We start from the raw sequence: 57,671 nt of genomic DNA, 5'->3' as shown, positions 1-57,671 counted from the left end.
TGTTTTCAATGAGGCTTTCCGGGCCAATCAGTATTTTGCAGCAGGCATTTCGCCAATCTATAAGTTTAGCAAATTACTTCATTTCCGTCTAGACTTGTATGGCTTTGCCCCTTTATATGAAATAAAGAAAGAAACTAATGCGGACAATCCTTATATGGCAGTTCCTTATTATGGCAAGTTTCTTCATTCATTTAAGTACATGGGGGAGGCTGCCCTGGTGTTACAGTTACCTTTTGCCTCTATCAGCCTGTATGCCAACGGATATAGTTATCCGGCAAAGAATTTCAACTTCGGACTGAATATCGGTTACTTGATCTTTAATCCAAAAATGTTAGATTAAATTGAAAAAAAGATGTACTAAAGTCTTGCAAGTTTAAAAGAAAACACTACCTTTGCACTCGCAATCACGAAACAATGGCCGCGTAGCTCAACTGAATAGAGTAGCTGACTACGGATCAGCCGGTTACAGGTTTGAATCCTGTCGCGGTCACCATTCGAGATTACAGTTTAAACAGAAATAAAGATTGGCCGCGTAGCTCAACTGAATAGAGTAGCTGACTACGGATCAGCCGGTTACAGGTTTGAATCCTGTCGCGGTCACGTAAAAATAAAAAGCGTTGAGATACTATCATCTCGACGCTTTTTATTTTACCTATCTTCTTATCATTTCAGTTTTTCCTTTTGCAGTGCATTTTTTAATATAAGTTTATCCAGAGATTGATTTTTCTGATTTACTGTTGCTAATGCACACCGTCTGACTACGTTGGCTATAGAACCTCCCGAAAGTTCTGTTTTGGCAGCCATGGTAATCAGGTCTTCGTCTACATCCTCCGGCCAACCTTTCAGCATCTTCCGCCATATTTCAGCGCGTAGTTCTTCAGTCGGCATTGGAAAGTAAATCACTGATTGGAAACGGCGGGAAAATGCTTCGTCGATGTTCGAACGTAAGTTTGTTGCCAGAATGACCATGCCGGGGAAGTCTTCTATACGCTGTAAGAGATAAGCCACTTCCTGATTGGCATGGCGGTCATTGGAGGTGTTGGTGGAAGTACGTTTGCCAAACAGGGCGTCTGCTTCATCAAAGAAGAGAATCCAGTTCCTGTTTTCAGCAAGATCGAACACTTTAGCCAGGTTCTTTTCCGTTTCCCCGATATATTTGGAAACGATCATGGATAGGTCTATCCGGTATACATCCATATTATTCTTCTTACCCAGCAATGTCGCTGCAAGTGTCTTCCCTGTACCCGGAGGACCGTAAAACAGCGAACGATATCCGGCTTTCAGGATACGCGACAACCCCCAGTCTTCCATGATGGTCTTGCCGGAAGAAATCCATGTATTGATCTCTTCCAGTTCAGTTGTCACCTGGTAGTCCAGCACCATGTCTTCCCAGTTCAGTTCCGTGGTGATACGTTTGGCAGGGAAGCCGGTGGTATAATCGGGTTTATATTCCACATCAAGTTGTACGCGGCTCAGAAATTCCTCAGATACACGGAGTTGGCTGCTGAGCAGCGGCTCTCCTTCGCCTGCACCTTCCAACCGCAGGATATTTTTTCCGTAAAACCAGTGGCTTTTTGAGAACATATGGATGACCTCCTTGCGTTTCTCCACGTCCTCCCCGGCAAGGATGAACGAAGCGGTTTCACCCGTAGGAAGGAATCCTCCGTGCGACAAACCTTTCCAACCGCCGAACTCGGTGTACTGGCGGTCAAAGTTCTTGTTCTGCACAAAGAAGATGTCCAGTATTTGCGGACAGATATGGGGCATCAAGGCGAGCATGATAACGATTCGTTCTTCAAAATTGGTGTCCGTTTGTCCCGTCACCGCCTCCATCCAGCCGTTTCGGGGCGGATACACATCCTTTAGCTGCTTGTACTCGGACTCCTGATGGAAGTAAAGCTGGATGGCGACAGTTAATACTTGGTTGAACCATTCAATATACTCACGCATAATTCTTCATTAAAGACTGTTCGCTTTTGCGCCCATCACGTCGGCTTCGTGTTCCAGTGCGATATTGTCATTCACCGGCATTCCGCCTACTTCGGTGGTAGGTTCCACACGACCGGCCATCTGCTGGGCCACGTGCCATGCCTCATGGGGCAAGTGTTGTTCTTGTCCCGGAGCTACATGGATGTCTGTACCTTGTGTATAGGCGAGCGCCTGTACTGTAGCCGGCTTGTCCGAATTATAATGTACCTTTACATCATCCATCGCGAGGCCGGAAAGTTCTTCCACGCCAACTTTCAAGTGGTCGGGCATGCCGGTTTCACTCTTTTTCTGAACGGGAGCTTCAAACCGGCCTTGCAGGGCGGTTTCGTCTTCATCTACTTCGCGCTGGACTGGCTGTTCAAATTTACCTTGAAGCATGTCTTCTTCATCCTCTTCCCGCTGGAGAGCTTGATTGAACTTGCCTTGCAGGGTATCTTCTTCGTCTTCTCCCATCTGTTGCAAGACCGGGTTCATCGGACGGTTATCCACGAATTGCAATGTGCCGCCACCATCCAGTTTCTGCTGGATGGTGCGGGCCGTCTTTTCTTGATATACTTTTTCAGTTGCCATTTTATATATTTTATTCTTCGTCAATTTATTGGAATTTTTGTTTCCCGTGCCATATGACCTGCACATACTTCTTCAACCACGGAAGACGTATCTGCCTGAAACTCCACGGAACGGATTCAAGCAGAATGTCATGCGTCTTTTCTACCATCGTTAGCAGCCACCGTTCCTCCTGCTGTTCCAATGTACCGCTGCGAGCGATGAAGCTCTGGCGGAAGCCCCTTACCGATGTGCCGTCCATACTTGGCCAGTTAGCCTTTATGCCTGCCACCATGGAGTCGACGGTCTGCTTTTCTTCACTGGTAAGAGGCAGCTGTTTCGGGATCGGTATATGTTGGAGCAATCCGACAAGAAGCCGGTTGAAGGCCAGTTCTGTTTCTCGGTATTCCCGTTCTTCCCCGTAGACGATATATTGCAGTAGGAATACGGCGCGGATTTTCAAAGCCGTATTCTTGAGCGATTTCTGTTCATCATCCAGATAGCCGAGCATGGCGAATAGTCGGCTGAGCCAGGGGGCGAGCAGGCAAAGGCCGGCATTTTCCACCAGAAGGAACTCCGGAGCTTCTGTCGCTTCGTCCGTTCCGACTCTCCCGTCCATTGACAGTTGCAACGTCTCACATAGTTGCAGCAATAATTTCTCCTTCACGACTTCCTTCTTTTCCGGCAGTAACTGCACCCATGAACGGACCGTTTCTTCGGGACTTCCATATGTAACAAAGGAACAAAAGAAAGTCATCCGGGAAAAGAAGAAACAGGTCCGGGAACTAGAGCAGCACCGTGACAAGTTGATGGAATACGACAACCATCTTGACACTCTTGGAGAACGCAACTCCTATTCCAAGACCGATCCTGAAGCCACCTTCATGCGCATGAAAGAAGACGCCATGAGAAACGGACAGACCAAGCCCGGATATAATCTGCAAATAGGTACCCAGAACCAATTCCTCATAGACTTCCGACTGTTTCCCAACCCAACCGATACACTGACCCTCATACCTTTCTTCCACTCCTTTGAGCAACGCTATAACCGCTTACCAACTGTGGGTGTGGCAGATTCCGGTTACGGCTCGGAAGAAAATTACCGGTTCATGAGGGGATAATGGGATAGAAGCCTTTGTCAAGTACAACTACTTCCATAAAGAACAGCGTCCCCGTTATACTCCCAATCCATTCCATACGGAGAGTCTCCATTACAATGCGGAGGAGGATTATTACGTTTGTCCTATGGGGCAGCACATGAACCGTATAGGAACCAGACGTGACAAAACAGCTAGCGGATACGTCACCGAAAGTGCCCGGTATAAAGCACAAAGATGTGAAGGGTGTCCTTTACGTGGCAGTTGCTTTAAAGCCCGGGGGGAACCGTATTATAGAAGTCAACCACCGGTTAAACCAATACAAACGACAGGCACGGGAAAGGTTACTCTCGGAAGAAGGCATCAGGCATAGGGGAAGGTGATGTATAGAACCGGAAGCAGTTTTTGGACAAATGAAACACAACATGGCATACAGAAGGTTCCGGCATGTGGGAGAAGACAAGGTGACTATGGACTTTGCCTTCTTCGCCATTGCCTTCAACATTAAGAAAATGTGTTCCCGGATAGCGAAACACACCCAAAACGGGGAGAATATATCTCTTAGGGGGCTGTTTTTATTCGTATGGCAGATTTTACCAGACAAAAATCGCATATGGGAAAGAATTACGCAAAAAACGGTCGCTTGAAAACATTCATCTCTCAGTCAATACAAAAAGAAAGGCTGTGTCGTAAATCTTAATTACGACACAGCCTCTTTTTGTTTTAGCAGATTAAATCTGCTTCGTATGTTACACTATTTATTTTAAATTCAGCACACTCTTATCGCCTGTAATTTCTACTTTTGCAGGAGTGGATTTACGAGTGCAGTAGTCAAACTCTGCCGATTTATCGCCGCTAAACGATTTCCATTTCAGTTTCAGCTTAACAGTCTTACCTTCTGTGTCCGGCAGTTCATCCAGTTTGAAAGCGACCAATCCGTCACCTTCCGTTCCGTAGACATCTCCGTAAGCATTGTGACGAAACTCTACTTCATAAGGATTAGCCGGATCTTTACTTACCAGTAAGTTTACGAAATGAGCCTTGCTACGATCTCCCCACAATGTTCTGAAACGGAGTGTCAGGTAGCCATCTTCTGCAATTGTTACCCAGTCCTTAATCATTTCTACTGGGTCTGTTCCATATACAGAATCGTTATCCACTCCCAGATCCGGAGCGATTTGTTTTGTCAGAATACTGTCTATCCAATTAACATGGACAGCTTTAGTATAGCCTTCACTAGGTTCGTTTACTACACTGAAATTGACCAGTGCTCTAACTTCTTTATCTCCGTAAGGCGAAGAAGTCAAGTTTGCCGGTAATAATGTTGTTGAGTCATCCAATTGCAGGAAGAATGAGTTATCACTAACCGGTTTTACTGTCACAAGGGCGTTTGGCGTTAGATACCCATAATAATAGTTATCATCATCATCCAAACAAGATTGAAAGGTTAAAGAAGTAAATAAAACTCCCGTGGCCATTAAAAATAATTTCAACGTCTTCATAGCTTAATATCACTAAATTATTAAATTGTTTATACCAATGAAGATGGATAAGAGCCTGAAAATGCTGCAAGAGAAGTTGATAAAATATATTAATAGAAATTTATACACCTATTGTATCTCCTGATCAAAGAGAATAGGTATGCCTTGTAGTCCTGCGAAAGATTGTGCCGGTTTTCCTTGCGTGACCACCACAAAGGCTTGCCTTACAAGTTTGTTGGCGACAGCAACGACCGCAACCTTGCCTGGCTTGCCATTAGACCGCAAACAGTCGAAACATGCCTTGCACTCGGTGTTGCACCTAAGTGATGAGAATGCCGCCACATAGAGCTGGCTTCTGAGGCTTGAATCCCCGTTCCGGTTGATGTGACCTTTGACATTGACTGACGTACCGGATTGTTGATAAGTAGGCGACAAGCCCAAGTAACGGGTAAGTTGCTTGGCGTTATCAAAGTAGGTAAACCCACCGGTGGCTACGATGAGCGCGGCTGCCAGCGTTAATAAAAGTCCGGAAAAGTGTTAAATTTAAACCTGGCAAACAGTTGCTGGAGGCTTTAAATAAGTAGGAGGAGGCTGTTTAATAAATCTTTTATTAATATTCGGCACTTGAACAGAGATGTTTTGTCAATTTTTGTTGCTCATGATATAATTATTTATATTTTTGTGCTTCGATTTAATAATAAGAAATATCAAAAGTAAAATGAAAGAGTTAGTAGAGAAAATTAATGCAGCGATTGCAGAATTTAGCACAAATGCTAATGCACAGGTTGAAAATGGTAACAAAGCAGCAGGTACACGTGCTCGCAAAGCTTCTTTGGAACTTGAGAAGTTACTGAAAGAATTTAGAAAAGCATCTATCGAAGCAGCTAAATAAAATTTTATTTCAGTTATAAGAGAAGGGGGTGTGTCAAAATGTACATATCCCCTTAATTGTGTTGCAAAGCATGTAAAACAAAGAGTCAAAAAAACGTTATAAACAGAATAAAATGTTTCCTTTGTAGAGTTGTTCGTTTTAAGAGCTATCAAACATGGAGAGTGACTGATTGACCTAATAAACCTTGACTATACAAAGGCGGGATGAAGCCATAGCCCAAGAGAACTCCGCCAAAGACACCCCCGTAGAGTTCACTCCCGCCATGCTCTCAGATATAGTGAATGAACTTAAAGAGGTGCTGGAACACCAGCCTGTAACAAAGGACAAGGAACAAAAGAAAGTCATCCGGGAAAAGAAGAAACAGGTCCGGGAACTAGAGCAGCACCGTGACAAGTTGATGGAATACGACAACCATCTTGACACTCTTGGAGAACGCAACTCCTATTCCAAGACCGATCCTGAAGCCACCTTCATGCGCATGAAAGAAGACGCCATGAGAAACGGGCAGACCAAGCCCGGATATAATCTGCAAATAGGTACTCAGAACCAATTCCTCATAGACTTCCGACTGTTTCCCACCCCAACCGATACACTGACCCTCATACCTTTCTTCCACTCCTTTGAGCAACGCTATAACCGCTTACCAACTGTGGGTGTGGCAGATTCCGGTTACGGCTCGGAAGAAAATTACCGGTTCATGAGGGGATAATGGGATAGAAGCCTTTGTCAAGTACAACTACTTCCATAAAGAATAACGTCCCCGTTATACTCCCAATCCATTCCATACGGAGAGTCTCCATTACAATGCGGAGGAGAATTATTACGTTACAAACGGCAGGCACGGGAAAGGTTACGCCCCCCCCTTTTTCGTTAAAAGAGATTGTACATGTGAACAATGTGAAATTAATATTGTTAGATGAAAGTTAAAACAATATTAATCAATCTAAAACGACAAAAGTATGATACCTAGCACTGAATTGGAAAATGGTAAAGTTGAATTAATTCGTGAAATACTCGATATCAGTGATATACATGATATTGATTTACTCAAAGAATACAATAAAGAACTAGCCGATTCTTTAACACAGGAGCTAACTCCGGATGCTGGAACAACGATTAAATAAAATAATGCATCTGTCATTCAAAAAAACTCTATGAGCAGATAGGGGTATTTTCTTTTTTTCTGTCTCATAGATGAAGTTGAATTTAAAAATGGAGAAAAATGGAAACAGTTGAAAGAGAAAAAGCACCTATGTTGTGGTACTGGAGTATTCCTGAAAATGGTATGGATATAGAAGATTGCGAAAAGATCGCAAAGGAAAATCTCGTTAACAGGCCGAATAACAGATATATGGAAATGCATATTGCTTTCGTTTGAAAAGTATAATACAGAGAGAGTTTAAGGCATGTAGAGTATCAAAAAAGATACATACATGCCTTTTTAGTATTTATTAGTATATGATTCTGGAACATAAATAAATGACGTTTTGTTATAATATCGAATAAAATATAGTTCTCTACAGAGATAATTTTCAGGGATCGTTTAAATAACCCTAGAAAAAAATAGCAGAAAATTATTCTGTAGTCAGAACCAAATAAAGCATATCATTGTTATAATGATAAACAGAGCTTGAAAAAAGATTCTGTAATAATTATGTTAGTAGTATTTGTTTTTTCATATAAGTAGAGTTTGTTATTTGTTTGGTCCGTATGTAACTGTGAAGTTATATACGGATTTTTTATGCCTGAATAGTTCCTGATATCTTTTTGTTACTATTTTTTATAATTACCATTATGTTTAATAGGATTGTAAGAAGTTATCCTGGGACTATCCCACGCAAATTATTTTCAACTTTTATTGACAAAATTATGTTGTATGTTAAATAACTATTCTAACTTCGCACCGCGATGAAAAAAGTATTGTTGATAGTGTCGTTTCTGTTTCTGCTTCTTTTGAATATGCAGATAAAGACTGAAGATGAAAATATTTTGTCTCCTGAGAAAACGACTTTTGTTTGCAGTAAGGAAAAACATCCATTCCAGGACGAGTTAAAGAATTATGATTTAAGTCAAAGCTATCATTCAGTCTATTGTCTTACTACTCGTAGTCAGGTGTTGCCAACCCGATGCGAACGTCCGTTTAAAGTGACTACCCGTCTTTTGGAGTTGTTTCTTCAGAAGGAACAAAATATTCTGAATAAAGTATCTGAAACATTTTTAATATCACAATCTGTAAAATTCTCCACTCTTCGTATACGATCAGGCCATTGGGTCTACGTACTACGGAAAATAATTATTTAGTTTAACATCTTTCTTTTTGTTCTTTTTTATTGTCTGCACGTGAATTGGCAGATAATGACTAATCATGTACCCTAATTAAGGTATTATATTGGATTTTAAATTAAATAATTATGTTAAGTCTATTACTTTCAACCCTTGAAATGATGGCTCTGACCTTCATTATCGGTTTTGTTGTTGCCGGTGTAATCAAGCTTATTGCTGTTTGGGCCGACTCCCTGGAATTTCACCATTCCCACAGTGATGAACTGATGCAATTCGGCAAACTAAATAAATTGCGTGCCAAAATTGGTGAAATATTAGGGCTGGATGTGGTAAATAATGAAGAAGATGTGACTGATGACGAACGCGAAGAATTCCGTCGTGGCGTAAACAGCGATCTTCTCCATATAAAACCGTCCGGATATTATCATGGCGTAAGTCATGGCGCTTCTCATTTGGATCTGATGGATTATTACTATCCACAGGATACTCGCATTATGTACCTCAAAAAAGAGGAACAGCTAATGAGAAAGAACAATACAAACAAAAAGGAGAATCCTTCTATCGAAAAATAAAAACAGATATGGAAAATGTTGATTTTTTTAGTTTGTTCCAAGGCTTTGGAACAATGGTTGCCGGTGGATGGATACTGGCTGTTGCGCGTGTTTTTTTGATTACACTTGGCGGTCTACTCGTTTATTTAGGCTGGAAAGGAGTCCTGGAGCCGATGGTTATGATCCCGATGGGGCTAGGAATGGTTGCAATCAATTGTGGTACTTTAATCATGCCGGAAGGTGTATTAGGTAATTTATTCCTGGATCCTATGCTTTCCGATACAGACGAGTTGATGAATACAATGCAGATTGATTTTCTTCAACCCGTATATACACTGACTTTCAGTAATGGTTTGATTGCCTGTTTCGTGTTTATGGGTATTGGAACATTACTGGATGTGGGCTTTCTGCTTCAGAAGCCTTTTGCCAGTCTTTTCCTGGCTCTCTGTGCGGAATTGGGAACTTTTCTGACGTTGCCTATTGCCAGCGCCTTTGGTTTGTCTTTAAGTGAGAGCGCTTCTGTTGCGATGGTTGGCGGTGCAGATGGTCCGATGGTTTTGTTTACATCCCTGATCCTGGCCAAACATTTATTTGTTCCTATTACTGTTGTTGCTTATTTATATCTGGGACTGACCTACGGAGGATATCCTTATCTGGTCAAACTCCTGATCCCGCAGCGTTTGCGTGCCATAAAAATGACCACTACAAAACCTCCCAAAAACTACGATGCTAAAGTTAAACTGGCTTTTTCTGTTATTTTGTGTGCTGTTTTATGCTTTTTATTCCCTGTGGCCTCTCCCCTTTTCTTTTCATTGTTCCTGGGCGTTGCCGTTCGCGAATCAGGCATGAAGCATATTTATGATTTTGTCAGTGGTCCGTTATTGTATGGTTCGACTTTCATGTTGGGGCTGTTATTGGGTGTATTGTGCGATGCTAAGTTGTTACTCGATCCCAAGATCTTGAAATTATTGGTATTAGGAATTACAGCATTGTTATTGTCTGGTATCGGAGGTATCATTGGCGGATATATCATGTATTTCATTAAACGCGGAAATTATAACCCGGTAATCGGTATTGCTGCTGTCAGTTGTGTTCCTACTACTGCCAAAGTAGCGCAGAAACTGGTAAGTAAAGAGAACCCGGACTCTTTCATTTTAGGTGATGCGTTAGGTGCTAATATTTCAGGTGTTATTACGTCTGCAATTATTACAGGTATTTATATAACGATTATCCCTTATCTGTAAAGGGCTGTATCCACTACGATAGAAAATAGCTGTTCCCGAGTATAAACAAAAAAATAGCCATCTCAACAGAGACGGCTATTTTTATATATAATGAAATGATTATTATTTGTTCATTTCAGCTTCGATAGCTTCCAGTTCCGGACCCATGTTCAGATTATAATAGATACCTCTTAAAGCAACCATATATTCTGATTCGCCAGGTTTCATTTCGTGAGCTTTCTGGAAATAAGGAAGAGCTTGTTTGAAAAGATCTTTTGCAATAGTCAATTCTTCCTGATATTTCTTGCTATCATTGATCATGTTAGCTTCACCCTGTTTGTTTACAGCCTGGTTGTAATATATACGTCCCAAAGCAGACATCGATTCAACACTTTCCGGATTGACTTCTAATGCTTTCTTGAATGTTTCTTCAGCTTTAGCGTAATCTTTAGTACCTGTTTCGTAAACAATACCCAGTGCATGATACAACTGGCTTTCAGAAGGTTTCTGTGCAATTGCAGTATTCAGATAACTTATTGCTTTTTCGTTCTGACCTGAACGGATGTAAGTGTCAATCAAACTCATCAGGAAGAAGTCTTCATTGGGGAATTTTGAATAACCTTCTTCAAGAGTCTTAACATGGTTTACACTGTCACCTGCCTGTTGGTATTCGTAAGCCAAATACTGGTAAATATCATTCAGTCTGAAATCTGTGCTCTTTGCGCGTTCCAGAGCTTTGATTGCTGTAGGAGAATCCTGCAATTGAGTAGCTGCAACTGCTGCATAGAACTGAACAGTCATGAAAGTAGAATCTTTTTCAGCAGTCTGAGTTCCTTCGAACATAGGCAGTTCTGAGATTTCCAGATACTGGTTGAAGAAATCGTAAGCTTTCTTATAATCTTTCTGATCGAAATAATAAGCGCCACCATTGAAATAATATACGTGGTCAGCACCTAAAATACTCTTAATGTCTTTAGAATATTTAGGTTTGATTTTACCTTTTTCGTTAGGAAGCTGATCCAGTTCGTAAGCCTTCTTAAAATAAGGAAGGATAGCACCTAATGCTTCGTACATAACCGGTTCATTCGGCTGTTGTCCTAAAATCTGTTTTGTTCTTTCAGCACTGAACTGCTGGTCTTCGATGAAACCTGCAACATACCATGCCTGGGCGTCATCCTTTGTTTCAGGATTTTCCAAAGCACCTTTGATTAAGGCTCTTGCTTCAGTGAAGTCTGCCTTGTCTCCTTTTGCTATTCCTTGCGCCTCCTTAACGGCTTTCTTTTGAGCGAAAGAGGCAGATGATGCTGCAACACATAGTGCAACTGTTAATAATAATCGTTTCATTGTGATAGTAATTTGAGATTAATATTTCTATTTGTTTAAATTATTCATTTGTTGTCTCTTCAGTATCATTTGCGATATCTTCAGATCCATCAAAACCGGTTAATTCTTCATTATTTTCATTCTGAGCATCCAGTTCAGCGCTTTCTTCATCTACCTGCTCATCCGGTTCGGACAATACCTTACATACCGAGGCTATTTCATCATTACGTTTACCCAGGTTAATCAGGCGAACACCTTGAGTTGCACGGCCGATGACGTTCAAATCTGTTACTTTCATACGGATAGCGATACCTGACTTGTTAATGATCATGATGTCATTTTCCTCTGTCACATTCTTGATGGCAACCAGTTTACCTGTTTTATCAGTAATGTTGATCGTCTTGACACCTTTACCGCCACGGTTAGTCATTCGGTAATCTTCCACATTCGAACGTTTTCCGTAACCCTGTTCAGATACGACCAGTACAGTATCGGTCTCCTTATTCTTGATACATACCATACCTACCACTTCGTCGGAAGGATCATTATCCAATGTCATACCTCTAACGCCGGAAGCAGTACGTCCCATGACGCGAACCGCACTTTCGTGGAAACGAATAGCCCGTCCGTTACGGTTAGCAATCAATACTTCGTTGTCTCCGTTGGTCATACATACTTCGATCAGGCCGTCGTCTTCACGCAATGTGATCGCATTTACGCCATTCTGACGCGGACGTGAGTATGCTTCAAGCAATGTTTTCTTGATAACACCCTTCTTGGTACAGAACAACAGATAATGTGAATTGATAAATTCGGTGTCAGTAGTCAGCTTCTTCACGCGGATAAAGGCGTTTACTTTATCATCCGCTTCAATGTTCAATAAGTTCTGGATAGCTCTACCCTTTGCATTCTTAGCTCCTTCCGGAATTTCATATACTTTCAGCCAGTAGCACTTGCCTTTTGCTGTAAAGATCAACAAAGTGGCATGCATAGAAGCCGGATAGATATATTCCACGAAGTCTTCGTCGCGTGTTACCGAGCCTTTCGCTCCTACTCCGCCGCGTCCTTGTGCACGGAATTCACTCAGCGGCGTACGTTTGATGTATCCCATGTGGGAAATAGTGATGATCATTTCATCATCGGCATAGAAATCTTCAGGATTCAGTTCTTCGGAAGCATATACGATATCTGTTTTACGTTCGTCGCCAAACTTATCTTTTACTTCTTGTAATTCTCCTTTGATAACGTCCATACGAACATCTTCATTTTCAAGAATCTCTTTCAAACGGGCGATCAACTTTTCAATTTCTTCGTATTCTGCACGCAGTTTGTCCTGTTCCAGTCCGGTCAACTGGCGAAGTCTCATTTCAACGATTGCACGTGCCTGAACATCCGATAAAGAGAAACGTTCCATTAAACGTTCGATGGCTTCGTTCGGGCTCTTGGATGATTTGATGATAGCAATTACTTCGTCGATATTATCAGAAGCAATGATCAAACCTTCCAGGATATGCGCTCTTTCTTCAGCCTTCTTCAGTTCGAAACGGGTACGACGGATAACAACTTCATGGCGATGTTCAATAAAAGCCTTGATCATATCCTTCAGGTTTAACTGTCTAGGACGGCCGTTAACCAAAGCGATATTGTTTACGCTGAAAGAAGATTGCAGGGCAGTCAGCTTATATAATTTATTCAGTACAACGCCTGAATTGGCATCACGTTTCACGTCGACGACGATACGCATACCGTTACGGTCTGACTCATCGTTTACATTAGAAATACCTTCGATACGCTTGTCATTAACCAGGTCGGCTATATACTTGATCAGTTCTGCCTTATTAACAAGGTAAGGGATTTCAGTGATAATAATCTTTTCGTGATTATTTTCTACTTCAATTTCTGCTTTACCACGAAGAATGATACGTCCTCTACCGGTTTCGAATGCTTCTTTTACACCGGCATATCCGTAAATTGTGGCACCAGTCGGGAAGTCGGGAGCTTTGATGTATTGCATCAATCCTTCTACATCAATATCTCCGCGAGCGTCGATATAGGCAATACATCCGTCGAGTACTTCACTCAAATTGTGTGTCGGCATATTGGTTGCCATACCAACAGCGATACCTGAACCACCATTTACCAGCAGGTTAGGAATACGGGTCGGCAATACAGTCGGTTCTTTCAGCGTGTCATCGAAGTTTAACTGAAAATCTACCGTATCCTTCTCGATATCCCGGAGCATTTCCTCGGCAAGTTTACTTAATCTTGCCTCCGTGTAACGCATAGCGGCAGGACTGTCACCGTCCACTGAACCGAAGTTACCCTGTCCATCAACCAACGTATAACGCATCGACCATGTTTGTGCCATACGAACCATTGCGAAATAGACGGACGAGTCACCATGTGGATGATATTTACCTAAAACTTCACCAACAATTCTCGCAGATTTTTTATAAGGTTTGTCGGATGTATTACCCAATTCATTCATTCCAAATAAAATACGACGATGAACCGGTTTAAAACCATCCCTAACATCCGGAAGGGCGCGCGAAACAATAACAGACATTGAATAGTCAATGTACGCCGATTTCATTTCCTCCTCGATGTTAATCTTAATAATTCTGTCTTGATCAACCATTTAGTTTTATATTAATTACACTCAATATCTCATCTTTTAAAAAGTGCACTAAGGTAACGCTTTTCCCATTATCACGAAAGTTTTTACGCTGAAATTTTATTATTCAGAAATATTGGGTTTTTCTTAAGGAATAATGGCATGAAATTTGTTAGGTATATATAGAGAGTTTATTAATTTTGCATTCACAGTACATTATTATAATAGATAAGGATTCATATAGTATGAAAAATAATTATTCGAAAAGGCTGATCGACGTTATAGAATATAGCCGCGAAGAAGCCGCCAGGCTTCAGAACAGTTATATCGGGCCGGAACACTTAATGCTTGGTATCATCCGCGACGGTGATGGCAAAGCCATGCAGTTACTGCATGATTTGCATGCCGACGTACTCGATATAAAGAAGAGGATTGAGCAGGAGATCAAAAATACATTTGAAACTGAAGAGTCTGAATTACACGATATAGCCATCAGTAAAACAACTGAACGCGTATTGCGCATGAGTATGCTGGAGTCACGTTTGTTTAAAACAGATGAGACAGGTACGGAACATCTGCTTCTTGCTATTCTGAAAGAAGAGTTCAATGTTGCCGCCAAAGTATTGGGTGAAGCCGGTATAAACTACCGTAACGTATATAACGATCTGGCAAACGGAACAAACATGAACCGTATGGAAGAACTGGAAGAGATAGACGAAATCAGTGACGGTTATACAGATGACGAGGACGATGAAGAAGAAGATTTCTCTTCACGTAAGGAATCCCCCCGCTCCTCTTCAGGTACCGGTGCCGCACAGCCCAAGTCACCGAACGATACTCCGGTATTGGACAACTTCGGTACGGATATGACACGTGCCGCTGCCGAAAACCGCCTGGACCCGATCGTTGGTCGTGAGAAAGAGATTGAACGCCTGGCACAGATTTTAAGCCGGCGTAAAAAGAACAATCCGGTACTGATCGGTGAACCGGGTGTGGGTAAATCTGCTATTGTAGAAGGACTTGCCCTGCGCATTATCCAGCGTAAAGTATCACGTGTGTTATTCGATAAGCGGGTAATCAGTCTGGATATGGCCTCTATCGTGGCCGGAACAAAATACCGCGGCCAGTTTGAAGAACGTATCAAAGCAATTTTGAACGAACTTTCAAAGAATCCGAACATCATCTTGTTTATCGATGAAATCCATACCATTGTCGGAGCAGGATCGGCTTCCGGTTCTATGGACGCTGCCAATATGCTGAAACCGGCGCTGGCACGTGGTGAAATACAATGTATCGGTGCTACGACGCTGGATGAATATCGTAAAAACATTGAGAAAGACGGTGCCTTGGAACGTCGTTTCCAGAAAGTGATCGTCGACCCGACAACAGCAGAAGAGACATTGCAGATCCTGAAAAATATCAAGCCCCGTTATGAAGAACATCACAATGTGATCTATACGGACGAGGCGCTGGATGCTTGTGTAAAGCTGACAGAACGATATATCAGCGACCGTAATTTCCCGGATAAGGCAATCGATGCTCTGGACGAGGCCGGTTCTCGCGTACATATATCTAATATTACAGTACCGAAGAGTATCGAGGAACTGGAAGCAAAAATAGAAGATACGAAAACCGAAAAACTGGCTGCCGTAAAGTCACAGAACTTCGAACTGGCTGCAAGTTTCCGTGATAAAGAACGTCAGTATCTGTTGCAGCTGGAAGCAGCGAAAGCTAAGTGGGAACAGGAATTGCAGGAACATCGTGAAACAGTGGACGAAGACAAAGTAGCCGAAGTGGTAGCCATGATGTCAGGCGTACCTGTTCAACGTATTGCCAAAGCAGAAAATCTGAGACTGCTGGAAATGGCTGACAACTTGAAGAAGCAGGTAGTCGGCCAGGACGATGCCGTCCAGAAGATCGTAAAAGCGATCCAGCGTAACCGTGTAGGATTGAAAGACCCGAACAAACCGATCGGAACCTTCATGTTCCTCGGCCCGACGGGTGTAGGTAAAACTCACTTGGCTAAAAAGTTGGCTGAATATCTGTTTGATTCGGCTGATTCATTGATTCGTATCGATATGAGTGAATATCTCGAAAAGTTCGCGGTTTCCCGCCTGATCGGTGCGCCTCCGGGATATGTAGGTTACGAAGAAGGTGGCCAGCTGACGGAAAAGGTTCGTCGTAAACCCTACTCCGTTGTATTGCTCGACGAGATCGAAAAAGCGCATCCGGATGTATTCAACTTGCTGTTGCAGGTATTGGACGAAGGTCGCCTGACTGACAGTCTTGGCAGACGGATCGACTTCAAGAATACGATCCTGATCATGACTTCCAATATCGGAACACGTCAGCTGAAAGACTTCGGCCGTGGTGTCGGATTCAGTTCGCAAGCAGCCGGCGAAATGGATAAGGACTTCTCTCGCGGCGTGATTCAGAAAGCACTGAATAAAGCATTCGCTCCTGAATTTCTGAACCGTGTCGACGATATCATCATGTTCGACCAGCTTGATAAAGATGCGATCCACAAGATCATTGATATTGAGTTACAAGGACTTTACAAACGTGTTTGTGGTCTGGGCTACGAACTGGTACTTACCGACGAGGCAAAAGATTTCATTGCAACGAAAGGCTACGATGTGCAGTTTGGCGCCCGTCCGCTGAAGCGTGCCATCCAGAAATATCTGGAAGATGAAATGGCCGAGTTGATAATCCGTGCATCCGTTGGCGAAGGCGACAAGATCGTTGTAGACTTCAATAAAGATGAACAGAAAATAGTAACATCCGTACAAAAGAAAGGACAGGAATAAGTCGTTTCTTCCGGTAATAAAGTCAAAATGTCAGATAGAACCTATCTGGCATTTTTTTTGTTTATATCGTAACGTCAAACGAATTATTATAACATTAAAAATATAAACAAAATGGCTAAACAAGGAAACATAGGTGTTACAAGTGAGAACATCTTCCCTATCATCAAGAAGTTTTTGTATAGTGATCACGAAATCTTCCTTCGTGAATTAGTGTCGAATGCTGTAGATGCTACACAGAAATTGAAAACCCTGGCATCTGTCGGTGAATTCAAAGGAGAGCTGGGCGACCTGACCGTTCAGGTTAGTTTCGATGACAAGATCATCAAGATTTCTGACCGTGGTATCGGTATGACAGCCGAAGAAATTGACAAATACATTAACCAGATCGCATTTTCCGGTGCTGAAGAGTTCGTAGAAAAATACAAGAACGATGCAGCCGCCATCATCGGACATTTCGGTCTTGGTTTCTATTCTTCTTTCATGGTTTCAAAGAAAGTGGAAATTGTAACCAAATCTTATAAAGAAGGCGCTGTTCCTATGAAATGGAGTTGCGACGGCACTCCCGAATATACGTTGGAAGAAACACAGAAAGACGACCGTGGTACAGATATTATCCTGTATATCGACGACGAAAACAAAGACTTCCTGAATAAAGACAAGATCAGCGGCCTGCTGACAAAATACTGCCGTTTCCTCCCCGTTCCTATCGCATTCGGTAAAAAGCAGGAATGGAAAGACGGTAAATATGTCGATACCGACGAAGATAACATCATCAACGATATCACTCCGGCATGGGTTCGCAAACCGGCCGATATGACTGATGAAGACTATAAGAAATTCTACCGCGACCTGTATCCAATGTCGGAAGAACCGTTGTTCTGGATTCACTTGAATGTGGATTATCCGTTCAACCTGACCGGTATCCTCTACTTCCCGCGCATCAAGAGCAACCTCGACCTGCATCGTAACAAGATCCAGTTATACAGCAACCAGGTATTTGTAACCGATTCCGTAGAAGGTATCGTTCCTGAATTCCTGACATTGTTGCACGGTGTACTCGATTCTCCGGATATTCCATTGAACGTTTCCCGTTCTTATTTACAGAGCGACCAGAACGTGAAAAAGATCTCCAATCATATCACAAAGAAAGTGGCCGACCGCCTGGAAGAAATGTTTAAAAACGACCGTCCTCAGTTCGAAGAAAAATGGGATAGCTTGAAACTGTTTATCCAGTACGGTATGCTGAGCGACGAAAAGTTCTATGATCGTGGTGCCAAGTTCGCCCTTCTGAAAGACGTAGACGGTAAATATTATACATTTGAAGAATATAAAGCATTGGTGGAAGCCAACCAAACAGATAAGGAAGGCAACCTGATCTATCTGTACACTACGAATGTAAACGACCAGTACAGCTATATCCAGGCTGCTAAAGATAAAGCATATAGTGTATTGATTATGGACGGCCAGCTGGATGTCCATGCTATCAGCCAGATGGAGCAGAAATTCGACAAAACCCGTTTTGTTCGTGTGGACAGCGATACGATCGACAATCTGATCCGTAAGGATAACGTTGGTCAGGTTACACTGAATGAAGACCAGAAGAATGCTTTGCAGGAAATGTTCAAAAGCCAACTGCCGAAGATCGAAAAGACCGATTTCATCGTTACATTCGAAGCATTGGGTGAAAACTCTAATCCGGTTATGCTGACCCAGAGCGAATACATGCGTCGTATGCGTGAAATGTCTGCTATGCAGCCGGGAATGTTATTCTACGGAGAAATGCCTGACAACTACAATCTTGTGTTGAATACCGATCACGAATTGGTTAAGAAGGTACTTTCTGAGGAAGAACAGAACTGCGAAGAAAAGCTGAAACCGATCCAGGCGGACCTGAAAGGCTGGAAAGCACGTCAGGAAGACCTTCGTGAAGCGCAGAACAAGAAAAAGGAAGAAGAGATCACTTCTGCTGAAAAAGAAGATATGACAAACACAAACCATAAGATCGACGAACTGACTTCACAACGTAATGCAATCCTGGCTGAATATGCAGGCAGCAATAAGTTGGTCAGCCAGTTAATTGACCTGGCACTGCTTGCCAACGGTATGCTGAAAGGTGAAGCATTGAGCCAATTCATCAAACGCAGTGTTCAGCTGATCGGATAAATAAGTGAATTACTCACTATGTATAAAATATCATATAAACCGTTCACCCTTCACCTGTACAGTATTAATATATTATCATACAGGCTATTACAATCGTGAATGATAGGTGAATGAATAAAGAAAAAGGTGAAAGGTATCTCTAAACCCTTCACCTTTTTTTCTATATTACTGTGCTGTAATAGCCAAGCTATTATGTATTAACTCAAAAGTCTTTTACTTTTATCTCTGGTATAATAAGCTATTGACTTACCGACCTACGTCGTTAAGCTTGTCGACGTGGTTCGGTAAGCATTGCGACGTATATCGGCAAGCTTAATGGCCTACGTCAATAAGTAAACAAGTACCTTTTCACGCCTTATCTTCCAATAGCTCTGAACTTACTTCCTCGGTATGTATTCATTTATATTTCAAAAGGTGAATGGTTTAAAGTAACCGTTCACCTTTTTCTTTATTCATTCACCTACTATTCGCGATTATAATAACCTGTATAATAATATATTACCATTGTACGGGTGAAGGGTGAACGGTCTTTTACGGAAAAAACTATGTAATTGAAACTTACATATCCTCCATGCTCAACGCACGATATTCAATATCATACCCCCTCAGTTCTTTTTGTATGGAAGTTGCTTTCTGAACCAGTTTATCCAATTTTATATTTTCCTTATTTCGTTTTATTTCTGCTACTATCGCTTTTTTATCAAAATCATCTAAGGCGATCAAATCGATTTCGTTTTCTCCTTTTCGATCCCAATAGCCCCCAGGTTTGTATATAACATTGGTTCAGATTTGCGTGCTACAAAAAAGTAGAGCATAGGAATTCCTTCTGTCGCTTTAAAAAGGAGCTTTGTTTTTCCAATACGCCTGCGCCCCATTAAAACAGTCATTTGAGCATTATGCAAAGACATCTCTCCTATCTCTTTTAACTGCTTCAGTTCTTTTTCTCTGTTATAAAACTTCATATTATCAACCTTTTATCGTTTTCCGAAACCTGCAGTTCCGAACTGTGCATTTCGGAACTGCAGGTTTCAATACAAGTAAAGAAAGTAAAATTACAGGTATAAAACAACTATTCGATAAATAATATACATAATATTAGTCATCATTCTGCTTCCACCGTATACCCTTTCAGGTTGGCAAATGTCAGGATGGAACTGGTGATTGCCTTACCCAGATCGTCTCCGCTTTCATCTCCTTCCTTTTTAAGTTGTTCTTCGATATAAGCCTGGCGTTTGATTGCCAGTTCGGCTATTTCTTTTTGGATAGCAGTTCTCTCCTCTTCCTTTTGGGTGATGATGCTCTTTATTTCTTCTGTAGACTTGTTTTGCAGTTCTTTGGGCAGTTCATCCTTTTGGATGCTCGACAAGATGTTTTGGTCTTCTTTCATCTTATCTACCAAGTCCCATGACGTATTTTTATAAGCAGCTCCGGATTTGCTTACGGCACGTTCGGCATAAATGGCCGACGATATTGTGCCGGCATTTTTGTCCTGGGCAATCTGATTCATTTTACGTTCTCTCCCGGTAGAGCCATAACTGACATAAGTATCGTTCAACTTATTGTTGCATAGGATGATCTGCGGGTCAAAAGGTGTTTTGATGGCACGGACAGTCGCATCGGCATTTATATTGAAGAATTTACCGTTTCCTCTCAAAGCGGCATCCTTCCAATAGTCACGGACACCGATTTCTTCATCACCGCAATGGATTGTATTGACAAATATATTCTTCTTCAAGGCATCGGCAATAGCCGTTTTGTAAGAGACAGAACCCTGCGTAAACTCTTCATTGCCGGCAATATAGACCAGTTTCATATCCGCTTCGTTTCGCCCCCACTCCAACTCTTTTACTGCCCGCTGGATGACTGTACCGCAATACTCTTCGCTTCCGCTGGTTGTCAGGGCGAATAATTCTTTCGAGATCAGGTCGAGATCGACTGTCAACGGGGTTATTTGCCGGATATAATCACCTTTATACAGCATATAACTGCCATATTCGTATAAGGCAATCTCTATTTCCGGTGTCTCTCCCTTATATTTCAGCGTCGTGAGTGTATTGACTATATTCCACAGACGGGATTTAGCCTGTTCGATCAGTCCCTGCATGCTGCCGGAAGTATCCAGCAGGATAGCAACCTGTATTTTCGTCTTTTTGGCAGTTACGGCATTTGTGACCGGTGTACTGGCAGGCTCTGCATTCGCCGTTACGTTTCTGGCTTCCAGTATGCAGCCTATTGATGTTGTTAATGCTGTGAATAAGACACATAGTAGAATAATTCTTTTCATATTCGGAATTTTTTTAATAGGTTTATGGCTCAAAAATAGAATGTTAATAATTAAGATTCCGGGAAGAATGTGTGAACCGGCGTTTTGAGTTGGTGAAATATAGGATATAAATGTTTTACTTATATTTACTTTACAATCTCAATAAAACATGATATGAACAGACTGATTATATATTTGACAATATGGCTGCTAACAGGTCCCTGCATAACAATGACAGCACAGGATTCCGTTCCTCCTGTCTATCAAAACAGTGCCAGAAAAGCAGTGATGAAACTCTCCACGTCACTGGAAAGCGGAAAGTCGGATTATTCGGTTGCGACGGATTATGAAGCACTGGCAAAAACACTCATGATACAGGGGGAATACGAGAAAGCAATGAATTATCTTATCAGTGCCCGCCAGTTGTTTTACAAAATCAAAAACAATGAAAAGATAGCACGGGTCGACCGTGAAATGGCAAGGATACAGGAGATACAAGGGAAGATACAAGAGGCTATTTTAAGTTATGGCAATGCCGCCCACCTGTCACAGGACACTAATTTTATTGAACTGAATACGAATGATGTGAACCGGTTAAAGAATATCTCAAACCCAGTTGCACAATCTCCTTATATACAGCGAAATATTGAATTACTGAACACCTCCTACAAACCGGAACAACAGGAGGATCGGGTCGCCGCCTTCCATCAGATGGCAAATGTCAACCTGGTCATGGATAATAAGGAAGCCGCCATAGGTAACCTGAACAGCATATTGTCTGAAGTGAAGGACAAACCGGTAGAAACCATCAAGGTACAAAGAGAAATTGCCAAAGTATATGCCGCCGATAGCCAACAGGTAAAAGCTCTCGCCTCCCTTCAGCAATCCTATGATATGGCGTTGAAGGAGGGCCATACGATAGAGGCTAAGAAAAGCCTGGAACAGCTGGTCGAGCAATACAGGAAAGGGAACCAGCAATGGAAAGCCTTGGACTTATATGCAGACTTTATGGAAAAACTGGAACCGCTGGTTAAATCGGACAGCACACTGATAGACCAGAAATTCTTTCAGGCACATGAAGCCCGTATCGCCCAGTTGGAGAAAGAACGTATCCTGAAAGACGAACTGATCAGAAAGAAAAACACCTTCAACTATGTACTGATCGGCTCGATTGTCCTGATCCTTATTTTTCTCGTGTTTATCGTCAAAGCCTGGTATTCCATCAGACGGAAGAATAAAAAGATAGCCCTCCAGTCGTTGCGCCGTGAGATGAATCCTCATTTCATCTTCAACAGCCTGAATAGTGTGAATCAGTTTATTGCCCAGAATAATGAGTTGGAGGCGAATAAGTATCTTTCCTCCTATTCCCGCCTGATGCGAAATATAATGGAAAACTCCAATAAAGACTTTACGCCGCTCTCGACGGAGCTCGAACAATTGAAAGAATACCTCGATCTGGAACACATGCGTTTCAGCGATAAGTTTGTTTACGAGACAGATGTGGATGAATCGCTTGACACCGACCATATATCTGTGCCTAACATGCTGATACAACCCCAGTTGGAAAATGCGATCTGGCATGGCTTACGGTATAAAGAGTCCGGTGGCCTGCTGAAACTGTCCGTAAAGCCGGAAGGCAATAGTCTTTGTGTTAAAATCGAAGACAATGGGATCGGACTGAAAAAAAGCAACGAGCTTAAAACCCGGCACCAGAAAGAGCATCATTCACGCGGCCTGACTAATACCCGTGAGCGTATCAACCTATTGAACAGCTTGTACGGTATGCATATCACGATCGAAATTATTGAGAAGGAAGGAAATGATGAAGATACAGGCGTGATCGTCCTGCTCAGATTCCCCCTTATTGTCTGATTGCGCATGAAATTTTGTTATAGGATATATTTATTATTTTTTGCTAATGATAATTATATCCTGTAAGTTTGTTGCTTAAATCATTTATTCGTTAAAACAACATCAACATGAATGACACTATTAGAAAAATGAAACAAAGGAAAGTGCTCATACTCGCTTTGGCCTTCCCCTTGTTTTCACCATTATCCATGCAAGCCATACAAAAAGCCGACAATGTATGTATGGAAATACAGCAGGATAAGAAAATTGTCGGTGTGAAACAGATCAATCCTACGACTGTTGAACTCCTGTTCTCCGATAATCAGAGAATGGCCTTTGACTTTTACGGAGAGAACATCTTCAGAGTATTTCAGGACGTCAACGGAGGGATCATCCGTGATCCGGAGGCCAAACCGGAAGCACAGATCCTGGTCGATAACCCGAGAAAGCCAATATCCCCGTTAACGCTGAAAGAAGATAATAAGACTATTTCTATCAGTACCAAAGAGATCAGACTGGAACTGCATAAAAGCACTTCCCTGTTGAAGGTGACCAATCTGGCAACAGACAAAGTTGTCCTGGAGGAGGTAAAACCGGTTCTTTATGATAAGGGAAAAACAATCCTTACCTTAAAGGAAAATCCCGGCGAATACTTCTATGGCGGTGGTGTACAGAACGGGCGTTTCTCGCATAAAGGAAAAGCGATCGCTATCGAAAACCAGAACAGCTGGACCGATGGCGGCGTTGCCTCGCCTGCCCCCTATTATTGGTCTACCAATGGCTACGGCTTTATGTGGTACACCTTCAAACAAGGTAAATATGATTTCGGTGCAGCCGAAAAAGGGACAGTAATATTGTCGCATGATACCGATTATCTGGATGCGTTCTATATGGTCAATGACGGTGCCGTATCCTTGTTGAACGATTTCTATCAGCTGACAGGTAATCCGGTTTTATTACCGAAGTTCGGTTTCTACCAGGGACACCTGAATGCTTATAATCGCGACTATTGGGTGGAAGACGAGAAAGGTATCCTCTTTGAAGACGGCAAACGTTACAAGGAAAGCCAGAAAGACAATGGCGGTGTAAAAGAATCCCTGAACGGTGAAAAGAACAATTACCAGTTCTCAGCCCGTGCCGTGATCGACCGCTACAAGAACCACGATATGCCGTTCGGATGGCTATTGCCAAACGACGGTTACGGTGCCGGATACGGACAGACCGAAACATTGGACGGGAATATCCAGAACCTGAAAAGCCTGGCTGATTATGCTCATAAGAACGGTGTCGAAATCGGACTTTGGACACAGTCGGATTTGCATCCGAAACCCGAAATCAGTGCTTTATTGCAGCGTGATATCGTAAAAGAAGTGCGCGATGCCGGTGTCCGTGTTTTGAAGACCGACGTGGCCTGGGTAGGTGCCGGTTATTCATTCGGACTGAACGGTGTGGCTGACGTAGGCCATATCATGCCTTACTATGGCAACGATGCGCGCCCTTTCATTATCTCCCTTGACGGTTGGGCCGGTACGCAACGTTATGCCGGTATCTGGTCGGGCGACCAGACAGGCGGGCAGTGGGAATATATCCGTTTCCATATCCCGACTTATATCGGTTCGGGATTGTCCGGACAACCGAATATCACTTCCGACATGGATGGTATCTTCGGCGGAAAGAACCTGGCAATGAACACACGCGATTTTCAGTGGAAGACCTGGACGCCGATGCAGTTGAATATGGACGGTTGGGGTGCCAATGAGAAATATCCGCATGCTCTTGGCGAACCGGCAACATCTATCAACCGCTGGTATCTGAAAATGAAATCGGAGTTGATGTCTTATGCCTACAGCATTGCAAAGGAAGCAGTAGATGGTAAGCCGATGATCCGTGCCATGTTCCTGGAATACCCGAATCAGTATACTTATGGTAAAGCAACCGAATACCAGTTCATGTACGGACCATATTTCCTGGTTGCCCCTATCTATCAGGAAACACAGGCAGACGAAAAAGGTAACGATATACGCGACGGCATTTATCTGCCGGAAGGAACCTGGGTAGACTATTTTACCGGAGAAAAATATGAAGGCAACTGCGTTGTCAACAATTTTGCTTCTCCGTTATGGAAGTTGCCGGTATTTGTAAAGAGCGGCGCCATCATTCCGATGACCAACCCTAACAATAATGTTACCGAGATCAATAAGAACCTGCGCGTTTATGAAATTTATCCGGACGGCAACAGTTCGTTTACTGAATATGACGACGATGGCACGACACAAGCCTATTTGAAAGGTGAAGGTGTAACGACCCGGATCGAATCGGAAGTAGGCAGTAAGAATAATGTAACGATTACAATCCGGCCGGCAGCAGGCAGCTTTGACGGCTTCGTAAAAGATAAAGCAACCGAACTTCGTATCAATGTTTCCGAAATGCCGAAAAAAGTGGCTGCCAAAGTTGGTAAAAACAAGGTGAAACTGACGGAAGCCCGTTCGATGGACGAATTCCTGAAAGGTGAAAACGTTTATTTCTATGATGCAACACCCAACCTGAACAAGTTTGCAACGAAAGGAAGCGAGTTTGAAAAGGTAACGATCACTAAGAACCCGCAGTTATTGGTAAAGCTCGCTTCTGCGGACATCACAGCGAACGAAACGAGCATCAGCTTTGAAGGTTACAAATTCGATATGGGTAACAGCCACCGCGTTTCGACCGGTACACTGGCCGCTCCTGTTGCACAGGTCACAGATGAAAACCTGGAAGCCTATTCATTGAAACCGACCTGGAATAAAGTGGCAGGTGCCGACTTCTACGAAATTGAATTCAACAATATGCTGTACACGACTATCAGAAATACAGAATTGTTGTTCGACGGACTGGAAGCTGAAACTGATTATGCCTTCAAGATCCGTTCTGTAAATAAAGACGGTTATTCCGATTGGTCTTCCTTTAATGTGAAGACGAAATCGAACCCGCTCGAGTTTGCTATCAAGGGAATCTGTGGTGAAGTGACTGCCGAAGAACAGGGTGGTTTCGAAATCTTCCGTTTGTTCGACTTTGCTGAACTGGGAGACATGTTCCATACGAAATACCGCAAGAATGCTATACCGTTCGATATGATCATCGACCTGCGCACGGTTAACCAGCTGGATAAATTCCATTATCTGTCACGTCAGGACGGCGGTAACGGAACAATGCTGCGAGGTTTCGTCTCTTACAGTATGGATAAAGAAAACTGGATACCGGTCGATTCCTTCCGATTCGAACGCAACGGTGATGTGAAGACTTTCGAATTCAAGGATAAACCGAAAGCACGCTACATCAAACTGAATGTGACGGAAGGTGTCGGCAATTACGGTTCAGGCCGCGAATTGTACGTCTTCAAGGTACCGGGAACAGAAAGCTATCTGCCGGGTGATATCAACAACGACAAGAAGATCGACAGCAATGACCTGACTTCTTACATGAACTACACAGGTTTGCGTAAAGGTGACAGCGACTTTGATTATGTAAGTGCCGGCGATATCAACCAGAACGGCCTGATCGATGCTTACGATATATCTGTCGTTGCCACTCAACTGGATGGCGGCATAGAAGAACAGGATACAGCAAAAGTAGCCGGAACGATCGGGATCAGCGCTCCTAAACAGTCTTACAACAAAGACGAGATCGTGGAAGTCAAGGTAGCAGGTACAGACCTCAAAGCGGTTAACGCATTGAGTTTCGCTTTGCCGTATGACCAGCAGGATTACGAATTTGTCGGCATAGAGCCGTTGAACCTGAAAGTCATGGAGAACCTTACTTACGACCGTCTGCATACAAACGGCCAGAAGGCTTTGTATCCTACTTTCGTTAATCTCGGTGATAAGGAAGTATTGGAAGGTACAACCGACCTGTTCATCCTGAAGCTGAAAGCAAAACGTAAAGTCAAATTCAATCTGAAGGCCATCGATGGCATACTGGTTGATAAAGACCTGAATATGTCTAAGTTCTAAGGACTTGCCATAGATAAAAATTCAGAAGGGGGTGTGTCAAAATGTACATATCCCCTTAATTGTGTTGCAAAGCATGTAAAACAAAGAGTCAAAAAAACGTTATAAACTGAATAAAATGTTTCCTTTGTAGAGTTGTTCGTTTTAAGAGCTATCAAACATGGAGAGTGACTGATTGACCTAATAAACCTTGACTATACAAAGGCGTATAGCTTGGCTGTTTATATAGCCGGGCTTTTTTTGTAAACAGGCCTTTAAGGGAGCTAAATGACCGGAACTTTAATTATGGCAGAAAGCGTGTCCCGTGACAGGGATGCGCTTTCTTGGTAAATCCGGTTATTTTCTGGTATGCCATAAAACATAAAGTGAAGCCTCTGTTTTCTCAACTAAGATCTTGCCTATATCGCTAGTTTTCTGTAACTTAGTAAAAAAAATAAAAGACAAATGCCCACAAAAACACATTTTCGGGATTATGCTCCCAACCAAACAGTTTTTTTTCCTAGAAGAATTGATGAAAACATAGCAGCGAACGATCCGGTCCGTGTGGTCAATACAGTTATTGATAATCTCAATCTTGACAATTTCAAGAAGCTTTATAAAGCAACCGGTCGTTGTCCTTATCATCCTAAAATGATGCTTAAGGTGATTATCTACGCCTACATGAACAATATCTATTCGTGCCGCAAAATAGAGAAGCTTCTCCTACGTGACATTCATTATATCTGGCTTTCCGGTAATGAACATCCGGATTTTATTACCATCAACCGTTTCCGTAATCGTGTAAAAGGAGAGATAAATAATGGATTCACGCAGTTGGTTCTTGTCCTTGCCGACAAAGGTTTCATCAGCCTTGACGTAGAGTATATTGACGGTACCAAGATTGAGTCCAGAGCCAACAAATATACTTTTGTCTGGCGCAAGACAGTCGAAAAGAACCGTACAAAGTTGATGGAATACGACAACCATCTTGACACTCTTGGAGAACGCAACTCCTATTCCAAGACCGATCCTGAAGCCACCTTCATGCGCATGAAAGAAGACGCCATGAGAAACGGGCAGACCAAGCCCGGATATAATCTGCAAATAGGTACCCAGAACCAATTCCTCATAGACTTCCGACTGTTTCCCAACCCAACCGATACACTGACCCTCATACCTTTCTTCCACTCCTTTGAGCAACGCTATAACCGCTTACCAACTGTGGGTGTGGCAGATTCCGGTTACGGCTCGGAAGAAAATTACCGGTTCATGAGGGGATAATGGGATAGAAGCCTTTGTCAAGTACAACTACTTCCATAAAGAACAACGTCCCCGTTATACTCCCAATCCATTCCATACGGAGAGTCTCCATTACAATGCGGAGGAGGATTATTACGTTTGTCCTATGGGGCAGCACATGAACCGTATAGGAACCAGACGTGACAAAACAGCTAGCGGATACATCACCGAAAGTGCCCGGTATAAAGCACAAAGATGCGAAGGGTGTCCTTTACGTGGCAGTTGCTTTAAAGCACGGGGGAACCGTATTATAGAAGTCAACCACCGGTTAAACCAATACAAACGACAGGCACGGGAAAGGTTACTCTCGGAAGAAGGCATCAGGCATAGGGGAAAGCGATGTATAGAACCGGAAGCAGTTTTTGGACAGATGAAACACAACATGGCATATAGAAGGTTCCGGCATGTGGGAGAAGACAAGGTGACTATGGACTTTGCCTTCTTCGCTATAGCTTTTAATATCAAAAAGATGTGTACAAAACTACTAAAAGCAGGAAAGAGAAGGAGTGCACACACTATATTTATCTTTATCAGACCACGTGTGACTCAACATACGACGAATATTAAGCCTTATTATCTAATTACTGAAAAAATAGTCGCATAGACAAAAAAAAGAGGAACGACTATTTTAAGATAAAAAAAGAGATGTGTCTTAGTTTTGACACACCCCCTTTTTTTATGGCTTAAAATAGTATCTTTGTCTGAACGATATATAAAAACGGAAGACTCTGAATATGGAAATGCTACAGAAAATAAGAAGCGTCATCGTTGAAGATGAATCGGCTGCCCGTGAGGCATTGAAGAATTATCTGGCAAAATACTGTCCGGTCATCGAAGTGGTCGGAGAAGCCCACGACTGTAAATCGGCCGTCCCTTTACTCCATGAACTCGAACCGCAATTGGTGTTTCTGGATGTGGAAATGCCCTATGGCAATGCATTCGACGTATTGGAAGGATGTAAAGACCTGTATTTCGAAACCATATTTGTCACCGCCTTTTCTGAATATTCGCTCCGGGCGTTGAACCAGAGTGCAGCTTACTATCTGCTGAAACCGGTCAGCATCGAAGAACTGATCCTTGCCGTAAATAAGGTACAGCAACACATCGTCAACCGGGAGATATTCAATCGCAATCAGATCCTGATTGAAAATATGCGTGAGCCGAAACCAGAGAAGCGCCAGGTGATCCTACCTACTCTCGAAGGATTTGAAGTAATAAAAATGGAAGATATCATCCGGTTGCAGGGAAACGGAAATTTCACCGATATCTATTTGAAAGATAAAAGCAAGAAGATGGTCTGCCGCTTTCTGAAATATTTCAGCGAGATATTGCCGTTCCCGTTTGTCCGTGTACACAAATCACATATAATCAATTTCCATTGTGTCAGGTCATACCACAAAAACTCCGGCGGTTACATCGTGCTGGAAGATAATACGGAAATAGAAATATCGTCCAGCTATAAAGATGATTTCCTCCGGATACTGAAATCACAGTAAGGAATTTATAGCTTAACTGTTACGGTACTCCTGGGGTGTCATGCCGGTATGCCTTTTGAAATATCTGTTAAAGAACGACATATTGTTGAATCCCAGCGAAAAGGCAATCTCCTTGATCGGAAGTTCCGTTGATTTCAGCTGTGCTTTAATGTCCATCATGACAATGGCCGTTATTATTTCGAGCGCCGTCTTTCCTGTTTCCTTTTTTATGGTCGAACAAAAATGGGAAACGGTAACACCCAGATGTTCCGCATAAAAAGCAACGCTCCGTTGTTTCGTATAATTCGACATGACCAGTTTGATAAATTCACGGCACATCACTTTACTGCGTGAATGCAATGCGCTTTTCCACTTGCCGTGATTCTTATACAATTCGGCCGTGCCTTGCATAAAAATAGTGAAAACAGATTTAATGATCTCCTTATTCTCCAGCGTACAAGGCAATGAATAAGCATGGATCAACGGTTTGAAGATATCCAGATATAACTGTGAAAGATCCTCCGATAAACAAATGACCGGATTCTCAGCCAGTATAGGAAGTAACCGTACGGTTGTTAAGACCAGGTTATTATTCTCCATGAAACCCTGCGAAAAGCAGGCATAGAAGAAATGAGCATCCGGAGAAACGTCATTAAGCTGGATGAAACTGTCCGGCGTTAATGTGATAAAATCATCTTTTTTGATTGTGTATTCAGACAGGTTGATTGTAGCATGGACAGAACCTTCTACACAAAATGCAAAAAGCACTGCTTTCATTTTACATGAAAAGCGCACGTAGCGATTCAGCATGTCTCCGGTGATATTGTCGCCTGCAATAAAATCCGTGGAAATGTCAAATATTTGTATGTTTGCCTCCATATTGTCCTGATAAATGATTTTCAAAGATAGTATATTTGAGTTTTCTACACTAATAATCGCAAAAACAGGACATAGAAACCCAATAATAGGTATTGATCGTTCCGTTCAAATCTATGTACTTTGCAAAAGTTTAAACAAAGAAAGAAAAAATGAACCGAAAGAGTTCTCTTTTGTTTTATTCTAGAAAGAGGACATGTATTATCTAATAAAATTATAATTATGGAACTAGAGAAGATCGGAGAAAATGCCGGCAAAGTCTGGCATGTGCTGAACGAAGGAAGAGAGTTGACAATACCAGAACTGAGCAGACGGATTGACCTGAGCCACGAAGATACCACCTTAGCTATCGGATGGCTGGCCAGGGAAAACAAAATTTATATACAACGTAAGAACGGGCAGATATTGGTAAGCAACGGAATACAACAAGGGTTATACTTTGGATAATATACCATCGAAAGCGTCAGTAAGGTTCATATGCCTGCTGACGCTTTTTTAATTATCCGGCTATTTTATCTCCTGATGTTGCCGGTTATTAATATAGGTCAGTGCCGCACCGATCGCCGTCCGGTATTCTGCATATTCCGGTATCAGGAAATGACCACCGTACATTTCTTCCAGCCGGGGAAAGATACTTTCACACTGCGGCAGTTTCGTCAGATTTCCGATCAGGACGTAATTATGTATGTCGCTGTTCAGTGCAGCGAGGATCACTGATTGCCCGATGCATTGGAGTACCATGTAAATAATACCCAGCGCTACGTCTTCCTGCGAAGAATTGGCTCCGGCCTTTCCGAAAGTAGAGGCTGTCGCATCCAGAGGCAGTCCGGGCAAAGGTATATTGCAGATATCCTGGATTTGCAGGTTTATAGTCGTTATATCTCCTTTCAGGGCCAGCTTGACAATCTGGTGAAAATCCTGCGTTTTAAGCAACAGCCGGGATAAGCCCAGTATGGTACCCCCACCGATCCCTATACCGCCGATATGTTCGATCAACGGACCGTCCACTTTTACAAACGAAGTCCCCGTCCCCATACTGACAACGATCAGCTTATCCAGCTGCGTCAGATATTGCGCCCCGAGTCCGTTAGCCAGAAATTCATCTGTTTTGGCTGTAGGTAAACCATAGAGCGGCTGATTGATGTATGCACTGCCTACACCGGTAAGCATCACTTTCTCTATATCGGAAAGGGGAATATCATTCTCATATAAATACTTGCCGAAAGCACCGAACAGCGATGTTACCGGGTCGGTCGCCTTGACAAACATGGGATTCCGGATCTCCTTATCGTCGATCCCCACTATTTTGGTAGTGCTCCCTCCTACGTCTATACCAATTACTATGCCCATAACTTTTTGTTAAAATCGGATTCAAAGATACATGTTCTTATTGAAAATTAGTACCTTCACGGATAATAACTTTAAATGGAGGACCGGATATGTTTGCAGATTTTAATTTTCAACAGATGATAAGTGCTTTCATCGTACTGTTTGCCGTAATCGACATCATTGGTTCCATCCCCATTATCATCAATCTGAAGGAAAAAGGAAAAGACGTTAATGCTTTAAAAGCAACGGTTATATCTTTTATCCTGATGATCGGCTTCTTTTATGCAGGCGATTTTCTCTTGAAACTATTCCATGTGGATATCGAATCGTTTGCTGTGGCGGGTGCATTCGTTATTTTCCTGCTGTCGCTGGAGATGATACTGGATATCGAGATATTCAAGAATAACGGGCCGATCAAGGAAGCCACGCTGGTACCTCTGGTCTTCCCCTTGCTGGCCGGTGCCGGTTCGTTTACAACCCTGCTTTCATTGAGGGCCGAGTATGCCAATATCAATATTGTAGTCGCTTTGATACTGAATATGCTATGGGTCTATTTTGTGGTGCGTATGACTAGGCAGGTGGAACATCTGCTGGGAAAAGGCGGTATCTATATCATCCGTAAGTTTTTCGGCATCATCCTGTTGGCTATATCCGTCAGGTTGTTTACAGCCAATATCACCCTGCTGATTGAAGCGCTGCATAAATAAGCAATAAAGATCATAATTTTTGCTATAAAGCAAAAAATAAATGCTTTAAGATGTTTACTTTTGCCTTTTCAATTAAAACATGGTTGAAAAGGCTTTTTATTTTATGCCGGATACTTACAATTAGACTAAATAAATTACAAACTTATATCAACTTTTAAGTCTTATGGAAAACAAAGCTATCCTTAATGCCAACAAGCATATTGTCTGGCTGGATGTAATGCGGTTTGTCGCAATGTTTACTGTTGTCTGTTGCCATTGTGCCGATCCTTTCAATTTCTTTACGGGCGAACTGCCAGCCAATATCGGCGAAATTAAATTCTGGGGAGCTGCTTATGGCGCTTTTCTCCGTCCGTGCGTACCCTTGTTTGTCATGATAACCGGAGCCTTGTTGTTGCCGGTCAAAGGAGAAGCATCCGTTTTCTATAAGAAACGTATCCCACGTGTGCTTTGGCCGTTCCTGATCTGGTCGATCCTTTACAATTTATTCCCCTGGATCACAGGACTGTTAAGACTTAGTCCGGAAGTGATACTTGACTTTTTCCCTTACTCCGGAGAGGAAGCAACCCACCAGGCTTTGAGTGTTTCATTGAAAAATATCGCTGAGATACCGTTCAACTTCTCCCTGCTGGATGTACATATGTGGTACATCTATCTGCTGATCGGCTTGTATCTGTATCTGCCGATCTTCTCTGCCTGGGTGGAAAAAGCATCTGATAAAGCAAAGCTATGGTTCCTGGCAGCCTGGGGAGTGACAACTCTTCTTCCTTATTACAATGAATATGTATCGCAATACCTGTGGGGAACCTGTTCCTGGAACTCGTTCGGTATGTTATACTACTTTGCCGGTTTCAACGGTTATCTGCTGCTGGGCCATTACCTGCGCAAGCTGGAATGGCCGGTCGGAAAGATACTGGCTATCGGTGTCCCGATGTTCCTGATCGGCTATGCCGTTACTTTCACCGGGTTCCGCCATGTAACTTCATTGCCGGAATACAGCGATGAACTGCTGGAACTGTTTTTTACCTACAACTCTCTTAATGTCGTGATGATGACTGCCCCGATCTTTATGCTGGTGAAGAAAGTGAATATACAGTCGGTTACCATTCAGAAAGCGCTGGCCAATCTGACACTTTGCGGTTTCGGTATCTATATGGTACATTTTTTCTTTACCGGTCCGAGTGTGATCCTGATGCGTACGATCGGCATTCCGGTTTGTTTGCAGATTCCGCTGGCTGCTGTCGTTGCTTTCAACGTCTCATGGGCAATTGTTTATATGATCTATAAGGTTGTCGGCCGGAAAGCTAAATACATTGTTGGATAAATAAGCATATTTTCAGATCCTTTTTCATTCAATTCGGTTTGATAGTCAAACTATCTTGTTTTCTTTTTGTTTCTATATACCGGACATATTATTGAATTTACTTGCATTTTTGCCGAACTAAATCAACAATTATGATGGATATAGAATTTAAGCAGATTTATCCTCCGTTACGCGATTGCGTAAATCGCTTGATCGAGCGGAAGATACAAGCAGGCAGGCTCTTCATCTTTCCCTTTCCCTTTTCCTTTTCTATGCCCGTGGCATGTGTTTCGTTGATGCATATTATGCAGTTGTACAAACGGAAAGATTCTCGCTGGGTATTCCCGTTCCTGCACGAAAAGCTGGTTGGGAAAGGTGTGTTGACGGCTCAATCGTCTTTACATCGTGTGAACGAGTATCTGAAAGAGATCGGTGACAGACTGAACCTTCCTTATCCCCTGACCACTTATGTGATGCGCCACAGTTGGGCGTCGCTGATGCTGGAATCGGGTTCGGAGATAGGGGTTTATCAGCCAGTCGCTCGGTCATATGTCTTTGCAAACGACACAAATATATCTGGGGCAGTTATCCAAATCAAAGATGGATAAGGCTTCCGAAGATATGCTGGATCACCTGGTTCGTGGCAGCCGGAAGAAACAACTTCAGAAACCTTCCGTACCCGTTTCCGCCCTCTACGTCACTATTCTCATTTTGTTCTCCCCGTGCAACCGAGTCAAAAATCCCCATTTTGGAAATTCCATATTTTTAACCTTTCTGTTGCATGAACTGACGAAGAAGATCTATATATTCTTTTGTTGATTTCATGACTTATTTAGTTTTTATAATGTTGATGGTAAATATAGGAATAATGTATCAATATGCCAATTTGAATACATTGCTGGGCAAGGATCATGAAGACCTTTGCTGTTACCAGTTCCCCAGGCATTTCTGTATTCTTTTGTAGCAGAATCAATCCATTGACTGGCACCTGTAGGTATTTTATACATATTCCCCGGATCTTTATACGCTTCCCGAAAAGAAACCCGCCGTTGTATAACCGACATCGGATAAAAAGTAAGTCCGTCCGCTCCAAACAGGCTCAAAAGTCCTTTTGTAGGAAATATTAATATTGGAGTAGCTCCGCTACCGCCTATCGTATTCGGTGCAATGCGGCAATAGATACGAGCATTTTCGACACTCCGTTTTCTATTTTTACCGTATTTTTCATACTCTCTCTTTCCTTTTTTTCGCACATTAACAATACGGGGTTACTACTAAAATGCACACCAAAAGCTGTACAACTCCGGCTAGGAATTGTATAAAAAAGCCCCGACAAACAACTACCGGGGCTACGATTCTCTTATTTTTAAGTATTAAGCATGCATCACCAATAACGGCGTATCGGTGTGAAATAGCATCTTGCGTGCAATCGACGGGTTGAACATACGTGCCAGAATATTGCGACGATATGTGCTTAATGCAATCATGTCGATTTGTTTATCGCGGACAAACTTTTCGATAGCCAGCAACAAATCGCCGTCAGCCAGTACCGTATGGGTAATGTTTGCATCCGGATATTGTTTCAGGAAATACTCACGGACACCAGTCAGACGTATTTCGTTCCATTCGTCTTTACTTGTCGATATATTGAACAGGTGAATATGAATATCATATCCTTTCACCAGGTCCATAAATTCATCGAAAGCCACCAGGTCGCGCTGGTTGAAGGAAGTAGCGAATGCAATATTTTTGGCTTCGCTAAAATCATTGAAACGTATATTTTCCGGAATTGCCAGAACAGGTACTTTATTCACTTCTATCACTTCACCAGTGACACTACCGATCAGATCCATATCTTTCTGGCTCTTTCCACGCGTACCCATGACAATAAGCGTAGGATGATATTCCTTACAATATGCGAGAATCTCTTCTTCAGGCAGACCTTCCCGTAATACATAATTATATTTTACTTTAGGTAATTCGCCAGCCTGCATCTTACGGTTGATCAATGTGCAGATGTTCTCCATATCGATCTGTACACGTTTTAATACGTTCTGTACAGACTCTTCTTCATTTACCTGATAAGCCAACGTATCTCCCATCGGAATTGCCGAAGGAAAATATGGGCTGAAATAAGCATGCATGATCATTACTTCCGCACCTGCATGATAGGCATAATTAATACCCAGTTCACAAGCTTTAATGGAATAATCAGAAAAATCAACCGGGATCAGGATCTTTTTCACCTGCGGGGCTGCAACTTCTTCCTGCGTATCCTCACTGAGCCACTTACTGTCCTCTATAATGCGCAAGGCATGAGGCAGATCGCTTTCCTTAATTCTCACACGCACTCCTGCCGAAACGACAGGTTGAATCTGATTTACATTATGTATATAAACTTCAATTCCTTCCGTTTCAAGTATTGTTTTGAGAATCTGAGCTTTCTCGAACGTGTGAATAGCTAATGTTACTAATTTATCTTCCATACTCGTGTGTTTTTATAGATTAAACAATCGGAAAATGCTAATATCACTAATAAAAAAAATCCCACAGCGTTTTTGTTTAGTCAGCTATGGGATTTTTTATGTACTGTAAATTTCTCTACGCTTGTTGTGCTTCAGATACATCCTCTGTTTCTGCCAGTATCTGTAAAGCACGTTCAAATATTGTTGTATCATCTAATACTACCAAACCGCCATCTGGTCCGGGTTCGATATGTATCCCGCAGCTTTTACCATCCTTATAATTATATCCACCAAAATAATTACGAACAGTTTCAACTGATAAACCTAACTCATCTGCAATACGATGAGTGCTACCGTCAGGCAGACGGTCTTTAATTCTGCGCAATTCATTAAAAGTGATTGTCTTTGTCATGGTTTCCTTATTTTGAAGGTTAATACTTCGTTTATTAATTAATGGCACTAACTTAAGCAATATAAATCAGAGGGACAAATTATTTCGTTAAAATAAACCTTTTGGCAAACATGCTTTACGACATGTGTTATATTTAACTGTAACTGCTTATTTTATCTTAAACAGGCAACTAATTGAACATTAAATACTGTTATTATTAAAACAGCTATAAAAATCGCATATACGATCAGACGCTTCTGCCCGGTCGAATATAACTCACTGGCATTACTGCTTGTACCGGTAACTACCGGACGGACTTTGACATATAGCCAATATACCAACCAGCCAAAGAATACTCCTGCGATTGCTCCGGGAACAATATCCGAAATGAAATGGACCCCCAAATATACACGGGTATAAGCGGTAAGAGCAGCCCAAAGGAAGATCGTCCATGTAAACAGCCGGTAACGGAACAACAATGACATAAAGGTCGCAAAACCGAAAGCATTGGCAGCATGGCTGGAAATAAAACCGTATCGGCCACCCCGGTAATCAAAGACAGTTTTTACCTGATCCATAAAATCCGGATGATGTGTCGGTCGGAAACGGGTAAAAATGGGTTTGCACACATGTGAGGCAAACTGGTCGCAAAAAGTTATTACCAGCACTATCGCCAGTAATATCAGGATAGATTCCCGCCATTTCTTCTTATACAGCAGTACGACCAATATAAAAAAGGCTAACGGCAGCCAGACTGCCTTACCCGAATACAACCACATAAAGCGGTCAAGGAAAGGAGAATCGCTGCCGTTAAGCATGAAGAACAAATCCCGTTCGTAAACTAATATTTTTTCTACCATCAGATTGTTTCTATATCTTTTGTCGGCATCCAGCCAACATTGCCATCTTCCAGTGCTATTTCACTCCAGTCGCCTAATGTACTTCTGACAGACACTTTTGTTCCTTCATGCAGAACGAACAAATCCGTACCACTCGCATCCGGGGAACTTTTCACCGTTACTGTCGGAGCAAAAACAATAGCATGTGTACGGTTTACCAGTTCGCTCTTCTGATTTGCGGCAAAGATATTTGTCATAATCACGCAAAGCAAAAGTAACACACCGATATAGAAACCGACTTTCTTCAGGCGAATCTGCCTTGAAAAGAAAAACAGGATCAGGCATCCGATGAATAAGATGAAACAAACGATTCCCATTTTAGCCCAGGAGTCAGCTGCTCCCATATTCTGAATGGATTCGAACCATCTGCTCAGGAAAAATCCGTCTACCGGTTCAATCTTGTCAACAGTCTTCTGACGTGCCATCTGTAAGTTGAAACGGACATCGGCGTCACCCGGATCAAAAACCAGCGCCCGTTCATAATTCAATATTGCAGAGGCAATCTTTCCTGCTTTGTAATAAGCGTTCCCCAGATTATAATAAATCTCCGGTGAATCACCATTACTTTTCAGTATTCCTTCATATAACTCGATTGCTTTTCCATAATCTTCTTTGGTATACGCAGTCTCAGCTTCCTTTATCGCTGCATCCTGTGCATAAGCAGTCCATGCCAGACACTGAATCAATAGAAAAAACAATATATTTCTAATCTTTATATTCGTCTTCATCTTATTGCTTTTTAATTGTATTCTCCATCTTACCAATGGCATCTACGGTTAACTCATATAACTTATCCATAGCATCCGAAGCCTGAGCCGGCGCATAACGGGCAAATTCGCAGGTGTTCAAAATATCCATAAACTCATTGGTCAAGGTATCATCCACACCAAATCTAGCCAATTCGGTTTCCACATTATCTTTGGTCAGACTTGCCTGAGGAATATTCAATTTATCACTCAAATATCCCCACAAAGCCCGGAGAACTTCATCATAAAACTCCTCTTTCTTGTTTTCCTTCATCAGCTTGCCGGCATTCTTCAATCTCCTGACAGCGATTTTATTTGCCTTTTTAGTACGAACCAATGCTATGTTGGCATTTTCCTTTACTTGCTTACGATAAATAAAGAAGAAGACAATAAACAGGATGGCCGGTACCAGATAGCACATGTAATACATGAACGATCCAAAGAAAATATCGTTGTTGGCAATGAAATTGAAATCTTTCACTTTCAGGAAACGGATATCTTTACCCAGATACTTCACACTCTCCTTATTGCTGAAATTAGACACGACCGGAGAATTACTACTTCCCCCCTCGCCTTGTTCTACATGAAGTTTGTAAGGATCGGACTTCAATGTCTTATAAGCACCTGATTTAGGATCGAAATAAGAGAAAGAGATAGCCGGTATCTCAAAATCTCCGGCATAACGAGGAATAGCCATGTATTCGATCGTTTTGCTTCCGCTTACTCCGGCAGTTGTCGTTCTGACATCTGTTTCCGGCTTCGGATCAAAAGTATCGAAATCATTCGGAAAAACAACTTCCGGATTCTTGATCAGTTTGATATTTCCGTTACCGGAAATCTTCACTTTAATAGTGACAGCCTCATTCGTTTTTACATTATTGGAATTAATATCCGATGTCATGGTGAAATTACCTACCGCACCGGAGAACGATGCCGGTTTACCGGAAGGCAACGGCTTCACATCTATTGTAGCAGGACTCGATACCAATGCTTTCCGTACTCTGTCGTACATGTCATCGAAGCTATCAAAGATGCTGTTTATTTTCCGTTGGGTCGGAATACTGATAATAGCGTCGAACTTACCGCTTTCTATTGTCAGTTTTCCTGAACGTTGCGGATAAAGGACTGTTTGTTTCAAAACAACGGTGAAATAGTTACGACCGTTATAATGTTCCTGCGACCATTGCTTTTCCTGCGGCAACTCTATTTCCTGAGCAAGAAATCCTTCAAACTCCGGAAATTTTACTCCTTCCAGTCCGCACATGCGTGCTGCATATAATTTGAAAGTGACCAGAAAACCTTCCTGTTCATATACATTCCGGTTTGAAACTTCCATTCTTACAAAATAATCATCCTTTCCTATACCAGTTCCGGCTTGTCCGCCATTTGCTTCGGCAGCCTTGTCCGGAGGAAGTACTTTTACACTTAACGAATTGGATGTGTAATTCGCTCCTTTTACCTTGATAGAAGCTGCCCCAATATTAAACGTACCCTCTTTCTTCGGCATCAGGATATAAGTAAATGTGTAAGCTACCTCCGAAGAAACATTTCCATTAATAATCTGAGTACTCGAACTTGTGGCAAGAGACGGCCCCATCAGTACTTCGAAATCCGTAAGTTCGGGTATCCGCAAATCGCTTGCCTTCGCTTCAGCATTTACGGTATACGCCAATCTGAATTGTTGCCCCATCACAACAGCATTCGGAGCGACTGCCTTAAAGGTCACATCAGCGGCCTTTGCCATCACCCCGGCTGTTAGAAATAGAACGAATAAGAAAGCTAATCTTCTCATTATATTGTTGTTTTTTCTGTTTTCTGTATCAATTACCATTCTTTATCTGTCTTGCGACGTTGTTGCTGTTGTGCCTGTGCTTTCTTCACTTTCTCCTGCGTATCCTTTTCATCTTGCAGGAAGGCATCGAGCATCTGCTGCGCATTGTCCTGACTCATCTGTTCATTTTGCTGTTGCTCTTGCTGAGTCTTATTTTCTTTCTTGTCGTCTTGCTGTTGCTGCTGCTGATCTTGTTGCTGTTGATCATCCTTATTTTCCTGATCTTCTTTCTTGTCCTGGTTCTGCTGATCCTGGTTTTGATCCTGATTCTCATTTTGCTGATTTTCCAGCAACTTCTGGGCTAGTGCCAGATTGTAGCGGGTCTCGTCATCGGCCGGATTCAAACGCAAAGACTGTTTGAATGCTTCTACACTCTTGTCATACTCTTTATTCTGCATGCTGATGTCGCCCAGATTATGGAATATATTTGCAAGACGGGCTTTTCCTTCTTCAGTTTCAGCCATCTTTTCAGCAATACCGGTCAGCAACTGGTATTGCTCAGCTGCTTCAGGAAACTTTTTCTGTTTGTATAAGGCGTTCCCCAGATTGTAAGTTCCTTCAACTGAACGGGGATTTACCTCCAGACTTTTACGGTAAGCAATTTCCGATTCGGTAAACTTTTCGTTGCCATACAACTTGTTCCCTTCACGTACGTTCTTACGTTCAGCCTTTTGGGCAAACACCGCTCCCGAGCAAAACAGGAGCGCTCCCATCCATATCATTGATTTTCGTATACGTCTCATCTTATCCATTGAATTAAGAGAACAATTTTACTTTTCTGAAAATTCGGTTCTTCCTGTCTAAGGTAAGGAAGTCTACGATCAACAGGATCAATGCGATCCATGCCAGTGTCTGAAATTGTTCGTTGTATTCGGAATAGACTTTGCTGTCGAGTTCCGATTTATTCATCTTCTCTATCTCTTTCTGCAATGCTTTCAATGCAGAGTTGGTATTGTCGGCACGGACATACATGCCATGTCCTGCAGCTGCGATCTCCTGGCACATTTGTTCGCTCAACTTCGTGATAACGACGTTTCCATCTTTATCCTTCATATAATTGTTGGCTCCTGCGACAGGAATAGGCGAACCTTTCGGATCACCCATACCGACAATATTCACATGGATGCCTTTTTCGGCAGCAGCTGCTGCGGCTTTTACGGCATCGTCTTCATGGTTCTCACCGTCCGTGATCAGGATAATTGTCTTATCGGATGTTTCACTGGGAGTGAATGAACGCATAGCCAGATTGATAGCCGAACCAATAGCCGTACCTTGTGTCGATACCATCGACGGATTGATGGATGACAGGAACATCTTTGCCGAAATATAATCGGAAGTGATCGGCAACTGGGTGAAAGCATCACCGGCAAAAACGATCAGCCCCATCTTGTCATCTTTAAAACCATCCGTCAGTTTCGACAGCATCTGTTTAGCCTTTTCCAGACGGTTAGGTGATACGTCTTCGGCCAACATGGAGTTGGATACGTCCAGGCAAACCATTATTTCGACGCCCTGGCGTTTTACGGTTTCCAGTTTAGAACCAAACTGCGGTCCCGCAATAACAAAGATAACCATCGTGATGGCTCCGAACAATAGCCAAAACTTCAGATGCTGGCGTTTGGGAGATACCTCCGGCATCAACTCTGCCAACAATTCGGGATTACCATATTTCTTTATTGCTTTTTTCTTCAGGATGATTGCATATACATAGAATGCAATCAACACCGGAAGGATGAAAAGCAAGTACAAAAAGTCCGGATGTGCAAAACGAAACATAAGCCTTTATATTTACGGTATATTTCTTAACAATGTATTTCTCAATAAAATCTCAACCAAAAGCAGAGCGAATAACAACAAGGCCCAGTTCTTATATTCTTCCTGTTTCTTGCTGTACTGCTGAACGCTGATCTTGGTCTTTTCCATCTTGTCGATCTCCGAATAGATTTCTTTCAGACTGGCATTATCCGTTGCACGGAAATACTGTCCGCCGGTCGTTGCCGCAACCTGCTTCAAAGTCGCTTCATCGATTTCGACTGGAATATCCTGATATTGTACCCCGAATGCCGTTTGGAACGGATAAGGAGCCATACCTTGTGTCCCTACCCCGATCGAATAAACCCGGATACCGAATGTCTTGGCAATCTCTGCAGCCGTTACCGGAGCAATCTCACCCGCATTATTCACACCATCGGTCAAGAGGATAATCACTTTTGATTTAGCCTGACTGTCTTTAATACGGCTTACCGCATTAGCCAATCCCAGGCCGATGGCAGTTCCATCCTGGATGATTCCCGGTTGAATGTCCTTGAACAGGTTTAACAACACCGTATGATCAGTCGTCAGCGGGCACTGTGTGAAACTTTCAGCTGCAAAAACGACCAACCCGATATTATCGTTCGGACGACCGTTGATGAAGGAAGCCGCCACATCTTTGGAGGCCTCCAGGCGGTTCGGTTTCAGGTCCTGTGCTAGCATACTACTGGAAATATCCATTGCCAGCACAATATCGATACCTTCTGTCGAGGTGTTTTGCCAGCTATTCGTCGACTGCGGACGAGCCAGTATGATAATAAGTACCGCCACTGCTGCCATCCTTAATATAAAAGGAACATGTCTCAGGTATACTTTCCATGAAGTTGCTCCCGGTGCATCGAATGCTTCCGAAGATGATACCTGCAAACTAGCCTGACTTTTGCAGAGCTTCCAGATATACCATCCTATCATCGGGATAAGCAGCAATAACAAATACAGATATGTAGGATTTGCAAATACCATTTTATTCTTTTGTTATATTAGAATCGTTTGTTTCAGTTGCTTTCCCTTCCGTCTCTGCTTCGGGAACGGCAACTTCTTCAATCTTCGTCTGATTAATAAATAAGTATGCATTCACCATACTCAGATCATTCTCATCAGGCAGCGGATTCATTTTTGCGAATTTCACGAAATCAGACAAATTAAGTATCTGTTTCAGATTTTCGTAAACCGAATCAGCTTCGTGCTGCTTGCGGATAATGTCCAGAATCTCGCCGGAAGTCATTTCCATCGCATTGATATCGAAACGGTCCACGATATAGCGACGCAATGTCTCGGTGATTAACGTATAATACTCCTTGCTGCGACCCTGCTGCCAGAGTTTCTGCTGCTTGATCTCATCCAGTTCCTTGATAGCCTGCTCGTGAGGCGGGAGCTTCGGTTCCGGTTTCTTGAACGGGATAAGGGATTGCTTGTTGCGTATACGTTTAATAATATAGGCAATCACGCAAATCAGGAACAGAGCCAGCAATATGCCATAGATAAGCGGATAGTAGTCTGCCAGCACGAAAGGCGGTTTCCATATATCCTTTATATCATAAAACTCTTCCGGTTTATCCACATTCACAGGAATGGTCGAAACTTTCAGGGCCACCTGGTTTGAATAAACAGTATCGACTCCGTCGATTACTTTAAGTGGCGGCAACAGATACAATGACGAATCGAAAGAGGTAACCAGAATGTCCTGCTTGATCAGCAGGCGGTCGTTCTCGATAACCGACGAATCCGCTTTGGAAAGGCTCAGCACTTCTACCCCACGCATCAATGTGTCGTTGGGGATCACTATCTGAACCGGTTTGTCCTTATCTGTCGTAACCGTCAAATGTAAAACAGTCTGTTCTCCGATCAGGATGGCAGCCGAATCGATCTTTACATCGATCAATGTCCGCTGTGCCATCATCTTCCCTCCTGCCAGCAGGAACAGAAGAAGGAACAGAAAGCTTTTATTTATTATTTTCTTTTGCATGCTTAACTACGTTTATCAAAAAGAGCAATCAATGCCTTCACATAATCATCTTCCGTACGAATAGAAACTGAATCCACCCGGCATTTCTTGAACGAATCGCTCATGATAGTCTGCCGGCGGTTCCACCATTCCTTATAGGCTTCGCGGACGCGGGCGGAAGAACTGTCGATCCAGCGTTCTGCGCCGGTTTCAGCATCTTTTATCTTCATCAATCCGACAGACGGAAGTTCGGTTTCGCGACGGTCGTACACCTGGATAGCCACTACGTCATGTTTACGGTTGGCAATCGTCAGGGCATCCTTAAAACCATCCTTATCGATAAAGTCGGATATCAGGAAAGTCGTACAGCGTTTCTTTATGGCGTTGGTCAGGAATTTCAAAACCTGGCCGATATCCGTCTTCGTATCCTGTGGCTTGAAGTCGATCAGTTCGCGAATGATATAAAGAATATGTTTTTTCCCCTTCTGAGGTGGAATAAATTTCTCGATCTTATCAGAGAAGAACACCACACCGATCTTATCGTTATTTTGTATAGCCGAAAAAGCCAGTGTCGCAGCGATCTCCGTAATAACTTCTTTCTTCATTACGTTCACGGAACCAAAGTCTCTACTACCCGATACATCGATCAGCAACATCACGGTCAGTTCGCGCTCTTCTTCGAACACCTTTACATAAGGGCGCACATAGCGGGCGGTCACGTTCCAGTCGATATCGCGGATATCGTCGCCGTATTGATACTCGCGCACTTCGCTGAACGCCATACCACGACCTTTAAAGGCAGAGTGGTATTGTCCTGCAAAAATATTGCGGGACAAGCCGCGGGTCTTTATTTCAATTCGCCGAACCTTCTTTAATAGTTCACTTGTTTCCATTTTTCTTCAATTTGTGCTTTCAAAACTGATGTAAAACCGTTTCCCAAGTTGGGAAAGCATTTTACAAGGGTGAAAAACCGTTTCCCAAGTCGGGAAAGCATTTTACAAGGGTGAAAAACTGTTTCCCAAACCGGGAAAGCATTTTGCAAAGGTGTAAAGTCGTTTCCCACGCCGGGAAAGCATTTTACAAGGGTGCAAAGTCGTTTCCCAAACCGGGAAGGCATTTTTCACCAGTAAAAAAGCATTGCCAGAACCGAAGGTTAAGGCACCTCTACCTTATTAAGGATTTCGCTGATCACCTCTTCAGATGTCAGGTTATTCGCTTCCGCTTCGTAGCTCAAACCGATACGGTGACGCATCACGTCGTGGCATACGGCACGGATATCTTCCGGAATTACATAGCCTCTGCGTTTAATAAATGCATAAGCACGGGCAGCCAGCGCCAAATTGATGGAAGCACGGGGAGACGCACCGAATGCAATCATATTGGAAAGGTTTGCCAGACCATGTTCCTGCGGGAAACGGGTTGCAAACACGATGTCGACGATGTAACGTTCGATCTTTTCATCCAGATATACTTCACGCACTACTTTACGTGCTTCCAGTATCTCGTTCTTTGTCAGGATCGGTTTGATATCCGGTTTGATGCCGGAGATGTTCTGACGGATGATCAATTTTTCTTCCTCTTTCTTCGGATAGTTGATGATCACTTTCAGCATGAAACGGTCTACCTGCGCTTCGGGCAGCGGATAAGTACCTTCCTGCTCGATCGGGTTCTGGGTTGCCATTACCAGGAAGGGTTCCGACAACTTATACGTGTTTTCGCTGATTGTCACCTGACGTTCCTGCATGGCTTCCAACAGTGCACTCTGTACTTTGGCCGGTGCACGGTTAATTTCATCCGCCAACACAAAATTAGCGAAGACCGGGCCTTGTTTTACCTGAAACTCTTCGCTTTTCTGACTATAAATCATTGTACCGATCACGTCGGCCGGCAGCAAGTCCGGCGTAAACTGTATACGGCTGTATTTGGCATCGATCAGTGAGGCCAATGTTTTAATGGCAAGTGTTTTAGCCAACCCGGGAACACCTTCCAGCAGGATATGCCCATCTGAAAGCAGACCGATCATTAACGATTCAACCAAATGCTTCTGTCCAACAATTACCTGGTCCATGCCCATCGTAATCATGTTTACAAACGAACTTTTACTCTCAATCCGTTCGTTCAACTCACGAATGTCTACTGTCTGACTCATAGATTTTTTTCTTATTTATATTGTTATTGTTTCTGCTTGTTTTTATAGTTGCACAAAATTAGAAATGTTAAATTCGTATCCTTCACTTTTGCAGTTAAATAATACTAACCGGAGCGAGAACTATTTTGTTTTATTTTACTTAAAATCGTGGATTTTAGTTACAATTTTCCGGACAATATTTCTGTCTGACGTGCAGCGGCTTTCTCTACGGAAGCACGGCTATGTTTGTCTATTCCGTACAGTTCCGGTGCAGGCACCTGTATCTCAGTACCTACGGGGACATTGTTCGGGTCCTTAATGACAGATTTATTATATTCATACAGGTAAACCCAGAATATTTTACTCCCATAATATTCAAGAGAGATCAAGGTCAGACGACTTCCCGGTTCTATTTTTACTTTTGCCAGTATTTTAGGTGTTTGTGCCGCAGGCTCGACTATCGGTGCTACGGACTCGACGGAAACCGTATCCTTCTCCTCCACCGTTTCAGGTTCCGCTTCTGTTACTTCGGGTTCTTCCATACGGGTCGTATCCTCAGGAACAACAGCTGTTCCCGGCAACGACATACCTGTCAGGACAGTCGTTCCCGACGTATCAGATCCCAAGAATAAACTCCGGTTAAGATACAGGATGATACATGCTATTGCAACGATGGCAACAACACCGACGGATACCAGTATTTTGATCCAGGGAGAAGCCGTCGGCTTCTCGTCTTCAATCTGAAACCCGTCCATGCTTGGATAATTGGCAACTGAAGGTTCTTGCTTCGTCTCTTCTTCTAACTGGTCTGAAGATATATTTTCTGGTTCGGTTTGCTCAGGAATATCATTTTCTGCCGGAGAGGACTCGTCCGGGACTATCGATTCTTCGATTACTTCTTCCGGTTCATTTTTTGCGGGTTCTTCGACCGGCAGCTCAACCTCCGGAAGTTCTTCAGAAACACAGACATCATCTGCCGGCTGCAATGGCTCCGGTGTTCCAACGATCACTTCTTCACTTTCCTGAAGGATTTCTTCGACAGATTCATCTTCCGCTTCTTTGTCTTCCACCGTATTGGATACGTCCAGGTCGGTAAAGTCAACATCTTCGTTCAATTCCGTAGTTTCAAAAAAAGAAAATGGTTTATTTACCAGTTCACGTAATTCTTTATCAGGGAGGAAGGAAAACTTATAATGTGCAGGTATCAGGAAACGCTCACCGGTATTCACATGGATACTCTCCCGTTTTTCTACCAAAACGATTTTAAAACTACCAAGTCCCTTTATTTTAGCAACTTTGTCGGTAAAAACTCCTTGTGATACGATGGCAATAAACTCTCTCAGGAATTGCTCGGCGCTATTCCTATCCTTTCCGGTACGCTCGGCCAGTAAACCGGCCAGATCTTGTATTGTCAGCCGACTATTCATTGTCGCTCAGTTCTTTTAGTTTGGATTTCAGGGTCGCCCCCGGCTTAAAGACAGGAACCAGCTTGGGTGGGACCAGATAACGTTTTCCACTTGCAGGATTAACAGAGATACGTTCCGCTTTCTTCTTGACTTCAAACAGCCCGAATCCCTGTAAATAGACAGCATCATTATCCGCCAGTTTCGAACCGACCACAGCCCCAAAAGCGGCCAACATTTCTGTTACCTCTTTCGACGTCCATCCCAGTTTTACAGATAATTCTGTAATCAGTTCCTTGTTTTTCATACTTGCTTCATCTATAGATTCAGCCACGATATTAGTAATTTTTTTGTAAACAGACAAACTTCTTAATGCTTTTTATATCAAAGCAACACTTTTCCGTAAAGGTCGAAAGCCTGTGATTCTTCGATATTTACGTTGTAAAACTCTCCCGGCTTCAATGAGTGCTCTTTAAAAACAATCACTTCAGGATCTACCTCCGGAGAATCGAATTCGGTACGACCGATATAGCCGTCTTCCTCTTCCCGGTCGATTATTACTTTAAAAGTTTGACCCACTTTCGACTCATTCACCCCAGCAGATATTCTTTCCTGTATCCGCATGAGATAATCCAGACGTTCCTGTTTGACTTCGTCGGGCACATCATCCGTATAATTTTTGAATGAATAGGTACCCTCTTCATGGCTATAGGCAAAAGCACCCATACGTTCGAAACGTGCCTTTTTGACAAACTCGACCAGTTCCTCAAAGTCCTGCTCCGTTTCACCCGGATGGCCCACCATCAAGGTTGTACGGATATGGATACCCGGAACTTCTTCACGGATGCGTTCCAGCAAAGCATACGTTTCTTCCTTCGTGATATTGCGGCGCATTTTTGTAAGCATCGGATCGCTGATATGTTGTAAAGCGATATCCAGATATTTGCAGACATTTGCACGTTCACGCATCACCCGCAACAAATCATAAGGGAAATGGGTAGGATAAGCATAATGCAAACGAATCCATTCCACTCCGGGGATATCAGAAATACGTTCGACCAGTTCCGGCAACGCGTACCTTTTATATATATCTTTTCCGTAATAAGTCAAATCCTGGGCGATCACCTGAAATTCTTTTACACCCTGTGCCACAAGCAAACGGACCTCTTCTTCTATCTGCTCCATCGGAAGGGACTGGTAATGTCCGGTACTGATAGGAATGGCACAATAGGAACAAGTTCGGTTACACCCCTCCGCTATTTTCAGAAAGGCATAATGTTTCGGGGTGGTCAATACACGGTCGGAAGCCAGTTCACGATGATACGATTTACCGATATCAGTAAGGAGTTGCTTCCAGTTGAATTTACCGTAAAAGCGGTCTACCTCCGGCAATTCCTGTTTCATTTCCTCCAGAAAACGTTCGGTGAGACATCCCATTACATACAACTGGCCGATCTTTCCTTTTTTCTTGGCTTCACCCAGTTCCAGAATCATGTTTATCGATTCTTCCTGCGCATCACCGATAAAACCGCAAGTATTAACGACAACGATCTCCCCGTTTATTTTATGCGGATCATGCTCCACCGTATAACCGTTAGCTACAAACTGACGCATCAGTTGTTCAGAATCAACCAGATTCTTCGAACACCCAAGCGTTATGATATCTACTTTATTTTTCCTCATATTATTTTACGGACTGATAGTAACTAGTTCCCCTCTTGAGAGGGGATAAGGGGTATGTTATAATTCTGTCCAAAAACAGGCTTTAACACACCCCCTGCCCCCTCTCAAGAGGGGAAAAGTTACTCTTATCTGGTATTATTATTCTCCAAATAGCGAATTGACAAATTCCTTTTTATTAAAGACCTGCAGATCCTCCATTCCTTCACCCAGGCCGATATACTTCACCGGGATACGAAAATGGTCTGAAATACCGATCACTACACCACCTTTAGCCGTTCCGTCCAGTTTCGTTACAGCCAAGGCATTCACTTCGGTTGCAGCAGTAAATTGTTTTGCCTGTTCAAAAGCATTCTGACCTGTCGAACCGTCCAGGACCAACAAAACTTCGTGAGGAGCATCAGGGATAACCTTCTTCATCACATTTTTGATCTTGGTCAACTCATTCATCAGGTTTATCTTGTTATGCAAACGGCCGGCCGTATCGATGATAACGACATCCGCTCCATTTGCCTTGGCTGAACTAAGCGTATCAAACGCTACGGAAGCCGGATCAGAACCCATCTTTTGCTTTACGATAGGCACGCCTACCCGTTCACTCCAGATGACAAGCTGTTCCACCGCTGCGGCACGGAATGTATCGGCTGCTCCCAAATAAACATTCTTTCCGGCTTTCTTGAACTGGTAAGCCAACTTTCCGATCGTAGTAGTCTTACCGACACCGTTCACACCGACTACCATAATTACATAGGGCTTTTTATCTTCCGGCACAGTAAAGCTTTCGGCATCTTCCGTATTGTTTTCGGTAAGCAGAGTTGCGATTTCATCGCGCAACAATGTTGTCAGTTCCTGGGTAGTTACATATTTATCCCGGGCTACGCGCTTTTCGATACGCTCAATGATCTTCAACGTCGTATCTACACCGACGTCGGAAGTTATAAGCACCTCTTCCAGATTATCCAATACTTCATCATCGACCTTGCTCTTACCGGCAATAGCCCTGGTGAGTTTAGAAAAAACATTTTCTTTTGTCTTAGATAACCCTTTGTCTAAAGTTTCCTTTTTTTCTTTACTGAAAAAGCTAAAAATACCCATATATTAATTCGCTTAATTTATTTCTGCTTAGAATGAGGCTGCTAAGTTACAACTTTTTTAGTTGACAGATGACAGTTGACCGTGGAAAGTTATTTGTTTTCCGTAAAAACAACCCTGTCACTTGCTTGTTGCAACTTAACCGTTTCTTCCTTTATAGTCTTCGTAGCCGAATGTTCTGTAGACCACCAATTCATCATCCTTACTCCAGAGAGCCAATGACGGATGCGGTATGCCGTTGAACATGGATGTTTTGACAATCGTATAGTGAATCATATCTTCAAAGACGATCTTGTCCCCTATCTTCAGCGGTTCATCGAATGACCAGTCTCCCATATAATCACCACTCAGACAACTGTTTCCGCCGATTCGGTAAGTAGGCTTTCCCTCTACCGGATCTGTTGCATTACGGATAACCGGTTTATATGGCATCTCCAGGCAATCAGGCATGTGGCAGGTAAACGAAGCGTCAATTATAGCCGTCTTTATTCCGTGGTTTTCAACGATATCCACAACGGTCGTCAGGAGAAATCCCGTTTGCCATGCAAAAGCACTTCCTGGCTCCATAATAATCTCTAAATTAGGATGCTTAACCTTAAAACTCTGAAGTAATGATATCAGATGCTCCGTATCATATCCTTTGCGAGTCATCAGATGTCCGCCGCCCATATTCAACCATTTTATATGCGGAAGAAAACGTCCGAAACGCTTCTCCACTTCTCCCAATGTTTTTTCCAGATCGAACGAAGTCGATTCACATAATGTATGGAAATGCAATCCTTCCACTCCTTCCGGTAACTTTTCACCCAGCAGGTCGGCTATAATGCCCATCCGCGAACCGGGCGCACAAGGATTGTACAATTCCGTTTCCACATCCGAATATTCCGGATTAATGCGTAAACCGCACGATACCCGATTCCCGTCTGCCTTTACCATCGGATAAAAACGCTCGAACTGAGACAAGGAATTAAAGGTTACATGACTGCTGTATTTTAATATGGCAGGAAAATCCGTTTCCGTATAAGCCGGCGAATAGGTATGTGCCGGACTTCCCATTTCTTCAAAAGCCAATTGTGCCTCAAACTTCGAACTGGCCGTTGAATAAGGTATATACTCACGAACGATCGGAAAAGATTTCCATAAAGCAAATGCTTTAAATGCAAGGATTATATTCACTCCTGCCCGCTCCTTCACACTTTTGATCAGTGCCAGGTTATTACGAAGCAGCTTCTCTTCCATCACATAACAAGGAGAGGGTATTACGTTGAAATCGATCATTTAGTTTCTTTATTCTATTAAACAAGCTACAAAGATAATCTTATATTCATAATATCCCACCTTATAGACCTGAAGAAGATTTGTATGGTAACTAATTTGTTTCCAAGCATACCCGTTCCCCTCTCATTTATGATACAATAGTTTTTTCTTCTCTATTAACAATATTTACAAGGCTTCCCGTAGGATATCTACTAAATTTAAGTAGATATGCTAAAAAATAGTAGACTATTAATCAGAAAATTAAAAACAAATGGAACGATTGACAGCACAAGAAGGAATGTTCCGGTATCGTTTAGAATGCAATGATTGATCTAGTTTAACATCTTATTCCCTTTTTTGAGTAGACACAAAAAAGGCATGAAATCTTCAAAATGCTGCCAGGCGATAATAAAGATAACATGCCCCGCCCTCTCAAAAAGGAGAATATTTTTTTATTACAAATTATCAATCCAACGTTTTCCCGCGGGCGTTTGCAGAAAGATATAAAAACCAACTGCAAGAACTGTTAATATACCCAATGTTATCATAACTTTTTCATTTTAAAATACTATTACCAATACTAGCTAATACAATAGCTAAAACACATCCCATAATAGCGATTATGACCCATTTTATCTCTGTTCCTTGTAGAAAAGAGATGATTCCACCTAACACCATTGCTGTAAATGTTAACTTTGACAAATCATAAAAGTATTTCGCCATAGTTTCTTTTTTCAGCTTTTTCATTTCAGCAGAGGTCTTTTGCGCCTCCTTCCGTTCTATAAATTCCCCCATAATTAAGACTTTTGTTTGTTAATGCCTCAAAGATAGGGATTCAATCCGGAATATCAACTTGTTCGTCTGATTTTTATCCGATAATCGTCAGCCTGGCAAACTTCAATAGTAACTGTTTTTGTCCGAAATGGGTGAATGCTACCGTTGCTTTTGCATTTCCGCCATCGCCTTCGATAGCAATGACTTCTCCTTCTCCAAAACGATCGTGACGTACTTTTGCTCCGACACGTAAACCGGAAAGGTCGGATGCAGGAGCAGAAGACGACGCCGGAGTGGATGTTGTTGTTTCTACTTTTGTCAAACGCTGGCGTTGCAGTGCCTGTGCCACAGGAGATATAAAAGAAGGTTCTTCCTTCTCCACTGCACGTGGCTGCTGGAAAGGCGAAGTAAATGCCGGACGCTGGAACCGTTCGCGGGCAGCAGCAAAAGTGTCTGCCGACGAATCCGCCGGAACATCCAGGAAGCGCACATCGATATCTTTCAGAAAACGGCTGGGAGAACACATGGCGCTTTGCCCGTTCCGGAAACGGCTTTTGGCATAAGTCAGCACACAGTTTTCTTCGGCACGGGTGATCGCTACATAGAACAAACGACGTTCCTCTTCTACCGCACGCGGATTATCCTTGGACATAGATGATGGGAATAACTCCTCTTCCAAACCGACAACAAACACATTTTTAAATTCCAGTCCCTTAGCGGCATGTACGGTCATCATCGTTACTTTATTGGCCTGCTCGTCTTTGTCATTATCCTGGTCGGTCAGCAGGGATACTTCCGAAAGGAAGTCTGCCAGAGAGACCTGCTCGACTCCTTCTTCACGTCTCAACTCACAAAACTCAGCAATACCTTTCAATAACTCCTGCAAGTTCTCTTGTTTACTAATCCCTTCCACCGAACGGTCCTGAAAAAGAGAACTGACAATCCCACTCTCCTTGACCACTATTGCTGCCATTTCTTCGGCGGACAAGCGGGTGTTCTGCTCTATGAAGCGTTCAATCATCTCACGGAAATCAGTCAGTTTCTTCGCTGTCCCGCTATTGATAGGCAAGTCGTAGTCGATAGGAGCATTCAGTACCGTCCAAAGACTTACGTTATTTTCCGTAGCTGCTTTTATCACTTTATTGACAGTCGTATCTCCGATGCCTCGCGACGGATAATTGATAACACGCTTGAATGCTTCTTCGTCATGAGGATTCACAATCAGGCGCAGATAAGAAATGATATCTTTTATTTCCTTCCGCTGATAAAATGACAAACCGCCATATATTTTATAAGGAATACCTCTTTTACGGAGCGCCTCTTCCAGAATACGCGACTGTGCATTCGTCCGGTACAGGATGGCAAAGTCCGCATAATCATAATCCTTGCGCAACCGCAACTCATTGATTGCAGAAGCAACAGCATATCCTTCCTCGTAATCCGAATAAGAAGCAGAGATACGCACTTTGCTACCCTCTTCCTTTTCCGAATAGACATTTTTATGAATCTGCTCCTTGTTCTTATGAATCAGACTATTTGCCGCATTTACAATATTTTGTGTAGAACGGTAATTACGCTCCAGTTTAAAGATACGGCATCCGGGATACTGATTTTTGAATTGCAGGATATTGTCAATATTGGCACCACGGAAAGAATAGATACTTTGTGCATCATCCCCTACCACACAGATGCGGCGATGCTGCTCACAAAGTCTTTGGACTATCAAGTGCTGCGCAAAGTTCGTGTCCTGATACTCATCAACCAACACGAACTGGAAGAAACTGCGGTATTTCTCCAGCACCTGCGGATGGTCACGGAACAGGATATTTGTCTGAAGCAACAAATCATCGAAGTCCATGGCACCGGCCTGCTGGCAACGGTTCTGATACCGTTTATAAATTTCACGCAGTAAAGGAACTTTCGAATCTATGTCATGTTGCATCAGTTCCTTGCTTTGTTCGTAGGCTTTCCAGGTAACCAGCGCATTCTTGGCATTGGAGATACGGCTTTGTACCATGCCGAGACGATATACCTTATCGTCCAGCTGCATCTCTTTGATGATAGCTTTCAGCAGACTTTTCGAATCTGTCGTGTCGTAAATGGTAAAGTTGGAAGGATACCCGATATGCTCCGCTTCATAACGCAAGATACGTGAGAAGATAGAGTGAAACGTCCCCATCCACAGACGGCGGGCCGTCTGGTCACCAGTAATGGCGGCGATACGTTCCTTCATTTCACGGGCTGCCTTATTAGTAAAAGTCAGTGCCAGGATACTTTGAGGTGCCAACCCCAGATGTACCAGATAAGCAATCTTATAAGTAAGCACCCTGGTCTTACCCGAACCGGCACCGGCAATCACCAATGACGGACCTTCGTTATATTCCACAGCTTCACGCTGACTTTCATTCAGTTTATTCAGATATTCTTCCACGTACCTTTTCTTTTAGGAACACAAAGGTACTAATTTTTATTTATTCGGATTTCATTAAATCATCATTCCTGTTATTTAAAAGGATTCAGGCAAATTGATACGATTGTGTTAGCAAGGATTACAATAAATTATTACCTTCGGGCGTTAATAAAAGAAAAACGATGAACACACGGTTAGCAGCAAATCTATCGGTACTCTTTACAGCTTGTATGCTTGTACTATCATTCAGTTTCGGCTTTCACAACTACTCGGAGGCACAGAAAGCAATCGTTTCGGACCTGAACCAGGCATTGCAGCAGACCATTATGCAAAATTCCGGGCTATGGATGAATCAGGATACGCTCAAAACCTATTCACGCCTATCCGCCGTTTTCGGAAATCCCGTTTCCATCGAAAGTTATAACAAAGATTTTGCCGAAGCATTGAAGTTCGAGCAATTAAAAGATAAAAGCGGCATCATCGTACATGTAAAAAATAAGAAAGCCATAGATAAACCGGTAACAGACGCAACGCCTGGAAAAGACCAGACCAAGAATTACCTGGTAAGCGATACCGTTATCTGGTTAAGTGCAAATCTGAACCTCCCCGAATCATCCCAGGAAGATTTGGGAATCTCTTTTCAAGGGTATGTAAACTATTCAGCCTCCGACGTCCTGGCGCTGACAGACAAGAAGGTTCCCCTCCTGCTCCTGTTGCTTGCCCTCCTGGCAGGTTGTCTTTCGTGGTTTTTAATGCGGCGCAAGCAGGCTGAAACTCCTGTACAAAAAGAAAACCTTATCGCTTTCGGAAATCTTACTTTCTCATGCGACAAGGCTTGTTTCTATAAAGAAGACCAGGAAAAACTACGGTTAACTCCGCAGCAATATAAAATAATGGAAATGTTCTACCTTACCTCTTCCCATATATTAGCGCGCACTGATATTTGCGAAGCCCTATGGCCCGGCAAGGAGAATGCCGACGAAACACTGAACACCCTGATACGCCGCCTCCGCCCGCTTATCGAGGAAAACAGTAATCTCAAAATAACAACAGACCGCGGACGAGCTTACCAGCTGGAAATCAAAGAACCGGTAACAGAGGCCTACACCCAGACTGCCTGAACACGGAGAAACTTTTACACGTAAAAGAATAATTATGAACAAAAATCAGCAACCGGAATGGCTTGAATGGGCCAAGGAACTACAATTTATCGCACAAGCGGGGTTAACATATTCAAAAGATGCTTTCGATATCGAACGGTTTGAACGTATCAGGGAAATTTCGGCCGAAATAGTCAGCCGGCAAACCGGTTTGCCTTTGGAGAAAGTAAAGGACTTGTTTTGCAACGAAGAAGGTTTCCAAACACCTAAGCTGGACACAAGAGCCGCCATCTTTAAAGACAACAAGATACTGCTGGTCAAAGAGAAAAACGGTACCTGGTCGTTACCCGGAGGTTGGGTGGACGTTAACCAGACCATAAAGTCGAACACAATAAAAGAGGTAAAAGAGGAAGCCGGCTTAGACGTCGAAGCAACCCGGATTATAGCGGTACAGGATCGGAACCTGCATAATCTGCCTCCCTATGCTTATAATGTCTGCAAAGTTTTTGTCCTCTGTGAAGCCCAAGGCGGAGATTTTCAGCCCAACATAGAAACGATAGAAAGCGATTATTTCAGCCTCGATGAAATTCCCCCGCTGGCGGAAGAAAAGAATAATAAGGAACAGATAGAAATGTGCTTTGCCGCCTACCGGGATAAAGACTGGGAGGTACAGTTTGACTGAAAACCACGAATATCAATCATAAAACGTAAAACCATGAAGACAAAGTATTTATTAGGGATTTTGTTTGTAACAATGTTCGCCGCATCATGCAATAGAACCATCGATAACAAGTACAGGTCATTGACTATACAAACAAAAGGTATAGAGTATGATTCTTTGTTCATCCGAAACACGGAGATTCGGCCTTTCTTTATAAAAGGGGAAAAGGCGGATAGCATTACATGGACATTTCAGATACCGGACAGCCTGTATAAAACGACAGCGTCTTTTGAGATACTCCCCAAGCCTTTTGACTGGAATACAAATACCACCTTCAAAGCATCATTTATAGCAACCATAAATGGAAAAGACCTTTATACGCATCAACTGACACTCGATGAAGAATCATCCCTTTTCACCCTGGCATATAAGGATTGCAAGACAATAGAGAATATTTTCTTAAATGCCAAAACTCCGGAAGGAACAGACAGCACAGTTATAGGAAAAATCAACCAGACGATATTTACGGTGGAACCAGATAAAGATTCCGAGACATATATCAGATTGATTGACCCTTTTTACAGCCTTTTCATGAGTCAGAACGATACAACTTATGAAGAATATGTAAACAGATACACCCTATTGGCCAAACAATATCCAGCTTCAAAATACCTGATCTCCCAATTTGCCAACCATCTGAGTCAATATAAGGACAAGAAAGATGTTCAGACCATTTATACTAATTTCTCAGATAAATATAAAGGTACAATCTGGGGAGAAGCCGTTGAGAAATATCTGACCGCAAAATTCGAAAACATCAGTCTGCCCGATGCTTTAACGGAAGAAAGCACTCCAATCATAAAAGACTCTACACGATGTACGGTCATCATCTTTTCTGCTTCTTGGTGTCAGCCTTGCCATAAGCAACTTCCTGTCCAGAAAGAAATTTATCAGAAATTGAAAGACAAAGTAGATTTCGTAACCATATCTATAGATGAAAAGAAAACAATCAAACAATGGCAGGAATTTGTGAAAAAAGAGGA

The 57,671-nt window shown here is 42.7% G+C and carries 48 protein-coding genes, 2 tRNA genes and 4 pseudogenes (2 of these 54 cut by a window edge); 23 read left to right on the top strand and 31 right to left on the bottom strand.

Annotated features, from left to right (window positions below; genetic code table 11):
• The 3 genes from NBH15_RS09790 to NBH15_RS09780 form a co-directional block, all read left to right on the top strand.
• A protein-coding gene (locus NBH15_RS09790) for a patatin-like phospholipase family protein (protein ID WP_007656726.1) crosses the window boundary here: on the top strand, positions 1–340 show its final stretch. The gene continues 1,973 nt to the left of window position 1, outside the view; only the last 340 of its 2,313 coding nucleotides appear in the window; the start codon falls outside the window, past its left edge; it ends in the stop codon at positions 338–340.
• Between the two features lie 76 nt (positions 341–416).
• A tRNA-Arg gene (locus tag NBH15_RS09785) sits at positions 417–493 on the top strand.
• 33 nt (positions 494–526) lie between these two features.
• Positions 527–600 (top strand) — tRNA-Arg (locus NBH15_RS09780).
• 63 nt (positions 601–663) lie between these two features.
• Here the strand turns inward: NBH15_RS09780 and NBH15_RS09775 are convergent.
• The 3 genes from NBH15_RS09775 to NBH15_RS09765 are packed head-to-tail and all read right to left on the bottom strand — an operon-like array spanning position 664 to position 3,154.
• A complete protein-coding gene (locus tag NBH15_RS09775) occupies positions 664–1,950 on the bottom strand; it encodes an ATP-binding protein (RefSeq protein ID WP_128133333.1) in 1,287 nt (428 codons plus the stop codon).
• A gap of 9 nt (positions 1,951–1,959) precedes the next feature.
• Positions 1,960–2,559 carry an eCIS core domain-containing protein gene (locus NBH15_RS09770; protein ID WP_128133332.1) on the bottom strand — a complete coding sequence of 200 codons (600 nt, stop codon included), beginning with the start codon at positions 2,557–2,559 and terminating at the stop codon, positions 1,960–1,962.
• A gap of 25 nt (positions 2,560–2,584) precedes the next feature.
• On the bottom strand, positions 2,585–3,154 hold the full coding sequence (locus NBH15_RS09765; RefSeq protein ID WP_244051058.1) for a contractile injection system tape measure protein: 570 nt from the start codon (positions 3,152–3,154) through the stop codon (positions 2,585–2,587).
• 118 nt (positions 3,155–3,272) lie between these two features.
• Here NBH15_RS09765 and NBH15_RS09760 point away from each other — a divergent pair.
• Positions 3,273–4,279 (top strand): annotated as a pseudogene (locus NBH15_RS09760) (transposase); the annotation flags it as partial.
• Positions 4,280–4,390: 111 nt separating this feature from the next.
• Here the strand turns inward: NBH15_RS09760 and NBH15_RS09755 are convergent.
• Together NBH15_RS09755 and NBH15_RS09750 are read right to left on the bottom strand one after the other, a co-directional pair.
• Positions 4,391–5,134 carry a NigD1/NigD2 family lipoprotein gene (locus NBH15_RS09755; RefSeq protein ID WP_010803150.1) on the bottom strand — a complete coding sequence of 248 codons (744 nt, stop codon included), beginning with the start codon at positions 5,132–5,134 and terminating at the stop codon, positions 4,391–4,393.
• Between the two features lie 108 nt (positions 5,135–5,242).
• Positions 5,243–5,641 (bottom strand): annotated as a pseudogene (locus NBH15_RS09750) (transposase); the annotation flags it as partial.
• A 190-nt stretch (positions 5,642–5,831) separates the two neighbouring features.
• Between NBH15_RS09750 and NBH15_RS09745 the strand changes: the two are divergent.
• From NBH15_RS09745 to NBH15_RS09720, 6 genes and pseudogenes are all read left to right on the top strand, one after another.
• The gene (locus NBH15_RS09745; protein ID WP_128135829.1) at positions 5,832–6,005 is read left to right on the top strand and encodes a BF3379 family histone-like protein; all 174 of its coding nucleotides are present in this window, start codon (positions 5,832–5,834) and stop codon (positions 6,003–6,005) included.
• Between the two features lie 202 nt (positions 6,006–6,207).
• A pseudogene (locus tag NBH15_RS09740) lies at positions 6,208–6,832 on the top strand (transposase); the annotation flags it as partial.
• Positions 6,833–6,964: 132 nt separating this feature from the next.
• On the top strand, positions 6,965–7,129 hold the full coding sequence (locus NBH15_RS09735) for a hypothetical protein (protein ID WP_186961867.1): 165 nt from the start codon (positions 6,965–6,967) through the stop codon (positions 7,127–7,129).
• A gap of 98 nt (positions 7,130–7,227) precedes the next feature.
• Complete coding sequence (locus NBH15_RS09730; RefSeq protein ID WP_186961866.1) at positions 7,228–7,383, top strand: hypothetical protein; 156 nt, start codon at positions 7,228–7,230, stop codon at positions 7,381–7,383.
• Between the two features lie 1,033 nt (positions 7,384–8,416).
• On the top strand, positions 8,417–8,860 hold the full coding sequence (locus NBH15_RS09725) for a hypothetical protein (RefSeq protein ID WP_007656613.1): 444 nt from the start codon (positions 8,417–8,419) through the stop codon (positions 8,858–8,860).
• 8 nt (positions 8,861–8,868) lie between these two features.
• Positions 8,869–10,083: a sodium ion-translocating decarboxylase subunit beta gene (locus NBH15_RS09720; RefSeq protein WP_007656615.1), complete on the top strand. Its 1,215-nt coding sequence runs from the start codon at positions 8,869–8,871 to the stop codon at positions 10,081–10,083.
• Positions 10,084–10,185: 102 nt separating this feature from the next.
• Here NBH15_RS09720 and NBH15_RS09715 read toward each other — a convergent pair whose 3' ends face one another.
• Together NBH15_RS09715 and gyrA are read right to left on the bottom strand one after the other, a co-directional pair.
• A complete protein-coding gene (locus tag NBH15_RS09715) occupies positions 10,186–11,406 on the bottom strand; it encodes a tetratricopeptide repeat protein (RefSeq protein WP_128135383.1) in 1,221 nt (406 codons plus the stop codon).
• Between the two features lie 40 nt (positions 11,407–11,446).
• The gene (gene gyrA / locus NBH15_RS09710) at positions 11,447–14,023 is read right to left on the bottom strand and encodes a DNA gyrase subunit A (protein ID WP_007656618.1); all 2,577 of its coding nucleotides are present in this window, start codon (positions 14,021–14,023) and stop codon (positions 11,447–11,449) included.
• A gap of 221 nt (positions 14,024–14,244) precedes the next feature.
• Between gyrA and NBH15_RS09705 the strand changes: the two genes are divergently transcribed.
• A complete protein-coding gene (locus NBH15_RS09705) occupies positions 14,245–16,806 on the top strand; it encodes an ATP-dependent Clp protease ATP-binding subunit (protein ID WP_128135382.1) in 2,562 nt (853 codons plus the stop codon).
• A gap of 111 nt (positions 16,807–16,917) precedes the next feature.
• On the top strand, positions 16,918–18,969 hold the full coding sequence (htpG, locus tag NBH15_RS09700; RefSeq protein ID WP_128135381.1) for a molecular chaperone HtpG: 2,052 nt from the start codon (positions 16,918–16,920) through the stop codon (positions 18,967–18,969).
• Positions 18,970–19,527: 558 nt separating this feature from the next.
• On the opposite strand, the gene NBH15_RS09695 is transcribed toward htpG, so the two are convergent.
• From NBH15_RS09695 to NBH15_RS09685, 3 genes are all read right to left on the bottom strand, one after another.
• Positions 19,528–19,692, bottom strand: coding sequence for a hypothetical protein (locus tag NBH15_RS09695; RefSeq protein WP_222622157.1), 165 nt, complete (start codon positions 19,690–19,692; stop codon positions 19,528–19,530).
• Complete coding sequence (locus NBH15_RS09690; protein ID WP_186961878.1) at positions 19,689–19,931, bottom strand: ATP-binding protein; 243 nt, start codon at positions 19,929–19,931, stop codon at positions 19,689–19,691. Before NBH15_RS09690 ends, NBH15_RS09695 begins: the two co-directional genes overlap by 4 nt.
• Before the next feature lie 140 nt (positions 19,932–20,071).
• On the bottom strand, positions 20,072–21,253 hold the full coding sequence (locus NBH15_RS09685; protein ID WP_250822572.1) for a vWA domain-containing protein: 1,182 nt from the start codon (positions 21,251–21,253) through the stop codon (positions 20,072–20,074).
• A gap of 153 nt (positions 21,254–21,406) precedes the next feature.
• Here NBH15_RS09685 and NBH15_RS09680 point away from each other — a divergent pair, with 153 nt between their 5' ends.
• From NBH15_RS09680 to NBH15_RS09665, 4 genes and pseudogenes are all read left to right on the top strand, one after another.
• Entirely contained in the window at positions 21,407–23,104 is a 1,698-nt protein-coding gene (locus NBH15_RS09680; RefSeq protein WP_250822571.1) for a tetratricopeptide repeat-containing sensor histidine kinase, read from the top strand.
• Positions 23,105–23,211: 107 nt separating this feature from the next.
• Positions 23,212–27,072, top strand: coding sequence for a TIM-barrel domain-containing protein (locus NBH15_RS09675; protein WP_250822570.1), 3,861 nt, complete (start codon positions 23,212–23,214; stop codon positions 27,070–27,072).
• Positions 27,073–27,513: 441 nt separating this feature from the next.
• Positions 27,514–28,951: pseudogene (locus NBH15_RS09670) on the top strand (transposase).
• 130 nt (positions 28,952–29,081) lie between these two features.
• Entirely contained in the window at positions 29,082–29,843 is a 762-nt protein-coding gene (locus tag NBH15_RS09665; RefSeq protein WP_128134869.1) for a LytR/AlgR family response regulator transcription factor, read from the top strand.
• 12 nt (positions 29,844–29,855) lie between these two features.
• Here NBH15_RS09665 and NBH15_RS09660 read toward each other — a convergent pair whose 3' ends face one another.
• Positions 29,856–30,701 (bottom strand): helix-turn-helix domain-containing protein, encoded by an 846-nt coding sequence (locus tag NBH15_RS09660; protein ID WP_186961896.1) that lies wholly within the window; start codon positions 30,699–30,701, stop codon positions 29,856–29,858.
• Between the two features lie 219 nt (positions 30,702–30,920).
• Here NBH15_RS09660 and NBH15_RS09655 point away from each other — a divergent pair, with 219 nt between their 5' ends.
• The gene (locus NBH15_RS09655) at positions 30,921–31,145 is read left to right on the top strand and encodes a winged helix-turn-helix domain-containing protein (protein ID WP_007656634.1); all 225 of its coding nucleotides are present in this window, start codon (positions 30,921–30,923) and stop codon (positions 31,143–31,145) included.
• 60 nt (positions 31,146–31,205) lie between these two features.
• Here the strand turns inward: NBH15_RS09655 and coaW are convergent, their stop codons facing one another.
• On the bottom strand, positions 31,206–32,048 hold the full coding sequence (gene coaW, locus NBH15_RS09650; RefSeq protein ID WP_128134867.1) for a type II pantothenate kinase: 843 nt from the start codon (positions 32,046–32,048) through the stop codon (positions 31,206–31,208).
• An 89-nt stretch (positions 32,049–32,137) separates the two neighbouring features.
• Between coaW and NBH15_RS09645 the strand changes: the two genes are divergently transcribed.
• The 3 genes from NBH15_RS09645 to NBH15_RS09635 all read left to right on the top strand — a co-directional run bounded on the left by NBH15_RS09645 (position 32,138) and on the right by NBH15_RS09635 (position 34,642).
• Positions 32,138–32,734, top strand: coding sequence for a MarC family protein (locus NBH15_RS09645; protein ID WP_128134866.1), 597 nt, complete (start codon positions 32,138–32,140; stop codon positions 32,732–32,734).
• A 163-nt stretch (positions 32,735–32,897) separates the two neighbouring features.
• Positions 32,898–34,055: an acyltransferase gene (locus NBH15_RS09640; RefSeq protein WP_250822569.1), complete on the top strand. Its 1,158-nt coding sequence runs from the start codon at positions 32,898–32,900 to the stop codon at positions 34,053–34,055.
• 131 nt (positions 34,056–34,186) lie between these two features.
• A complete protein-coding gene (locus tag NBH15_RS09635) occupies positions 34,187–34,642 on the top strand; it encodes a site-specific integrase (protein WP_233567395.1) in 456 nt (151 codons plus the stop codon).
• Positions 34,643–34,873: 231 nt separating this feature from the next.
• Here the strand turns inward: NBH15_RS09635 and NBH15_RS09625 are convergent, their stop codons facing one another.
• The 19 genes from NBH15_RS09625 to NBH15_RS09535 form a co-directional block, all read right to left on the bottom strand.
• Complete coding sequence (locus NBH15_RS09625) at positions 34,874–35,287, bottom strand: hypothetical protein (RefSeq protein ID WP_233567394.1); 414 nt, start codon at positions 35,285–35,287, stop codon at positions 34,874–34,876.
• A gap of 120 nt (positions 35,288–35,407) precedes the next feature.
• Positions 35,408–36,520, bottom strand: coding sequence for a universal stress protein (locus tag NBH15_RS09620; RefSeq protein WP_046147065.1), 1,113 nt, complete (start codon positions 36,518–36,520; stop codon positions 35,408–35,410).
• Between the two features lie 115 nt (positions 36,521–36,635).
• Entirely contained in the window at positions 36,636–36,911 is a 276-nt protein-coding gene (locus NBH15_RS09615) for a hypothetical protein (protein ID WP_007656557.1), read from the bottom strand.
• A 152-nt stretch (positions 36,912–37,063) separates the two neighbouring features.
• A complete protein-coding gene (locus NBH15_RS09610) occupies positions 37,064–37,750 on the bottom strand; it encodes a phosphatase PAP2 family protein (protein WP_128134864.1) in 687 nt (228 codons plus the stop codon).
• On the bottom strand, positions 37,750–38,517 hold the full coding sequence (locus NBH15_RS09605; RefSeq protein ID WP_250822568.1) for a tetratricopeptide repeat protein: 768 nt from the start codon (positions 38,515–38,517) through the stop codon (positions 37,750–37,752). The genes NBH15_RS09610 and NBH15_RS09605 overlap by 1 nt, the downstream gene beginning before the upstream one ends.
• Before the next feature lies 1 nt (position 38,518).
• Positions 38,519–40,327 carry a BatD family protein gene (locus NBH15_RS09600; RefSeq protein WP_250822567.1) on the bottom strand — a complete coding sequence of 603 codons (1,809 nt, stop codon included), beginning with the start codon at positions 40,325–40,327 and terminating at the stop codon, positions 38,519–38,521.
• A gap of 32 nt (positions 40,328–40,359) precedes the next feature.
• Complete coding sequence (locus tag NBH15_RS09595) at positions 40,360–41,109, bottom strand: tetratricopeptide repeat protein (RefSeq protein WP_186960495.1); 750 nt, start codon at positions 41,107–41,109, stop codon at positions 40,360–40,362.
• A gap of 13 nt (positions 41,110–41,122) precedes the next feature.
• The gene (locus tag NBH15_RS09590) at positions 41,123–42,142 is read right to left on the bottom strand and encodes a vWA domain-containing protein (protein WP_186960496.1); all 1,020 of its coding nucleotides are present in this window, start codon (positions 42,140–42,142) and stop codon (positions 41,123–41,125) included.
• A 12-nt stretch (positions 42,143–42,154) separates the two neighbouring features.
• The gene (locus NBH15_RS09585; RefSeq protein ID WP_010803195.1) at positions 42,155–43,141 is read right to left on the bottom strand and encodes a vWA domain-containing protein; all 987 of its coding nucleotides are present in this window, start codon (positions 43,139–43,141) and stop codon (positions 42,155–42,157) included.
• 1 nt (position 43,142) lies between these two features.
• Complete coding sequence (locus NBH15_RS09580) at positions 43,143–44,144, bottom strand: hypothetical protein (protein WP_186960498.1); 1,002 nt, start codon at positions 44,142–44,144, stop codon at positions 43,143–43,145.
• A gap of 2 nt (positions 44,145–44,146) precedes the next feature.
• On the bottom strand, positions 44,147–45,016 hold the full coding sequence (locus tag NBH15_RS09575) for a DUF58 domain-containing protein (protein ID WP_186960499.1): 870 nt from the start codon (positions 45,014–45,016) through the stop codon (positions 44,147–44,149).
• Positions 45,017–45,276: 260 nt separating this feature from the next.
• The gene (locus tag NBH15_RS09570) at positions 45,277–46,272 is read right to left on the bottom strand and encodes an AAA family ATPase (RefSeq protein ID WP_250822566.1); all 996 of its coding nucleotides are present in this window, start codon (positions 46,270–46,272) and stop codon (positions 45,277–45,279) included.
• 158 nt (positions 46,273–46,430) lie between these two features.
• Positions 46,431–47,678 carry an HU family DNA-binding protein gene (locus NBH15_RS09565; RefSeq protein WP_250822565.1) on the bottom strand — a complete coding sequence of 416 codons (1,248 nt, stop codon included), beginning with the start codon at positions 47,676–47,678 and terminating at the stop codon, positions 46,431–46,433.
• Positions 47,671–48,018, bottom strand: coding sequence for an HU family DNA-binding protein (locus tag NBH15_RS09560; protein WP_007656546.1), 348 nt, complete (start codon positions 48,016–48,018; stop codon positions 47,671–47,673). Before NBH15_RS09560 ends, NBH15_RS09565 begins: the two co-directional genes overlap by 8 nt.
• Before the next feature lie 20 nt (positions 48,019–48,038).
• The gene (rimO, locus tag NBH15_RS09555; RefSeq protein ID WP_010803199.1) at positions 48,039–49,337 is read right to left on the bottom strand and encodes a 30S ribosomal protein S12 methylthiotransferase RimO; all 1,299 of its coding nucleotides are present in this window, start codon (positions 49,335–49,337) and stop codon (positions 48,039–48,041) included.
• Between the two features lie 138 nt (positions 49,338–49,475).
• Positions 49,476–50,429, bottom strand: coding sequence for a signal recognition particle-docking protein FtsY (ftsY, locus tag NBH15_RS09550; RefSeq protein ID WP_007656544.1), 954 nt, complete (start codon positions 50,427–50,429; stop codon positions 49,476–49,478).
• 135 nt (positions 50,430–50,564) lie between these two features.
• A complete protein-coding gene (nspC, locus tag NBH15_RS09545; protein WP_250822564.1) occupies positions 50,565–51,704 on the bottom strand; it encodes a carboxynorspermidine decarboxylase in 1,140 nt (379 codons plus the stop codon).
• A 534-nt stretch (positions 51,705–52,238) separates the two neighbouring features.
• The gene (locus tag NBH15_RS09540; RefSeq protein ID WP_250822563.1) at positions 52,239–52,478 is read right to left on the bottom strand and encodes a DUF6722 family protein; all 240 of its coding nucleotides are present in this window, start codon (positions 52,476–52,478) and stop codon (positions 52,239–52,241) included.
• Positions 52,479–52,551: 73 nt separating this feature from the next.
• Positions 52,552–54,888: an ATP-dependent helicase gene (locus NBH15_RS09535; RefSeq protein WP_250822562.1), complete on the bottom strand. Its 2,337-nt coding sequence runs from the start codon at positions 54,886–54,888 to the stop codon at positions 52,552–52,554.
• Between the two features lie 161 nt (positions 54,889–55,049).
• On the opposite strand from NBH15_RS09535, the gene NBH15_RS09530 reads away from it, so the two are divergent.
• The 3 genes in view from NBH15_RS09530 to NBH15_RS09520 are tightly spaced (at most 34 nt apart) and all read left to right on the top strand, a layout consistent with a single transcriptional unit that may run on beyond the window.
• Positions 55,050–55,988, top strand: a complete 939-nt coding sequence (locus NBH15_RS09530) for a helix-turn-helix domain-containing protein (protein WP_128134860.1) — start codon at positions 55,050–55,052, stop codon at positions 55,986–55,988.
• Between the two features lie 34 nt (positions 55,989–56,022).
• Positions 56,023–56,649, top strand: a complete 627-nt coding sequence (locus tag NBH15_RS09525; protein WP_244051061.1) for an NUDIX hydrolase N-terminal domain-containing protein — start codon at positions 56,023–56,025, stop codon at positions 56,647–56,649.
• 33 nt (positions 56,650–56,682) lie between these two features.
• A protein-coding gene (locus tag NBH15_RS09520; protein ID WP_250822561.1) for a thioredoxin-like domain-containing protein crosses the window boundary here: on the top strand, positions 56,683–57,671 show its 5' portion. The gene runs 172 nt beyond the window's last position; the window shows 989 of its 1,161 coding nt (coding positions 1–989); its start codon is at positions 56,683–56,685; the stop codon falls past the right edge of the window.

It is taken from the genome of Parabacteroides caeci (assembly GCF_023656795.1).
GTDB classification, from domain to species: domain Bacteria; phylum Bacteroidota; class Bacteroidia; order Bacteroidales; family Tannerellaceae; genus Parabacteroides; species Parabacteroides segnis.
The sequence above is the reverse complement of the archived record's forward strand: the minus strand, read 5'-3'. Positions and strand labels throughout refer to the sequence as shown.

Coding starts and splice junctions, on each gene's coding strand:
- NBH15_RS09525 (WP_244051061.1), top strand. CDS start 56,023: ATGAACAAAAATCAGCAACCGGAATGGCTTGAATGGGCCAAGGAACTA.
- NBH15_RS09675 (WP_250822570.1), top strand. CDS start 23,212: ATGAATGACACTATTAGAAAAATGAAACAAAGGAAAGTGCTCATACTC.
- NBH15_RS09665 (WP_128134869.1), top strand. CDS start 29,082: ATGGAAATGCTACAGAAAATAAGAAGCGTCATCGTTGAAGATGAATCG.
- NBH15_RS09575 (WP_186960499.1), bottom strand. CDS start 45,016: ATGGAAACAAGTGAACTATTAAAGAAGGTTCGGCGAATTGAAATAAAG.
- NBH15_RS09745 (WP_128135829.1), top strand. CDS start 5,832: ATGAAAGAGTTAGTAGAGAAAATTAATGCAGCGATTGCAGAATTTAGC.
- NBH15_RS09715 (WP_128135383.1), bottom strand. CDS start 11,406: ATGAAACGATTATTATTAACAGTTGCACTATGTGTTGCAGCATCATCT.
- NBH15_RS09600 (WP_250822567.1), bottom strand. CDS start 40,327: ATGAGAAGATTAGCTTTCTTATTCGTTCTATTTCTAACAGCCGGGGTG.
- NBH15_RS09565 (WP_250822565.1), bottom strand. CDS start 47,678: ATGAATAGTCGGCTGACAATACAAGATCTGGCCGGTTTACTGGCCGAG.
- NBH15_RS09735 (WP_186961867.1), top strand. CDS start 6,965: ATGATACCTAGCACTGAATTGGAAAATGGTAAAGTTGAATTAATTCGT.
- ftsY (WP_007656544.1), bottom strand. CDS start 50,429: ATGGGTATTTTTAGCTTTTTCAGTAAAGAAAAAAAGGAAACTTTAGAC.
- NBH15_RS09730 (WP_186961866.1), top strand. CDS start 7,228: ATGGAAACAGTTGAAAGAGAAAAAGCACCTATGTTGTGGTACTGGAGT.
- NBH15_RS09755 (WP_010803150.1), bottom strand. CDS start 5,134: ATGAAGACGTTGAAATTATTTTTAATGGCCACGGGAGTTTTATTTACT.
- NBH15_RS09620 (WP_046147065.1), bottom strand. CDS start 36,520: ATGGAAGATAAATTAGTAACATTAGCTATTCACACGTTCGAGAAAGCT.
- rimO (WP_010803199.1), bottom strand. CDS start 49,337: ATGAGGAAAAATAAAGTAGATATCATAACGCTTGGGTGTTCGAAGAAT.
- NBH15_RS09720 (WP_007656615.1), top strand. CDS start 8,869: ATGGAAAATGTTGATTTTTTTAGTTTGTTCCAAGGCTTTGGAACAATG.
- NBH15_RS09690 (WP_186961878.1), bottom strand. CDS start 19,931: ATGAAGTTTTATAACAGAGAAAAAGAACTGAAGCAGTTAAAAGAGATA.
- NBH15_RS09605 (WP_250822568.1), bottom strand. CDS start 38,517: ATGAAGACGAATATAAAGATTAGAAATATATTGTTTTTTCTATTGATT.
- NBH15_RS09770 (WP_128133332.1), bottom strand. CDS start 2,559: ATGGCAACTGAAAAAGTATATCAAGAAAAGACGGCCCGCACCATCCAG.
- NBH15_RS09580 (WP_186960498.1), bottom strand. CDS start 44,144: ATGCAAAAGAAAATAATAAATAAAAGCTTTCTGTTCCTTCTTCTGTTC.
- NBH15_RS09655 (WP_007656634.1), top strand. CDS start 30,921: ATGGAACTAGAGAAGATCGGAGAAAATGCCGGCAAAGTCTGGCATGTG.
- nspC (WP_250822564.1), bottom strand. CDS start 51,704: ATGATCGATTTCAACGTAATACCCTCTCCTTGTTATGTGATGGAAGAG.
- NBH15_RS09530 (WP_128134860.1), top strand. CDS start 55,050: ATGAACACACGGTTAGCAGCAAATCTATCGGTACTCTTTACAGCTTGT.
- NBH15_RS09635 (WP_233567395.1), top strand. CDS start 34,187: ATGATGGATATAGAATTTAAGCAGATTTATCCTCCGTTACGCGATTGC.
- NBH15_RS09685 (WP_250822572.1), bottom strand. CDS start 21,253: ATGAAAAGAATTATTCTACTATGTGTCTTATTCACAGCATTAACAACA.
- NBH15_RS09645 (WP_128134866.1), top strand. CDS start 32,138: ATGTTTGCAGATTTTAATTTTCAACAGATGATAAGTGCTTTCATCGTA.
- NBH15_RS09615 (WP_007656557.1), bottom strand. CDS start 36,911: ATGACAAAGACAATCACTTTTAATGAATTGCGCAGAATTAAAGACCGT.
- NBH15_RS09640 (WP_250822569.1), top strand. CDS start 32,898: ATGGAAAACAAAGCTATCCTTAATGCCAACAAGCATATTGTCTGGCTG.
- NBH15_RS09765 (WP_244051058.1), bottom strand. CDS start 3,154: ATGGACGGGAGAGTCGGAACGGACGAAGCGACAGAAGCTCCGGAGTTC.
- NBH15_RS09585 (WP_010803195.1), bottom strand. CDS start 43,141: ATGGTATTTGCAAATCCTACATATCTGTATTTGTTATTGCTGCTTATC.
- NBH15_RS09590 (WP_186960496.1), bottom strand. CDS start 42,142: ATGTTTCGTTTTGCACATCCGGACTTTTTGTACTTGCTTTTCATCCTT.
- NBH15_RS09775 (WP_128133333.1), bottom strand. CDS start 1,950: ATGCGTGAGTATATTGAATGGTTCAACCAAGTATTAACTGTCGCCATC.
- NBH15_RS09540 (WP_250822563.1), bottom strand. CDS start 52,478: ATGGGGGAATTTATAGAACGGAAGGAGGCGCAAAAGACCTCTGCTGAA.
- NBH15_RS09570 (WP_250822566.1), bottom strand. CDS start 46,272: ATGAGTCAGACAGTAGACATTCGTGAGTTGAACGAACGGATTGAGAGT.
- NBH15_RS09680 (WP_250822571.1), top strand. CDS start 21,407: ATGAACAGACTGATTATATATTTGACAATATGGCTGCTAACAGGTCCC.
- NBH15_RS09595 (WP_186960495.1), bottom strand. CDS start 41,109: ATGAGACGTATACGAAAATCAATGATATGGATGGGAGCGCTCCTGTTT.
- NBH15_RS09610 (WP_128134864.1), bottom strand. CDS start 37,750: ATGGTAGAAAAAATATTAGTTTACGAACGGGATTTGTTCTTCATGCTT.
- coaW (WP_128134867.1), bottom strand. CDS start 32,048: ATGGGCATAGTAATTGGTATAGACGTAGGAGGGAGCACTACCAAAATA.
- NBH15_RS09705 (WP_128135382.1), top strand. CDS start 14,245: ATGAAAAATAATTATTCGAAAAGGCTGATCGACGTTATAGAATATAGC.
- NBH15_RS09660 (WP_186961896.1), bottom strand. CDS start 30,701: ATGGAGGCAAACATACAAATATTTGACATTTCCACGGATTTTATTGCA.
- gyrA (WP_007656618.1), bottom strand. CDS start 14,023: ATGGTTGATCAAGACAGAATTATTAAGATTAACATCGAGGAGGAAATG.
- NBH15_RS09725 (WP_007656613.1), top strand. CDS start 8,417: ATGTTAAGTCTATTACTTTCAACCCTTGAAATGATGGCTCTGACCTTC.
- htpG (WP_128135381.1), top strand. CDS start 16,918: ATGGCTAAACAAGGAAACATAGGTGTTACAAGTGAGAACATCTTCCCT.